The organism is Marinomonas spartinae, assembly GCF_016461715.1.
Classification (GTDB): Bacteria; Pseudomonadota; Gammaproteobacteria; order Pseudomonadales; family Marinomonadaceae; genus Marinomonas; species Marinomonas spartinae_A.
On the sequence record NZ_JAEMUI010000017.1, the window covers coordinates 57672 to 115023 of the forward strand.

Annotated in this window: 59 protein-coding genes (1 of these 59 running past the window's edge); 27 read left to right on the forward strand and 32 right to left on the reverse strand. The window is 44.4% G+C overall.

What is annotated here, in order from left to right; genetic code table 11:
* The 6 genes from JHD45_RS15585 to JHD45_RS15610 all read right to left on the reverse strand — a co-directional run.
* A protein-coding gene (locus JHD45_RS15585; protein WP_199477438.1) for a S41 family peptidase crosses the window boundary here: on the reverse strand, positions 1-602 show its start. Its footprint begins 712 nt before the window's first position; only the first 602 of its 1314 coding nucleotides appear in the window; its start codon is at positions 600-602; the stop codon falls past the left edge of the window.
* A 54-nt stretch (positions 603-656) separates the two neighbouring features.
* On the reverse strand, positions 657-1805 hold the full coding sequence (locus tag JHD45_RS15590; protein WP_199477439.1) for a murein hydrolase activator EnvC family protein: 1149 nt from the start codon (positions 1803-1805) through the stop codon (positions 657-659).
* Positions 1806-1813: 8 nt separating this feature from the next.
* Positions 1814-3349, reverse strand: coding sequence for a 2,3-bisphosphoglycerate-independent phosphoglycerate mutase (gpmI, locus tag JHD45_RS15595; RefSeq protein ID WP_199477440.1), 1536 nt, complete (start codon positions 3347-3349; stop codon positions 1814-1816).
* A gap of 118 nt (positions 3350-3467) precedes the next feature.
* A complete protein-coding gene (locus JHD45_RS15600) occupies positions 3468-4373 on the reverse strand; it encodes a LysR substrate-binding domain-containing protein (protein WP_199477441.1) in 906 nt (301 codons plus the stop codon).
* A gap of 194 nt (positions 4374-4567) precedes the next feature.
* Entirely contained in the window at positions 4568-5839 is a 1272-nt protein-coding gene (locus JHD45_RS15605; RefSeq protein ID WP_199477442.1) for an NAD(P)/FAD-dependent oxidoreductase, read from the reverse strand.
* A gap of 109 nt (positions 5840-5948) precedes the next feature.
* A complete protein-coding gene (locus tag JHD45_RS15610; protein WP_199477443.1) occupies positions 5949-7493 on the reverse strand; it encodes an aldehyde dehydrogenase family protein in 1545 nt (514 codons plus the stop codon).
* A 194-nt stretch (positions 7494-7687) separates the two neighbouring features.
* Here JHD45_RS15610 and JHD45_RS15615 point away from each other — a divergent pair, with 194 nt between their 5' ends.
* From JHD45_RS15615 to JHD45_RS15650, 8 genes are all read left to right on the forward strand, one after another.
* Positions 7688-8557, forward strand: a complete 870-nt coding sequence (locus tag JHD45_RS15615) for a LysR family transcriptional regulator (protein WP_199477444.1) — start codon at positions 7688-7690, stop codon at positions 8555-8557.
* A 146-nt stretch (positions 8558-8703) separates the two neighbouring features.
* Positions 8704-9504: a DUF1338 domain-containing protein gene (locus JHD45_RS15620; protein ID WP_199477445.1), complete on the forward strand. Its 801-nt coding sequence runs from the start codon at positions 8704-8706 to the stop codon at positions 9502-9504.
* 201 nt (positions 9505-9705) lie between these two features.
* Positions 9706-10128, forward strand: coding sequence for a rhodanese-like domain-containing protein (locus tag JHD45_RS15625; RefSeq protein ID WP_199477446.1), 423 nt, complete (start codon positions 9706-9708; stop codon positions 10126-10128).
* A 7-nt stretch (positions 10129-10135) separates the two neighbouring features.
* Positions 10136-10390 (forward strand): glutaredoxin 3, encoded by a 255-nt coding sequence (gene grxC, locus JHD45_RS15630; RefSeq protein ID WP_199477447.1) that lies wholly within the window; start codon positions 10136-10138, stop codon positions 10388-10390.
* A gap of 92 nt (positions 10391-10482) precedes the next feature.
* Entirely contained in the window at positions 10483-10959 is a 477-nt protein-coding gene (gene secB, locus JHD45_RS15635; protein ID WP_199477448.1) for a protein-export chaperone SecB, read from the forward strand.
* A 246-nt stretch (positions 10960-11205) separates the two neighbouring features.
* A complete protein-coding gene (locus JHD45_RS15640; RefSeq protein ID WP_233407873.1) occupies positions 11206-12933 on the forward strand; it encodes a hypothetical protein in 1728 nt (575 codons plus the stop codon).
* Between the two features lie 31 nt (positions 12934-12964).
* A complete protein-coding gene (locus JHD45_RS15645) occupies positions 12965-13561 on the forward strand; it encodes a penicillin-binding protein activator LpoB (protein ID WP_199477449.1) in 597 nt (198 codons plus the stop codon).
* Positions 13562-13638: 77 nt separating this feature from the next.
* The gene (locus JHD45_RS15650) at positions 13639-14625 is read left to right on the forward strand and encodes an LPP20 family lipoprotein (protein WP_199477450.1); all 987 of its coding nucleotides are present in this window, start codon (positions 13639-13641) and stop codon (positions 14623-14625) included.
* A gap of 54 nt (positions 14626-14679) precedes the next feature.
* Here the strand turns inward: JHD45_RS15650 and pobA are convergent, their stop codons facing one another.
* A complete protein-coding gene (gene pobA / locus JHD45_RS15655; protein WP_199477451.1) occupies positions 14680-15876 on the reverse strand; it encodes a 4-hydroxybenzoate 3-monooxygenase in 1197 nt (398 codons plus the stop codon).
* 344 nt (positions 15877-16220) lie between these two features.
* Here pobA and JHD45_RS15660 point away from each other — a divergent pair, with 344 nt between their 5' ends.
* The 6 genes from JHD45_RS15660 (at position 16221) to JHD45_RS15685 (ending at position 21630) form a co-directional block, all read left to right on the forward strand.
* Positions 16221-17120 (forward strand): helix-turn-helix domain-containing protein, encoded by a 900-nt coding sequence (locus JHD45_RS15660; RefSeq protein WP_199477452.1) that lies wholly within the window; start codon positions 16221-16223, stop codon positions 17118-17120.
* A gap of 186 nt (positions 17121-17306) precedes the next feature.
* The gene (locus JHD45_RS15665) at positions 17307-17489 is read left to right on the forward strand and encodes a hypothetical protein (protein WP_199477453.1); all 183 of its coding nucleotides are present in this window, start codon (positions 17307-17309) and stop codon (positions 17487-17489) included.
* Between the two features lie 347 nt (positions 17490-17836).
* The gene (locus JHD45_RS15670) at positions 17837-19615 is read left to right on the forward strand and encodes a GGDEF domain-containing protein (protein WP_199477454.1); all 1779 of its coding nucleotides are present in this window, start codon (positions 17837-17839) and stop codon (positions 19613-19615) included.
* A gap of 142 nt (positions 19616-19757) precedes the next feature.
* The gene (locus tag JHD45_RS15675; protein ID WP_199477455.1) at positions 19758-20564 is read left to right on the forward strand and encodes a UDP-2,3-diacylglucosamine diphosphatase; all 807 of its coding nucleotides are present in this window, start codon (positions 19758-19760) and stop codon (positions 20562-20564) included.
* Between the two features lie 119 nt (positions 20565-20683).
* The gene (locus tag JHD45_RS15680; protein ID WP_199477456.1) at positions 20684-21127 is read left to right on the forward strand and encodes a MarR family winged helix-turn-helix transcriptional regulator; all 444 of its coding nucleotides are present in this window, start codon (positions 20684-20686) and stop codon (positions 21125-21127) included.
* A gap of 71 nt (positions 21128-21198) precedes the next feature.
* A complete protein-coding gene (locus JHD45_RS15685; protein WP_199477457.1) occupies positions 21199-21630 on the forward strand; it encodes an organic hydroperoxide resistance protein in 432 nt (143 codons plus the stop codon).
* Between the two features lie 138 nt (positions 21631-21768).
* On the opposite strand, the gene siaD is transcribed toward JHD45_RS15685, so the two are convergent.
* From siaD to JHD45_RS15710, 5 genes are read right to left on the reverse strand one after another with little or no spacing between them, the layout of a single operon-like run.
* Positions 21769-22560, reverse strand: coding sequence for a biofilm regulation diguanylate cyclase SiaD (gene siaD, locus JHD45_RS15690; RefSeq protein WP_199477458.1), 792 nt, complete (start codon positions 22558-22560; stop codon positions 21769-21771).
* On the reverse strand, positions 22561-22935 hold the full coding sequence (gene siaC, locus JHD45_RS15695; protein ID WP_199477459.1) for a biofilm regulation phosphoprotein SiaC: 375 nt from the start codon (positions 22933-22935) through the stop codon (positions 22561-22563).
* 9 nt (positions 22936-22944) lie between these two features.
* Positions 22945-23481, reverse strand: coding sequence for a biofilm regulation protein kinase SiaB (gene siaB, locus JHD45_RS15700; RefSeq protein ID WP_199477460.1), 537 nt, complete (start codon positions 23479-23481; stop codon positions 22945-22947).
* Positions 23482-23485: 4 nt separating this feature from the next.
* On the reverse strand, positions 23486-25492 hold the full coding sequence (gene siaA, locus JHD45_RS15705) for a biofilm regulation protein phosphatase SiaA (RefSeq protein ID WP_199477461.1): 2007 nt from the start codon (positions 25490-25492) through the stop codon (positions 23486-23488).
* 57 nt (positions 25493-25549) lie between these two features.
* Entirely contained in the window at positions 25550-28501 is a 2952-nt protein-coding gene (locus tag JHD45_RS15710; RefSeq protein WP_199477462.1) for an EAL domain-containing protein, read from the reverse strand.
* 302 nt (positions 28502-28803) lie between these two features.
* On the opposite strand from JHD45_RS15710, the gene JHD45_RS15715 reads away from it, so the two are divergent.
* From JHD45_RS15715 to fecE, 9 genes are all read left to right on the forward strand, one after another.
* Positions 28804-29820, forward strand: coding sequence for a TRAP transporter substrate-binding protein (locus tag JHD45_RS15715; RefSeq protein ID WP_199477463.1), 1017 nt, complete (start codon positions 28804-28806; stop codon positions 29818-29820).
* Between the two features lie 77 nt (positions 29821-29897).
* Complete coding sequence (locus JHD45_RS15720; RefSeq protein ID WP_199477464.1) at positions 29898-30455, forward strand: TRAP transporter small permease subunit; 558 nt, start codon at positions 29898-29900, stop codon at positions 30453-30455.
* Positions 30448-31764: a TRAP transporter large permease gene (locus tag JHD45_RS15725; RefSeq protein WP_199477465.1), complete on the forward strand. Its 1317-nt coding sequence runs from the start codon at positions 30448-30450 to the stop codon at positions 31762-31764. The genes JHD45_RS15720 and JHD45_RS15725 overlap by 8 nt, the downstream gene beginning before the upstream one ends.
* Positions 31765-31868: 104 nt before the next feature.
* Positions 31869-32357, forward strand: a complete 489-nt coding sequence (locus JHD45_RS15730) for a gluconokinase (RefSeq protein ID WP_199477466.1) — start codon at positions 31869-31871, stop codon at positions 32355-32357.
* Between the two features lie 105 nt (positions 32358-32462).
* Complete coding sequence (gene gntR, locus JHD45_RS15735) at positions 32463-33458, forward strand: gluconate operon transcriptional repressor GntR (RefSeq protein ID WP_199477467.1); 996 nt, start codon at positions 32463-32465, stop codon at positions 33456-33458.
* Between the two features lie 93 nt (positions 33459-33551).
* Positions 33552-34508 carry a Fe(3+) dicitrate ABC transporter substrate-binding protein gene (locus JHD45_RS15740; RefSeq protein WP_233407874.1) on the forward strand — a complete coding sequence of 319 codons (957 nt, stop codon included), beginning with the start codon at positions 33552-33554 and terminating at the stop codon, positions 34506-34508.
* Complete coding sequence (locus tag JHD45_RS15745; protein WP_199477468.1) at positions 34505-35506, forward strand: iron chelate uptake ABC transporter family permease subunit; 1002 nt, start codon at positions 34505-34507, stop codon at positions 35504-35506. Before JHD45_RS15740 ends, JHD45_RS15745 begins: the two co-directional genes overlap by 4 nt.
* Positions 35503-36462, forward strand: a complete 960-nt coding sequence (fecD, locus tag JHD45_RS15750) for a Fe(3+) dicitrate ABC transporter permease subunit FecD (protein WP_199477469.1) — start codon at positions 35503-35505, stop codon at positions 36460-36462. The genes JHD45_RS15745 and fecD overlap by 4 nt, the downstream gene beginning before the upstream one ends.
* 3 nt (positions 36463-36465) lie before the next feature.
* On the forward strand, positions 36466-37239 hold the full coding sequence (fecE, locus tag JHD45_RS15755; protein WP_199477470.1) for a Fe(3+) dicitrate ABC transporter ATP-binding protein FecE: 774 nt from the start codon (positions 36466-36468) through the stop codon (positions 37237-37239).
* Between the two features lie 92 nt (positions 37240-37331).
* Here the strand turns inward: fecE and nhaC are convergent, their stop codons facing one another.
* The 3 genes from nhaC to JHD45_RS15770 all read right to left on the reverse strand — a co-directional run bounded on the left by nhaC (position 37332) and on the right by JHD45_RS15770 (position 40196).
* Positions 37332-38852, reverse strand: a complete 1521-nt coding sequence (gene nhaC, locus JHD45_RS15760; protein ID WP_199477471.1) for a Na+/H+ antiporter NhaC — start codon at positions 38850-38852, stop codon at positions 37332-37334.
* A 293-nt stretch (positions 38853-39145) separates the two neighbouring features.
* Positions 39146-39703 (reverse strand): cysteine hydrolase family protein, encoded by a 558-nt coding sequence (locus JHD45_RS15765; protein WP_199477472.1) that lies wholly within the window; start codon positions 39701-39703, stop codon positions 39146-39148.
* Complete coding sequence (locus JHD45_RS15770) at positions 39696-40196, reverse strand: hypothetical protein (protein WP_199477473.1); 501 nt, start codon at positions 40194-40196, stop codon at positions 39696-39698. The genes JHD45_RS15765 and JHD45_RS15770 overlap by 8 nt, the downstream gene beginning before the upstream one ends.
* A gap of 362 nt (positions 40197-40558) precedes the next feature.
* On the opposite strand from JHD45_RS15770, the gene JHD45_RS15775 reads away from it, so the two are divergent.
* A complete protein-coding gene (locus JHD45_RS15775) occupies positions 40559-41146 on the forward strand; it encodes a BON domain-containing protein (RefSeq protein WP_199477474.1) in 588 nt (195 codons plus the stop codon).
* A gap of 99 nt (positions 41147-41245) precedes the next feature.
* Here the strand turns inward: JHD45_RS15775 and JHD45_RS15780 are convergent, their stop codons facing one another.
* Positions 41246-42151: a LysR family transcriptional regulator gene (locus tag JHD45_RS15780; protein ID WP_199477475.1), complete on the reverse strand. Its 906-nt coding sequence runs from the start codon at positions 42149-42151 to the stop codon at positions 41246-41248.
* A 291-nt stretch (positions 42152-42442) separates the two neighbouring features.
* Here JHD45_RS15780 and JHD45_RS15785 point away from each other — a divergent pair, with 291 nt between their 5' ends.
* Positions 42443-43132, forward strand: coding sequence for a type 1 glutamine amidotransferase domain-containing protein (locus tag JHD45_RS15785; RefSeq protein WP_199477498.1), 690 nt, complete (start codon positions 42443-42445; stop codon positions 43130-43132).
* A gap of 494 nt (positions 43133-43626) precedes the next feature.
* On the opposite strand, the gene JHD45_RS15790 is transcribed toward JHD45_RS15785, so the two are convergent.
* Together JHD45_RS15790 and JHD45_RS15795 are read right to left on the reverse strand one after the other, a co-directional pair.
* Positions 43627-43926: a Dabb family protein gene (locus JHD45_RS15790; RefSeq protein ID WP_199477476.1), complete on the reverse strand. Its 300-nt coding sequence runs from the start codon at positions 43924-43926 to the stop codon at positions 43627-43629.
* Between the two features lie 51 nt (positions 43927-43977).
* A complete protein-coding gene (locus JHD45_RS15795) occupies positions 43978-44823 on the reverse strand; it encodes a thermonuclease family protein (RefSeq protein WP_199477477.1) in 846 nt (281 codons plus the stop codon).
* Between the two features lie 208 nt (positions 44824-45031).
* Here JHD45_RS15795 and JHD45_RS15800 point away from each other — a divergent pair, with 208 nt between their 5' ends.
* Entirely contained in the window at positions 45032-45622 is a 591-nt protein-coding gene (locus JHD45_RS15800; protein WP_199477478.1) for a LysE family translocator, read from the forward strand.
* A 20-nt stretch (positions 45623-45642) separates the two neighbouring features.
* Here the strand turns inward: JHD45_RS15800 and JHD45_RS15805 are convergent, their stop codons facing one another.
* The 5 genes from JHD45_RS15805 to JHD45_RS15825 form a co-directional block, all read right to left on the reverse strand.
* Complete coding sequence (locus tag JHD45_RS15805) at positions 45643-46476, reverse strand: AraC family transcriptional regulator (RefSeq protein ID WP_199477479.1); 834 nt, start codon at positions 46474-46476, stop codon at positions 45643-45645.
* Positions 46477-46519: 43 nt separating this feature from the next.
* Positions 46520-47314 (reverse strand): endo alpha-1,4 polygalactosaminidase, encoded by a 795-nt coding sequence (locus JHD45_RS15810; RefSeq protein ID WP_199477480.1) that lies wholly within the window; start codon positions 47312-47314, stop codon positions 46520-46522.
* 145 nt (positions 47315-47459) lie between these two features.
* Positions 47460-48308 (reverse strand): diaminopimelate epimerase, encoded by an 849-nt coding sequence (gene dapF / locus JHD45_RS15815; protein ID WP_199477481.1) that lies wholly within the window; start codon positions 48306-48308, stop codon positions 47460-47462.
* A gap of 11 nt (positions 48309-48319) precedes the next feature.
* A complete protein-coding gene (locus JHD45_RS15820) occupies positions 48320-49003 on the reverse strand; it encodes a GDSL-type esterase/lipase family protein (RefSeq protein ID WP_199477482.1) in 684 nt (227 codons plus the stop codon).
* A complete protein-coding gene (locus tag JHD45_RS15825) occupies positions 49000-49464 on the reverse strand; it encodes a GNAT family N-acetyltransferase (protein WP_199477483.1) in 465 nt (154 codons plus the stop codon). The genes JHD45_RS15820 and JHD45_RS15825 overlap by 4 nt, the downstream gene beginning before the upstream one ends.
* A gap of 118 nt (positions 49465-49582) precedes the next feature.
* Between JHD45_RS15825 and JHD45_RS15830 the strand changes: the two genes are divergently transcribed.
* Positions 49583-50335, forward strand: coding sequence for an ElyC/SanA/YdcF family protein (locus JHD45_RS15830; protein WP_199477484.1), 753 nt, complete (start codon positions 49583-49585; stop codon positions 50333-50335).
* A 56-nt stretch (positions 50336-50391) separates the two neighbouring features.
* Here JHD45_RS15830 and JHD45_RS15835 read toward each other — a convergent pair whose 3' ends face one another.
* The 9 genes from JHD45_RS15835 to JHD45_RS15875 all read right to left on the reverse strand — a co-directional run bounded on the left by JHD45_RS15835 (position 50392) and on the right by JHD45_RS15875 (position 57041).
* Entirely contained in the window at positions 50392-50904 is a 513-nt protein-coding gene (locus tag JHD45_RS15835; protein WP_199477485.1) for a ferritin-like domain-containing protein, read from the reverse strand.
* Positions 50905-51095: 191 nt separating this feature from the next.
* Complete coding sequence (locus JHD45_RS15840; protein ID WP_199477486.1) at positions 51096-51263, reverse strand: hypothetical protein; 168 nt, start codon at positions 51261-51263, stop codon at positions 51096-51098.
* Positions 51264-51306: 43 nt separating this feature from the next.
* Positions 51307-51609 (reverse strand): helix-turn-helix domain-containing protein, encoded by a 303-nt coding sequence (locus tag JHD45_RS15845; RefSeq protein WP_067012627.1) that lies wholly within the window; start codon positions 51607-51609, stop codon positions 51307-51309.
* The gene (locus JHD45_RS15850) at positions 51609-51965 is read right to left on the reverse strand and encodes a type II toxin-antitoxin system RelE/ParE family toxin (protein WP_199477499.1); all 357 of its coding nucleotides are present in this window, start codon (positions 51963-51965) and stop codon (positions 51609-51611) included. The genes JHD45_RS15845 and JHD45_RS15850 overlap by 1 nt, the downstream gene beginning before the upstream one ends.
* 130 nt (positions 51966-52095) lie before the next feature.
* A complete protein-coding gene (locus JHD45_RS15855; protein WP_199477487.1) occupies positions 52096-52758 on the reverse strand; it encodes an anthranilate synthase component II in 663 nt (220 codons plus the stop codon).
* An 11-nt stretch (positions 52759-52769) separates the two neighbouring features.
* Complete coding sequence (locus JHD45_RS15860; protein ID WP_199477488.1) at positions 52770-54179, reverse strand: anthranilate synthase component I family protein; 1410 nt, start codon at positions 54177-54179, stop codon at positions 52770-52772.
* Complete coding sequence (locus tag JHD45_RS15865) at positions 54176-54406, reverse strand: Trp family transcriptional regulator (RefSeq protein ID WP_199477489.1); 231 nt, start codon at positions 54404-54406, stop codon at positions 54176-54178. The genes JHD45_RS15860 and JHD45_RS15865 overlap by 4 nt, the downstream gene beginning before the upstream one ends.
* 344 nt (positions 54407-54750) lie before the next feature.
* Positions 54751-56796, reverse strand: a complete 2046-nt coding sequence (gene feoB, locus JHD45_RS15870; RefSeq protein ID WP_199477490.1) for a ferrous iron transport protein B — start codon at positions 56794-56796, stop codon at positions 54751-54753.
* Positions 56793-57041, reverse strand: coding sequence for a FeoA family protein (locus tag JHD45_RS15875; RefSeq protein ID WP_199477491.1), 249 nt, complete (start codon positions 57039-57041; stop codon positions 56793-56795). The genes feoB and JHD45_RS15875 overlap by 4 nt, the downstream gene beginning before the upstream one ends.
* Positions 57042-57352: the final 311 nt, after the last annotated feature.

The window sequence follows — 57352 nt, forward strand, 5'->3', positions numbered from 1 at the left end:
CATTTTGTCGATACACTATTATCGGCAATCATCTGGCGTTCAAGGCTAAAATGTTTGATCTCACCATGGCGCTCTATATCAAGAGACAATGTCGTGCCTGCGTCACCACGCATCAAATTCATGACATCCTCAAAGCTCATGTTGGTAACCACTGTATTGCCTACCTTCACAATCACATCACCAGGTAAGATGCCTGCTTTCGCAGCGGGAGACCCATCAATGGGAGAGACAATCACTAGCTTATTGTCCTTCAATTCCACTTCAACTCCGACTCCAGCGTATTCCCCTGTCGTCAGCTGATCAAAATCTTTCACTTCCTCTTTCGTCAAGTACTCAGAATGGGGATCCAAGCCAGCTACCATGCCTTTGAGTGCTTTATTGAGAATTTGTTGATCCGACATGGGGTGTACATAGTTGTCACGGATCGTTTCAAAGGTCTCCACAAATGCTTGTATTTGCGACAACGGCAATGTCGAGTTCTCCACTCCTTTATCGTTGACTGCAACCGCCTTCTTGGCACTAGAGGTATCCGCTGCGAAACTTGGCTGCATAGAAAACGCCACCAATAAACACACCACTCCACGACTTAAGAACTTCATCATACTTTTTCCTGTTGTTATCTTTGGTGACTCATATTAGGGATGAGCCGCCCTCCACTAACGCCGTCTTAGCCACGCGAGTGGCTTAAGCGGCGTACCATCATGACGAATAGCAAAAAACAATGCGGGTTCAGAACGACCACCCGAGCTACCAACGGTGGCAATCACATCATTCGCATTGACCCACTCACCGACTTCTTTAAGCAAACTTTGGTTGTAACCATACAAAGACATATAGCCATTGCCATGGTCGATAATAAGTAAAAAGCCAAACCCTCTTAACCAGTCGGCAAACACCACACGTCCATTGAAAATGGCATGAACTGGCTCACCTTCTTTACCTTTTAACGTCACCCCACCTAAATTGATACTGCCATCCGAGGGCAGTTCAACCAAGGGTCTAAGTGGTGGTACTAACTTACCTTTTTGTGATGAAAAAGGCACATCCTGATCTGGTAATTTTATATCGGCCAACGCTTCTTCAAGCTGTTTCAAGACACTTTCTAATTGCTGCTGATTCTTTTTTAGCTGTTCGGAGCGCTGATTGCCCTTTTTTAAATCTTGGTCAAGCTTCGCTAATAGCTCACGACGGCTTTGTTTTTCTTTATTTAACTTGTCACGTTGAGCGAGCAAAGAGGCCTGTTCTTGCGCTTGCTGTGCACGTTGGCTACGGATACTTTTTTCCACCAAGTTGAGATCATTCACTTGGCTGGCGTAACCATTAATAAGGGATTGACGGGCATCGGATACATAACGGTTGTACTGAACTAATCGATCCACGTCTTTACCAGAACCGTTCAGCAAAAGCTTAATGGCTTCTTGCTTGCCAGAACGATAAACCGCCCTCAATTGGGCGGCTATTTGTGAGTTTTGCTGTTGAATACTGAGCTGCAGGTCTCCCTGCTGAATTTTCAGCTTCGAGAGCTGTTTTTCTCCCTTTTTTAAGCTCTCTTTTAACTGATCAATTTGTTTCATCAAGTGTTGGATGGCTTTTTCTTTGCTCTCCAATTGATTTTCCACATCAGACCGTTGAGATTTCACTTCCTTCATCCAACGATTGAGCTTTTGTAGGTCTTTCTTCAGTGCTTCAATTTGTTGCTTTGCTTGCTCTGGTGTTTGTGGTGTGTTTGACGCTGTTGCCGCCCAACTCACACTGGACAGCAACAGGAGAACCCAACACAACACATGACGACAAAAAACTGCCATCGGTTACCTCACGAACGCGTGAGCAGACTGGTGCCACTCATTTCTTCTGGCTTGTCCATACCCATCATCTCCAGCAAGGTGGGGGCGATGTCTGATAATGCACCATCTTTCAGCCCTAGATGTTGATCACCATTTGGTGCGAACAAAACCAAAGGCACAGGCCCAGTGGTATGCGACGTCAAAGGTTGAGTACCATCATCACTCAACATTTGCTCAACATTACCGTGATCTGCCGTAATCAAGCATTGGCCGCCATTCTCTTGCAATGCCTCCATAATACGACCGAGACAGGTATCCACGGCTTCAACCGCTTTCACCGCTGCATCAAAAATACCACTGTGCCCAACCATATCGCCATTAGCAAAGTTACAAATGATTGTGTCATATTTGCCAGCTTTGATCACTTCTACCAATTTATCTGTCACCTCAGGTGCACTCATTTCTGGCTTCAAATCATAAGTCGCTACATTAGGAGAGGGAATCAGCTCACGATCTTCTCCCTCAAAAACGGCTTCTTCCCCGCCGTTAAAGAAGAAAGTTACATGGGCGTATTTTTCCGTTTCCGCAATGCGCAGCTGTTTTTTACCTGCTTTGGACAACACTTCCCCTAAGGTATTGCTTAACGCAACGGGAGGGAAAGCCACATCGGCTTCAATGTCCGCAGCAAACTCAGTAAAGGTAACAAAGGCAGCATAATCAGGGTGGGCTTCCCGCTTGAAGCCACTAAAGTTCGGATCTGTAAACGCACGAGTCAACTGACGAGCGCGGTCTGGCCTAAAGTTCGCAAAGACAACCGCATCACCATCCTGCATGGAAACAGGCTCACCAATCACGGTGGCTTTCACAAATTCGTCGTTTTCATCACGATCATACGCCGCTTGAATGGCCTCTTCTGCCGTCTTGGCTTGGAACTGGCCTTTGCCCATAACAATGGCGTCATAAGCCGTTTGTACTCGATCCCAGCGATTATCACGATCCATTGCAAAATAACGGCCCGTTAAGGTAGCGATCTTACCAACACCTAACGCTTTTAACTTATCTTCTAACGTTGCAATGGGGGTTTTGGCCGAGCGTGGAGGCGTATCCCGTCCATCCGTAAAGCCATGAACATACACTGCTTTTGCACCACGTTTTGCCGCTAATTCACACATGGCGATGATTTGTTCGTAGTGACTATGAACCCCACCATCCGACAATAATCCCATGATATGAACCGCTTTACCTGCTTTAACAGCTTTATCGACCGCGCCAACCAGCACGTCATTTTCAAAAAAACTGCCATCTTCAATGGCTTTACCGATACGGGTGAAGTTCTGGTACACAACACGACCCGCGCCAAGGTTCATATGGCCCACTTCTGAGTTGCCCATTTGCCCTTCTGGCAAGCCAACCGCAAGACCCGATGTTTTGATAAAGGAATGGGCTTGGTTTTCCCATAGAGCATCCCAGTTTGGCGTATTGGCTACGGCAATCGCATTGGACTTTGACGTGTCACTGTAGCCCCATCCGTCAAGAATAAAGAGTGCTGTGGTTTTCTTATTCATGGTGATCCATCCGTAAGTTGGTCATAATGATGTTTCGGTCTATTTGCTTCGATACTATCACAGACCTGTAATTTTGTTACAGGCTCTGCTTTCTATTCTAACCATTAATCTTCTCTATTTATTCACTGCCAATATTCGCTAATAGCCAATCTCGAAATGCAACCACTTGTTCTAAATCCGCTTTGTCCGCCGGATAGGATAACAAATACTCATTGGGTGTTCTCACTTCTTCGCCAAAAGGGGCAACAAGTTCTCCTGCCTCTAATGCTTGCTCGGTCAAAATAGTCGGCATAATAGCAATGCCCATATTATTTTTCGTGGCTTCTAATAACATATGGAAATGAGCAAAAGACGTACCCGCAAACGAACCACTTTCTAACCCTTTTGCCACCAGCCAATCAGGCCACGCATTCATACGTGATGACAAGTGCAACAAAGGAAACTGTGTCACATCATGGCATTGCCAATCATTCAATCTTTTTGTTTGATCAAACTGAGTCAAAAGACGGGGAGAGCACACAGCAACCACTTTTTCAGAAATAAGCCGATGAGAAACCGCCCGAGGCCAATGATCGCCACCATAGTGTAAAATGATATCGATGCTATCCGCATCAATCTTTGCCGCATCATCTAATGAGCGCAGTTTAATTTGAAATTCCGGGTGTGCTTGCTGAAACCTTGCCAAGCGCGGCATCAGCCAATAAGAAGCAAAGGTGGGGAGAGCAGAAATGGTCAGCGTTGTTTTTTCATCTTCTCGATGCAGCATTTTTAAGCTGGCGATCTCCATGCCATCTAAAAGCGGCACCACCTCCTTGTAATACGCAGCGCCAGTACTCGTTAGCACAAGCCGTTTATTCAATCGAATAAATAAATCCCGCGACAAGAACTCTTCTAGATTACGAATCTGACGACTCACTGCACTCTGCGTAAGATGCAGCTCTTGAGCAGCACGAGTAAAACTAAGATGTCTAACCGATGCCTCAAAACACTTGAGCGCGGTTGACGACGGAATATAACGCCGCATGTGATAGCCATTACTTATTAAAATGAGAGAGGCTAACTGTAACGTATTCGATACACTTTCCCAAACATTGAATGATACGAATGCACTATTATTGCGCACTCATTTCATTCAACATCATTCAGTCAGCACGTTTTATTAATTTGAATGGAACACAACCCAAAAGGCAAGACGAAACTGAGCACCTACTCTTTAGACTAATCTAATGCATGCGCCTTTTGCCCATAATGATAGGTATGAGCCCCGACTTCATAAAACATGCGCTTCAACTCACGCAAAGGGATATTACGCAACAAGGTAGTGGGTACCGAGAGCGAATCACGCTGACCAACAAACCACTCAGCGAGCTCTTTGCCCATAACGGTTCCCGGTCCAATGCCACGGCCACTGTAACCTGCGACACTATACAGCCCCTGCTGAAGCTGCTGGCAGTGGGGTAGATGGTCTTCGCTGTAAGCAATTTTTCCTGTCCAGCAATAATCCCATTCAACCTTATCGAGCACAGGGAAAATTTCCGTGACTCGTTGAGTCGCCCAGTTTGATAACACACGACCTTCACCGCCCATACCACCAAACACTAAGCGACCTTGCTTATCCATACGAAACGAACTCATGACCGTGCAAGTGTCCCAAACGCCTTCTTTATTTGGCAAAATTTTCGCCAACTGCTCGTCATTGAGCGGCTTAGTTGCCAGCTGGCTGTAAAAGATAGGGACGAACTTGCGCGCTTGTACTCTCACACCATGCTCACTGTAGGCATTGGTCGCCAAAATGACTTTTTCAGCGCGAATTTCCCCTTGATTGGTCTTTACTTGCCAACCATTTTCACAGGGTAAAATACTGTCTACTGGCGAATAATCATAAAGTTTTGCGCCTTCTTTAATCGCTGCATGGGCCAGTCCTCGGGCATACGCCAGAGGCTGAATGGTCCCAGCACGAGGATCAAATAAGGCCGAATTAAATTTGTTCGAACCAATACGTAATTGCGCTTCGGCAGCGCCCAAAAGCTCTACTGGCGCACCACGCTTCCTCATTTGCTCATAGCGACGTTGCAGTTGCGCCAGACCGGCTTTCCCGACGCCCGCGTGTAAAGTTCCATGACGTACCGCTTCACACTCAATTTTATACTCATCAATCAAGCCATAGACATAATCTGGCGCGGCGGCCAAAGCGTCATACATAACCCTACCTGCTTCGGGGCCAAGGGCTCGATCTAGTTGGTCAGGCTCTAACCAAACCCCCGCATTGGCTAGACCCACATTACGACCTGAGCCACCAAAACCGATTTCTTGTGCTTCCACCACCGCCACACTGACGCCTAATCTAGCCAAATGCAAAGCCGCCGATAATCCTGTAAAACCGCCACCGACGATCACCACACTCACATCCTGAGACCCCGTTAAAGGCGTGAGCTTGGGACCTGCTGGCGCAGTTGCCCGCCATAATGAATCGCATACTGCATCAGACATAATCAAACCTCAAAGTAAATGAGAACAAGGTAAAAACAACAAAGGCGAGCGTCTGCTCACCTTTGCTTTTCATGCTATAGACGCTAATCGTAAGGCTTGCGTTTTTCCCTTACTCAAAAACAATCCCTTGAGCCAAAGGTAAGTCGCCACCATAGTTAACGGTATTCGTCGTGCGGCGCATATAATTTCGCCATGCATCAGAGCCAGACTCACGACCGCCCCCCGTGTCTTTTTCACCGCCGAAAGCGCCGCCAATTTCCGCACCAGAGGTACCGATATTCACGTTCGCAATGCCGCAATCTGATCCAGCTGGAGACATAAATAACTCTGCCTCACGCATACTCTCAGTGAAAACGGCCGAAGACAGACCTTGCGGTACTTCGTTTTGGATCTCAATGGCTTCATCAAATGACGAGTAGGTCAATACATAAAGAATCGGTGCAAAGGTTTCTTCATGGACAATAGGCGCATCATGAGCGATACGAACGATCGCTGGACGTACATAAAAGCCTCCCTCAGGCACGCCTTCAGTTACCCGATCACCACCACAAACAATGGTGCCACCTTGTTTTTTTGCCGCTTCAAGAGCCGCTTGCATACGCGCAAAGCTGCCTTCATCAATCAGTGGCCCAACTAAATTACCATCCGATAATGGGTTACCAATGCGCAGAGACCCATAAGACTTCGCCAAACGTTCCACCAAGCCATCCACAATCGATTCATGGGCAATCAAACGACGTAATGTGGTACAGCGTTGGCCTGCGGTTCCGGCAGCCGAAAACACAATTGCACGCAGTGCCAAATCCAAATCCGCCGTTTGAGATACAATCATGGCATTGTTCCCACCAAGTTCCAGTAGTGAGCGACCAAGACGACCCGCTACCGTTTTTGCGACAGCCCGTCCCATAGCAGTCGACCCCGTTGCCGAGACAAGCGGGAAAGTATCGCTTGCCGAAATGGCTTCACCAAGCTCACGATCGCCAATCATCACACTGACCGATGCTTTCGGAATATCTGGCATATCAGCAATGACATTTTGCGCTATTTGGTACATGGCCAACGCACACAAAGGCGCTTTTTCAGAGGGTTTCAGCAAGACAGGATCGCCACATACCAAACCAAGCATGGTGTTCCAAGACCAAACCGCCATAGGGAAATTGAATGCAGTAATCACAGCTACAGGCCCCAATGGTTGCCATTGTTCCATCATTCGGTGACCTGGGCGTTCTGAAACGATCGACAAGCCATGCAGCATACGCGATTGCCCCACCGCGAAGTCACAGACATCAATCCACTCTTGCACTTCACCAAGGGCTTCCGGAAGAATTTTACCTGCTTCGAGGGAAATCACTTGGGCCAGTTCGTGTTTATACTTACGGGCTTCTTCACCAATACGGCGAACCAATTCACCACGACGCGGTGCTGGTACAAGACGCAGCGCTTTAAAGGCGTCTTTTAGTTCATCATTTACTGTATTCAGTTGACTTGGCGTAGCATTTTTAAAAGTAGAAAGTATCGCGCCATCAATTGGGCTACGAACAGAAAACGAACTACCACTGCCCAATACTTGTGTATTACCCGTTAATACGCTGAAAAACGTCTCGCCCTGTTTGAGCGTATTGATACCGAGCGTGTCTAAACAAGCTAATGTCATGGGGAACCTCTTTCGTTAAATTCAAGGAGCTAGGCGACGCCAAACCGCGTTACCTCTAATATCTTCACCATATACTGCCTTTGACTGAATTGAGAAATACTGATTTCCTGCCTCTGGTCTAGTTTTTAACTATAGCCTACGCCATACTGGTCTCATTACTGATCAACCTATTCATCAACAAAACTGAGTTAGACATGGACATTCGATCATTACGCTATTTTATCGCGGTATTTGAAGAACGTAGTTTGAGCGCCGCCGCCAAACGCTGCTTTGTCGCCCAGCCCTCTATTTCTGCCACCCTAGCGCAAATGGAAGACGATCTAGGTACCAACTTATTTGTGCGTCATTCCAAAGGGGTCACACCAACCGATAGCGGCACCCAGCTCTACCCTCATGCCTGTAAGATGATCAGTGAAATGAACGCCATGAGAGAACTTTTTTCCCAGCCAGCCAACTCCCTCGACCTATCAGTTTCATTGATGCCTTTTTTATCGGGCGCCCTAATTGGCAAGGTCATCAAAACCATGTTAGAAGAAGTGCCTGAACTGAAACTTAGTTTGGTTGATGACACAGAAAGCGCTGATTTACGCTTCACATGCAGTCGTTATAAACAAGATGACGACGTGTTCTACCCCTTATGGGAAGATGAATACGTTATCGCAATGCCCACCGACCATTGGCTATCTGACTTCGTCACGGTATCCATCAAGCAAATAGACCGACAACCCTTTATCTCGCGCACACCCTGTGACATTTTAGAGTCATGGAATTATCTGGTACAAAAAAGTGGTCTATCAATGGACGTGCGAGCGACAGTCAAAACAGAAGAATATGCTCTTGACCTAGTAGCAGCTGGTTTAGGGATTTCCCTAATTCCAGAACACTCAGCACGAGGTAGAACCGACATATGCCTTCGTCACTTAAACGATGTCAATCTAAAACGCATGGTGGGGTTAGCTCATCACAAACAACACAGTTTTCCCGCCCATTTGATCCAAGCGATTTTATCGGCCAAGACCAGCATTGTGAGTAATAAAACGCATGCGGAACTCAGCTCACCTTAAATACAGACCGAAATAACGGGCTTTTTGCATCCTAAAAACCTTGTCGCATGATCAAAACGCATCAACCAGTGATTTTTTACCCTTTGTATCTTCCGCTAATAATCCAGTACAGTTGAGTAAATACAACAATGAATATCGAGGTTACTATGCAGCCATCCACGTTCTTTGACTCTTTATGGCAAAGCTATGTCAAAGTGACACCACAAGCCGATCGAATACAAGCTCTGTTTAAAAGCCACGGCGAAGAGGTTCTTAATGATCATGTAGCCTTTCGTACCTTCGCAAACTCGCCGATTGCTTTGGCAACGCTAGAACCACAACTCGAAAGTATGGGGTATAAAGCATACGGTGCTTTTTGCTTTGAAAACAAACACCTGGTGGCTCGTTGTTACAAACACAGCGATTCCTCTTTGCCGAAAATATTTTTGTCCGAATTACTGGTTGAAGAGTTACCAACAAACTGTCAGCACATTATCCAAGGCTTGATTGAACAGATCCCAACCGATGCCGTACAAACCCCTGAAATTTTCTGGGCTGGTTGCCTATGGGATACCATTTCGCTGAAAGACTACAACACCCTTGCTGAACACAGTGAATACGCGGCCTGGTTAGCCACCATGGGATTACAAGCGAACCATTTCACCGTAAGTATCAATAAACTAGACACCTTCACCAGCATCGAAGAAGTCAATCAGCTGCTTCAAGACGAGGGTTATGTATTGAATCAGGTAGGAGGATTAGTAAAAGGCTCTCCTGAGCTTTTTCTGGAACAATCTTCTACCATGGCAGACAAAATAAACTTCACCTTTGCTGATGGTGAAGAAAAAACTATCCCAAGTTGTTTTTATGAGTTTGCCCGTCGTCATACAATGCCAGACGGCAAGATTTTCGACAGTTTTATCGAAGGTAATGCCGATAAGATCTTCGATTCCACCAATACAAAATAACACTGATCGTCGGTCATTTTTAGCAACTTAGCGTGAAAACAACCTTCAATAGCGAACCTTAAACGGTTTGCTATTGAAGATTATTTCACCCATAACAGCTATACATCCTTCCATATTCCTTACCGCTGATCATCAGAGAGTATGTACCGATTCCACAGGCCGTGTATAATGCTGGCAGTTTTTAAATAGGCCTACGAGATTATGATCAATCAACTTATTACATTTGCAACCAATCACTGGGAACTGGTCGCGCTCTTCGTCGCGATTTTGATTACATTGATCTTCAATGAAACCAAAGGTGGCCCTAAAGGCGTGTCTACAAGCACAGCGACCACCCTGATGAACAATGATGAAGCCGTTGTTCTAGATATTCGTCCAGAAAAAGAGTTCAAAACAGGACACATTACTGGTGCAATTAACATTCCCGCAGACAAAATTAAAAGCAGCCTAAACAAGCTTGAAAAACACAAAGACATGGCCATTATCGTGGCGTGTAAGACAGGCATGAATTCCAATGCTACTGCCAAAGAATTAAATAAAGCAGGGTTTGCAAAAGTCTTTAAACTGAAAGGTGGTATAACGGAATGGCAAACATCCAACCTACCACTGGTAAAAACTAAGTGAGGCAACCATGGCCAATGTCACCATCTACTCTAGCGATTACTGCCCTTTTTGCATCCGTGCAAAGCAGCTATTAACCAGCAAAAACGTCGATTTTAACGAAATCAACGTAGACGGTCAGCGTGAGCGCCGCCAAGAAATGATGGAAAAAAGTGGTCGCCACACGGTTCCACAGATTTGGATAGATGAGTTACACGTCGGGGGCTGTGATGAACTCTTCGCCCTTGAACGTGAACATAAGCTAGACCCTCTATTGGCAAAATAAGCCTAGAGCCGTCTTAATATACACATGCCTTACTATGGCAGGCGCTGCTTTGATGCAGCGATAATAATAACCCTACAAAGGAAAGAGTAACCATGGCTGAAAACACTGCAGCGACCGAAACTGAAGAGCAAGGCCCACAGCTTTCTATGCAACGCGTCTTTTTGAAAGACATTTCTTTTGAGTCTCCACGCTCTCCAATGGTCTTTCAAGAAGAGTGGAACCCTGAAGTGGGCTTAGAGCTCAATACGCGCAGCCGTCAAGTTGGCGAAAGTGTTTATGAAGTGGTTCTAGACCTCACAGTAAACATCAAAAATAACGATGAACCAGCTTACTTAGTTCAAGTACAGCAAGGTGGTTTGTTTGTCATCTCTGGTCTGGATGATCAGCAACTTCATCATGCTCTTGGCGCTTTTTGCCCAGCAACCTTGTTCCCATACGCTCGGGAAAACGTCGACTCTATCGTGGTAAAAGGCAGCTTCCCTGCTATTATGCTAGCACCAATTAACTTTGATGCCCTCTACATAGAAAGCTTACAAAGCCAACAAGCTGAGACAGACACCACTCAGTAATAGCAGATCAAGTGTTTTGTTAAAAAAGAGGCCTAAGGTCTCTTTTTTTATGGCATAGTATTACTCTTGACGATACATTTTACCTTGCTAATGAGCCGACATTTCTATGTTTAAGAAGAGCATGCCCAAGAAGAAAAAAAAGCCCTGCCCTTATTGCCTAAAAATGCGTTGGTTTTTGCTCTATTTTGGCTGCATTGCAATGGTGGCATTGTTGGTTGCCAATAAATTTTTTGGAACCGGTCAGTAATGTTGTCGATGGATAAACAGACAACAGTATTCTCACGTCAAATCATGATGCGTCCCATTGTCTTTATTAAGTATTTACTGATCGGCTTAGTCATTACGCTATTATCGGGCTGCGCGACCTATCAACAAGAAGTCCATAAAGGTTTAGCACTTGCCCATCATGGTGATTGGAAAGACGCTGAGAGCCAATTTAAAAGCGCGCTGGACAAACCCCAGGATAAACTCCTTTACTACTTAGAAGCGGGCGCTCTAGCCCAGAATCAAGGCGATTATAAACGCAGCAACCAACTGTTATCGAAAGCCGATATACTCAGTGATACCTTTTTCCAAGAAAACTTTAAAAATCGCGCTTGGGCCCTGTTAAGTAATCCAAGACAAGGGGATTACCGTGGCAATGGTTTTGAGCGCGTTTATATCAGCTATCTTAAGTCGCTTAATTATCTGGCCTTAGCGCAACAAGCAACACAGCCAATTCAAAAACGTCAATTACAAGACGCCGCCCTCGTCGAGGCCCGCCGCATTGATAACAAACTCAATGAAATCCAAGCGCAAGAACCCAGTTATGCAGCATTAGATGCCAAAGAAAACCAAGCGTTTTACCTCAAAGCCCTCGACTGGTTAAGCGGTTTTTATACCCGTGGACATAATGACAAGTATCTGTACCGAGACGATGCATGGGCGCGCTACCTTGAAGGAATACAATACGAGCAAAGCAAAGACTACGACGATGCTCGAATTAGCTATCAGCAAGCCGCTAAACTGTACGAATCAGGCTATGCAAAACAATACGGACTGTCTAATGTTACGGCGGAACGCGCTTGGTTAGATACCATTCGTATGATGCGTAAAGGCGGAGATTGGAGCCAAGATGACATCAATAGATTGATCCAACAAAAATTATCGCCAGCGATGCAAAAAACACTTAAGGACTATCAACAAGGCGATGGTGAACTCATTATCTTAGAAAACGAAGGGTTTGTTCCAGCCAAGAGTGAGCTGTCATTGCAACTCTACGCCGATCCCGACGCATACTCATTAGTGCTCGCGCCATTTTTGGCCAATGGTGACAACCAACAAAACGATGCCTTTCGCTGGTTTACCATGGTGTATGCTGACGTCAACCCGCTTAACTTAATCGCTAACTACAAAGCGGGCGGAGCCTGGGGGGCGTTTGGCGGTGTGTTCACCAAACGAGTCATTTTAGGCCCTACTGTATGGAAACAGCTCGAACGAGCCCATCTGGATACCTTATTAACACAACAATTTATTCGCATTACCGTGCCTTATTATCCGCGCTTCACCTTAGATCACCATATCCCGCAGATCTCGTTAAACGGTTCAGACATCAAGACCAATAGCATCCGAATGAGCTCCTTATCAGATATCGCCCTTCAGGAACAACTGTCCAACGCGCAACGAGACATTTATGAAAGTTTGGTGAGAGAATTATTACGTAGTTGGCTAGCGTTTCGCATTGCCAACAGTGTACACGACGATACGGCAAAATTAATACTAAGCTTAGTGGGACAAGTCGCGGTGTTTAGCAGCTCTGCGGCGGACACCCGAAACTGGCTGACCCTGCCAGCCCAAATTCGGCTAACACGAATTCCACTAAAAGCCGGTGATTACACCCCTCAGTATAAGATCAATAATAAAGATTTTTCACATGACAAAATTGTGATAAAACCCGATAACATAACATTGTGGAACTTGCGTAACCCTTATTAGCCACTGAAGAAGACCAACAAGGATTTAAATAATGCAAACGGCTCATTGGAAACATCTCGTACTCATACTCTTTGCCTTTATGCTGACGGCCTGTTCGACTACCGTTCAGCGCATCAACCCAGATCAAGAGGTCGCCCTGTCTGATCGTTGGAACAATATCGACTCGAAACTGGTCGCCGACGCCATGATCAATGACATGTTAAGCTTCCCTTGGTACCAAAACTACGATTTCACCCATAAAAGAAAGCCAACCATTATCATCCAAGAGATTCGTAATAAGAGCGATGAGCACATTCCGGTGGATACCTTTATCAACGACATTAAACGCAGCCTGCTGCGTGCTGGTAACGTGAACTTTGTGGTCTCTGGTAGTGAACGCAGTGATATTCGTAAAGAACGTGAGGATCAGGCTCTTAACGCTGCCCCTGGCACCGCAGCGAAATTCGGTTTAGAACAAGGGGCCAACTTTGCGCTTTCAGGCACCATCAGCTCAATTGTCGACTCCAACGGCGACGAGCGAGTGAAATTTTATCAGGTCGACCTTAAGCTTATTAATATGACCACCAACGAAGAAGTCTGGAACGGTCAAAAACAAATTAAGAAATTGTCGAAAAAAGGCTTTTTCTAATGAGGAAGACAGGACCCAAATGGCATTGGTCGTATTGTCTAGCTATCACAAGCGTCACCCTGTTACTGAACGGGTGCATGGAGACAAACGTAAAAGACGATACTACCATGGCCATGACGCCCAACTTGGTGACACCAACGACGGATAAACTCCCCAGCTGGGTTCTCTCTCCCCCTCAAGACAGCTCACACCTTTATGGTGTGGGCAGTGCCCCACGTATCGACAATATTGCCTTGTCTTTTGCCCAAGCAGAACAAAATGGTAATGCACAGATCGCACAACAACTGCGCACCCAAGTGAGTCAAATCAATACACAAAATACGCAAGTCTCGAACGCCACCGGACAACCTGAGCAAGTAACCCGTATACAAAGCGCTTATACTCAAGTCAAAACGCCGCCGATTGAGCTAGAGCAAACCGTCAATGAAGCCCGCTTTGCTGGCAAAGATGTTGTCTACGCCCTGCAATCTATTGATCGTAATCGTATCGTGGCAAAGCTTAAGCTCACCATGCAGGATATTGACGAGGCTATTCAGCAGCAAGCCAGCCAACTCTCCAGCAAGCCTGGTACAGCACCAAGAGAACAGGAATGGCGGACTTATATGCAGCTTATCCCTTTGTTCGCTAAGCGTAAAACGACACATGATGAGTTAGCCCTTTATGATCAACACGTGAGCTCTTTTCTTCATTCAGACCCAGCCATATCCAGGCTAGAGACACAAACCAACAAGGCACTATCTGAATTTGGATTTGATACCACAAACACGTCGTTTCCACAGGCACTGAATAGTGCGCTATCGACCTTTGGCCTCACGCCCAAAATGCACTCTACCTTTCAACTTACCAGTCAAACCAGCCAACACAGTCAAACACAAGACGGGCGATTTTATGCCTTTGAAGAGGGGACGTTAAGTTTATTGGACTCTGCAGGAAATCAGTTGGGGACTTGGACAGCCAGTGGCCGAGGCATCTCAACGGATAAAAGCGCCGCCATACAACAGGCCAAAGCTGACTGGTCTCATCAAGCTATTCAGGGGATGTTTCATTGGCTAACCGGACAGTAATAAACCCAATAAAAACAGATTTCTATTGGGTTTTTATCAGAAGCAAATAATAGATTACACCAAGTCTTCGTAAGGTAAACCGACATATTGCATAGCAATCACACGACGCCCGGCTTCGTTATCTGTATAAAAGTTCAATTCAGACTCCATAAATTTAGCGTGCGTCTCTGTTTCTAGATCATTTTCACCACTAAAATCATGCAGCATATTGGTCATCCACCAAGAAAAGCGCTCACCATTCCAGACCCGACGTAGGCAAATATCGGAATATTGGCTAATACAGTCCTTATCGCCTTCTTTGTATACTCGAGTCAGCACTTTGTATAGTGTCGCCACATCGGACGCAGCTAGATTCAAACCTTTCGCCCCTGTAGGTGGGACGATATGTGCGGCATCGCCCACAAGGAACAAATGACCATATTGCATCGGCTCACACACAAAAGATCGTAATGGCGCAATGCTTTTTTCAATACTTGGTCCAGTAATCAACTTTTCCGCCACATCGTTTGGTAAACGGTTTTTAAGCTCTGTCCAAAATGCTTCATCACTCCAATCTTCGACCTTGTCTGTCAAAGGCACCTGAAGATAATAACGAGAACGAGTGGCGGAACGCATACTGGTCATGGCAAAACCACGATCGGTTTTACAATAGATTAATTCATCGTTCACCGGTGGCGTATCAGACAGCACTCCTAACCAGCCAAATGGATAGACACGCTCATATTCTTTGCGAGAAGAGGCAGGTATGGTTGGTCGAGACACCCCATGAAAGCCATCACAACCAGCAATATAATCGCAATCAAGACGGTAACGTTCACCCCCTTGCTCGAAAGTTACATACGGTGTATCGGTTTTCACGTCATGTAGTTCAACATTGCTTGATTCGTAATAGGTTGTTAAGCCTGCCGCAGCACGAGCGTCCATTAAGTCACGGGTTACTTCGGTTTGCCCATATACCATCACCGTGCTGCCACCGGTCAGTTTTTCCAGCTCGATTTTCACACGTTTATTATTAAATGCCAGCTCGACGCCAGTGTGTACTTGACCCTCTCGGTCCATTCGCTCACCCACACCCGCTTCGCGCAGTAAGTCCACCATGCCTTGCTCTAATACACCAGCACGAATACGTCCTAAGATGTATTCCCCAGACACCCGCTCAATAATCACATTATCAATGCCTTGTTTGGACAGTAATTGTCCTAGTAATAGGCCAGATGGACCAGCACCAATAATCGCTACTTTTGTTTTCATTTTCTCTCACCTATTGTTTTTGTTGTTCCAGTTCAACAGCCCGCATAGACATACTGTTGATTTGAGAGGGCGACACCTTAAAAAAGGCTCAAAAACGCCCGAAAGTGTCTTCATAGTGAGGGATAGGAACGCTGAACGTTATGTCATTTCTGTTCAAAAAATTGTACTTTTTGTTCAAGATAGCTTAGTTTAATTTACTGTGATATATATAAAAACATCACTAATGACAAAATTAATCAATTAAAAACAAAAAGTTAAATTCAATCAATCATATTAATTAGTGATTTTCTCTAACACTAAATTCAATAGGATATTGCATCTTTCGAATACTGCAGAAGAATAAAATGGCGAAAAATACCAATAACATCCCTCATTTTGGCCTATATGGCGAATCAAGTTGGGTCGACGATCCGGAGTTTTTTCATATCGAAGACATTGTCTCCCGCAGTGAAAACCTTGACTGGAAAATTAATGCCCATCGCCATGCTCAGCTCTTTCAAATTCTTATCTTAAAGGCCGGTGGAGCGCTGGTGCAGATGGATGAGAAACAACAAAAGTTGGTCGGTAGTTGGGCCATCATTGTACCTGCTGGCGCTGTTCATGGTTTTCGATTTGCGCCAGACACTGATGGCCGAGTCATCACTATTGCCGAGCCCATGCTAGAAGATATATATCGAGAAAAAGCAGCACGTTTCGTTAAACCTCTTTTAAGCCAACCAAGCTATATCAACTTTAACGGTTATCAGCCGGCTTTTTCTGAATTATGGCCCCTGCTTTCCCAATTAGAAAAAGAATCAGAGCAAACCCGTAAAGGTCGTGTTTTGATGAGCGAGTATTTGATCAAAGCCATCTTGTTATTATTGCGTCGACAACAACTCTCTTCAGGCATATTAAGCACCGACATCACCCTTCAAAGTCAGCAGATTCACGAGCTAAAAGAACTCATAGAAAAACACTACAGACAACACTGGAGCAGTGAGGAATACGCCACCGAGCTGGGAACCTCTGTCAGCCGTTTAAACCGACTGAGTAAAGCCATGCTGAATCACAGCGTCCATGACTTAATTTGTGATCGCCTGCTACTGGAAGCCAAACGCAATCTTATTTATACTGCCCGATCAGTAGAAGAAATTGCCTATGATTTAGGCTTTAAAGACCCAGGTTATTTTTCACGCTTTTTCAAAAAAGCTTGCGGTATTCCACCAGGACGATTCCGCGCACTTGCTAACCAGCCAACGGCCTAAATTTAGCGTTCATACCCTTCTGTTTCCAATCATTTCCTTGTGAGTTCCTTTATTGATAAGGACCTCACTATAAAGGGTGAATTTTTCTAACCTCTATGCTGAAAATTGATCGTTTGTACAAATTTCCACGGGCTCTTATCATTAACCCTGTCGATAAAGACAACTTACATAGATAGGAGAAACACCATGAAAAACGATTACAAATACGATAGCTTAGGTAATTTAGATACCGACTATTACGTTGAAAAAGCCTATGAAATGCGTCGTGTATACTTTGCTCTTATGATGAAAAAAGCCGTTGCCAGCGTAAAAAATATTTTCTCTGGATTCAGTGCTGCACGTCATTCACAAGGACATACTGCTAACTAATTTTTCTACACGACGTTTCACTCAGCAAGCGGTGAAATAGACTTAGTTGGCTAGCTTTGTATACCTCAGCCATAGCAATAACTAAGAGCTTTCTGTAACCGATCGAAGTGCAACAAGAATAATATCGATCTGGCTACAGCTCTCCTTTTTCTCTCTAGAACATCTTGTTTTTTTCCCATCATCCCGCTATTTTCCTTTTTCACACTACATAGACTGCCTATTTTCTTACGTGTCTGATAAGCAGCTAAACCATACCAAAACCTATTCGTCATGAAATCGTCATAATTTAGACATAAAATTATTCAACATACATGGATGGGTAATCGATAACATTTGGATAATAAACAATGAGCCAAATAGATGAACTGCAATTATTAAATAAAATCATCCAAAACGGCTTAATTACACCCGTCTTTCAGCCCATATATGATTTGTCTAACGGGGCTATCTATGGTCATGAGGCGTTATCACGAGGCCCTAAGAATAGTGCCCTATTTAATCCAGATGCCTTATTTTCTCTTGCCACAAAAAAAGGCCTGCTTCATGAGTTAGAGCTTTTGTGCCGAGAACGGGCCTTATCACGTTTTGCGAAATTAGAACTAGAAGGACGCTTATTTTTAAATGTGAGCGCCTCTCTGCTTAGCTCTCCTTTGCACCAAAAAGGTATGACACTGGAAATTCTGAATAATTTAGGCTTGGACCAAAAGCGCATTGTTATCGAGCTATCAGAACAACATCAATATGACCACAATGGCCTATCAAGAATCAGTGTAAAACATTATCGAGACATGGGATTTCACGTTGCCATTGATGATTTAGGTGTTGGTTATTCAGGGTTACGTCTTTGGTCAGAATTGCAACCTGAGATCGTCAAAATAGACAAACACTTTATTCACAACATTGACAAGGACGAAATCAAGCGTGAGTTTGTGCGCTCCATTTTGAGCATATCACAACGGTTAAAATGCATTCTGATTGCCGAGGGAATCGAAACGCAACAAGAATTGGATCAGCTAATCGACCTTGGTATTGAATTTGGACAAGGCTATTTCTTGGGCCACCCAACGGACAAACCCGCGTTTTCGACTCATCCCTATTTGAAGAAACAGGCACAAAGGCGAGCCGTATTTGAAGTGGATCATTCGGAAACGGTACGTTCTCTGTCGCGAGTCACGCCAACTGTCCAAATTGATAGTCACTTAGATGAAGTCTCAAACCTGTTTAAAGAAAATCAGGATGTGCATTCTATTCCGGTGTTAAAAGATGAAAAGCCAGTGGGCGTTATACGACGTCATCAGCTCCATGAATTATTTTCTACGCCCTATGGGCGGGCACTGTACGAGCATAAGTCAGCTGCCCTATTACTCAGCGAAGACATTATTGTAGTCGAAAGTAATGTCAGCCTATCGACAGTGTCGACATTGGTAACCAACCAGGAAGCCGATACCTTGAACAATGAAATTGTCATTGTTCATAACGGTAAATTCCTTGGCACAGGCTCCCTAAGAGATCTGCTAAGACGCATTACAGAATTGAAAATCCAAAATGCGACCTACTCCAATCCACTTACTCTCCTCCCAGGGAACGTACCTATCAACCAAGAGGTCATGCGACGCTTATCCAATCGTGAAAATTTTCATGTGGCGTATTTTGATCTCAACGACTTCAAGCCGTTCAATGATTATTTTGGCTATTCCATGGGGGATGAAGTAATCCAGCTGGTCAGCAATCTGATTAAAAATATCATAGAGCCGACGCGTAACTTTATTGGGCATGTGGGTGGTGACGATTTTATCGTTATTTTTTCAGACGATCATTGGCAAGAACAGTGTCAGGCAGTGCTAGATCAATTTGCTCATCAAGTGCGCCAATTTTACACCCAAGAAACCCTGCAAGCTGGTGGTGTATGGGGGAGTAACCGACAAGGCGAAAAGGTTTTTCATCCCGTTCTAAGCTTATCCGTGGGGGTTGTCGATTTACGAGCAGATCAAGGATTAAACCATCATCAAGTGGCAGAATTAGCGGCATTAGCGAAAAAGTCGGCAAAGCAACAAGGTGGCAACCATCTGTATATTCAACCCTACCAAAGTGCGTACTCTCGCCCTGCTTTACAAAAACAATCGTAAAAATAAAGTGACCGTTAACACACTTCAATCATAGGAATGAAGTGTGTTAACGTCCTCAAACTGTCACGACACTGTCTCAGAGCTGTCATGTTTCTTCCTTAATCTAACACTAAAGCCACAGCGTTAGCCATAGGACGAAACGATGCAAACGACTTTTCGAACGGTGTTTATATCCGATGTGCACTTAGGGACTAAGGCATGTCAGGCCGCCCATTTACTGGACTTCCTTACCACGATAAAAACAGACACTTTATACCTAGTGGGCGATATTATTGACCTTCAAGAAATGCGTCGAAAAGCACATTTTATCGACCTCCACTATCGGATTGTAGAGCGTATTTTGTATATGGCAAAAAATGGCACTCAAGTCATTTACATTCCTGGTAACCATGACGCCTTCTTTCGTCAATTCACTGGACAAACCCTCTCTGGCATCGAGATTCGTCTTAACGCTCGCCATACCACCGCTGATGGCCGACATTTCCATGTAAGCCACGGCGACGAGTTCGATCAAATGGTTAAAATCAGCCCATTGATGCTGGCTATCGGTGATCGAGCTCATGGCGCTATGTTGTCACTAAACCAGTGGATTAATGGTGTACGGCGTTTTATTCGGCTCCCTTATTGGTCCCTCGCTGGCTACCTAAAAAGCCATATCGGCAAAGCCAAAGAATTCATTCATCGCTTTGAAACAGCAGCCCTCAAATCCGCTAAAAGCAAACACCTTGATGGCTATATTTGTGGTCATATTCACTTCGCTTCCTTTCTTTTAAAAGAGGGAACTTTGTATTGCAACGATGGTGACTGGGTTGAACATTGTACCGCTCTCACCGAGTCAAAAACAGGCGAACTCAACCTCCTTCACTGGTCAGAGCAACCTAAACACCTTGCAACAGAGCCTCAAGATGAGCAGTGGCAAGGCAATCCGCTAAGCCGCCAGCCTAACTAGATTTACTCTATCAAGCTCATTTATTAAAAATAGATAGCGCACTATTTAATATCTTGAAATTAAATAGTACACTACTTATTATAAAACACACCCAGACAAAAGAACAAGGTAAGTCAGCCATGCAAGACACTCCCAAATTAAATGAGCTTTTATGTTTTTCGCTCTATTCAACGTCCCTGGCGATGAATAAGTTGTATCGAAAACTCTTAAAGCCGCTGGGCATCACTTACCCACAATATCTGGTGTTAATTCTACTTTGGCAACATAAGTCTTACCCTATGACCAATATTGGTGAAGATTTGTTCTTAGATTCAGCAACGCTGACCCCCTTATTAAAAAGAATGGAAAGTGCCAATTTAGTGACACGTCGTCGAGATAAGCAAGATGAACGACATGTGATTATTGAGTTAACGGAGCAAGGCCAAGCATTAGAAGACCAGGTAGAAAGTGTTTTTCAAGAGGCTATTTGCGCCTCTCAACTGTCGTTAGAAGACATTGGTAGGACCAAACATGTAGTGGATACATTGAGGCAAAATCTCATTCATTACAACGATAGCCACTAACCAACAGGGGGCGTTACCTTATAACCCCCTTGTGATAACACGTTTAAACGATGACAAAACAGGAGTCAGATATGACAGCATTAAACCAAGTACTATACACCGCTCACGCAACGTCTAAAGGCGGCCGTACTGGCGAATCAAAATCCGACGATGGTAAATTATCTGTCACTCTTAGCACGCCAAAAGAACTAGGTGGCAATGGCGGTGAAGGGACTAACCCTGAACAACTATTCGCAGCAGGCTACTCTGCGTGTTTCATGGGGGCATTGCAATTAGTCGCTTCTCAGCAGCAAGCAAAATTGCCAGCAGACAGTACAATTGATGCAGCTATCAGCATTGGACCAATCGATCAGGGTTTTGGTATTGCCGCGAAATTGACGGTTAACTTACCAGGAATGGATAAAGCGCAAGCAGAGAAGCTGGTTGATGATGCTCATCAAGTTTGCCCATACTCCAACGCCACTCGTAACAACATTGATGTTACCTTAGTCGTGAATGTATAAACATTTAGGTCTGCTCACTAATCTGGAGCGATCTATTTTATGAGCAAGATGGTTGTTTCAAAAAAGGGCGTCTCAACATGAGAAGCCCTTTTTTATGCGACAGCTATTTATTCTTGCTGTCGAGCTCATCAAACCGATTTATGAGCCAACGATGAGACAGTTACGGCCTTTTGATTTGGCTAAATATAAGGCATCGTCCGCCCTTGAGAGAAGCGTGTCCATTGAGTCTTCTGCGCGAAAACAGCTAATACCAACACTAATGCTGGTCGATACCGTTTTATGATCACTTGAGAGACGATACAAGGCCACTTCATCACGCACTTGCTCCATCAAGGTAATGGCCTTTTCTTGGGAATATTGAGGCAATATAACAAGAAACTCTTCCCCTCCCCATCGACCTAACAAGCCATGATCATTGATGATGTTATTCATTAACTTACCCAAAGCCACTAAAACATCATCCCCCACCTGATGACCAAATTGATCATTCACTTTTTTGAAGTAATCAATGTCGATCATCGCAATGGCCAAATCCTCAGACGACGCATCATCTTGATGCTCGACAGCATAAGACAAACGCTTCATGATAAAACGTCGATTAGGCAATTCCGTCAGCGGGTCGATTAACGAGGTTCTCTCCAACTCAAGATTCAACTGGCGCAAATTACGCTGATAACGATCCGAGATCCGGGTTATTTTTTCTAACTGACGTAAGTGCTTATCAAAGCGTTCACTTAAGCTTTTCTCGCGCTGCATCATCATATCTTGGTAAGAATCGGACAATCGTGTCAGACGATCCATTCTATTCCACTGATCTTGATTCACCTCCCATAACTGACGCAACGCTCGACTCGCTGGATGGTCGTTATATTGGGGGGTATTGAGTATTGTTTGAATCTCCTTTTCAAGCTCAGAGAAATTGGTTTTCATCTATTTACCTATAATCTCAAAGGGAAAATGGCAGTCTTCTTTGAATTCTTCAGCTAACTCAGCAACACGTTCATTATCTTCATCAAAATACCAATTCACTGAGACCTGACGACCTTGTTGAAAGAACTCTTCCATTTCATCAAAGATGTCCATCATGACTTTAATACTACTGGTATTCAAATACAGTAATGACAACTCAAGCTTAAGCGGCGCAGTCGATTGCGCTAAATATTGACTGACCCAAGCCACCACATCAGCATACAACTCATAGGAGTTTTCAGGGTAAGAATCACCTTCCATATATAACGTACCTTCTTGCCAGCTAGCTCTCACACTCGGCGAAGAAACGGTCCCATCTATTTTCAAATCTTTCATCGTGTTCTCTCAAATCTCTATGCTTAAGCTAAAGTAAGCGGTATCGTCATCAATCATCTGCACATTCGCTTCCATTGGTTTTGACGATTTACGAGCCATGTCAATTAACCCTAATCCAGCACCAGTGACTGCATTTTCATCACGAGGTTTACGCAACTGAGCTTTATACAGGGCTTTTAACTCAGTTTTATCCAATGTCGATAATGCATCAATACGTTCCACTAACGCCTGACCATCTTCAACTTTGACTATATTACCGGCTGAAACTCGGTAGTAGCCTTCATCGTAACTCACAATCACCGTTGCTACTTCAGCACCAGACAATTGGGAAGACGCCGCATAATGACGAATATTTTGCGTGAGTTCTATATAGGCTGCAAACACATCCAACGCACAAGCTGGCGACATTTGCTCTGATTTCAAATAGTTTTTCAGTGCATTGCCTATTTCCTCAATCAGACTGCGAGAAATAGGGCCATTAAAACAAAGTAGAATCCTGTCTTTTTCAAAACGCTCCCTCAAATCATATAAATTTGGTGCAGGCATCTCATCAAACCTCATTATTTTGCGTTTTTGGATCAAACCGGAAAGACAGCAAAGTGATATCGTCTCGTTGAGGTTGATCTCCCATATAGTCATCTAGAGCAGATTCAAAAAAATCTGCTTGATCCCTTAGAGGTAAAGCAGCATTGTCTTTTATTAATCCTTCAAAACGTTGATTACCAAAACCAAAGTTTTTCTCGCCCCCCGCCTGATCTAAAAAACCATCGGTTGTCATATAATAGGTCCAGCCAGACATAGGTAATTCGGTATTGTTATACTCGCCTACTCGTCGATCTCCCAACGCTCTTCGTCCTGATTTTTGCTTGATGATGTCATCACCATTACTGCCGTAAAGCGTAATTTTAGCGCCAGAAAAACGAATAAAGTCCCCTTGGTTAGGCACATAAACCAATCCAACATCGGCATTTGTTGCCACTTTATTCGCACTCAACTCTTCATTCAACATAGAACGCAAGGTGGTATCGATTGAACTAAGCAAAGCCGCAGGATTTTGAATACCGACATGACCTATAGCATAGTCAATGGCAGCACGCATTAACATCGTCATCAATGCACCAGGGACACCATGCCCAGCACAATCGACGATACCTAATAAACAGCCCTCGTTTGTGTTGTGGAACACATAAAAATCCCCCCCTACCACATCTCTTGGCCGCCATATGACACTGTGCTGATCCCCCAAAAATTGTCGCATTTGCCGATCCGGTAAAATCGACTTTTGAATCAAGCTGGCATAATCAATAGACGCTCCCATTTTGCGGTGCGCATCCACCACTTTCTGGTGTGCCTCCTCCAGCTCAGCAGTACGCTTTTGAACTTGTTTCTCTAGCTCCTGAGTATGGTTTCTAACCTGTTGAGCCATAGTATTAAATGTCTTGCTCAAATCACCAATTTCATCGTTACTACGCGAAACCAAAGACACATCGTAGGAACCACCAGCAATACTTTTTGCCGATTGTTGTAAGTCTCTAATGGGGGTAATCACTAAACGCTCAATTACCAGTCCAAAAAAGCCCAAAAGTAAAATCAGCAACAACACGAGTACACCAAGCGTCGGCAAAACAAGATTAGAATTGAACAGACTAACTTTGTTTAAATCTATATTGGTCACCACATACCAATCTAATAATGGAAAATACACAAACGCCATTAATTGCTGGTGTCCACCTTGATCTACCTTAATAGTGACAACCTTTTCCTTATCATGGCGTGCTTTCTGTAAAGCCGCTTTTACTTTTTCTCTGGACTTGTCATTGTCCAACAAAGCATAAATAGAATGCTGCTTATCCTTACCATTCATCGAGTTGTAGGCAATCATCTTTTCGTTATGATGAATTTGGATACTGCCATTGGCATTGATAATAAAGGGTGTTACCCCAGGAATGGCGTTATCCGCAAACTGTTTAATAAAATGCTCTAACGACAACCCGGTTCCAGCAACTCCCAAAAACTGTCCATGATCAACAATATCAACATCAATCCAAACCTTTATGACCTTTAATACCGAGTCGTAATTCACATTGATAACAAATGGCACATGCTGTTGACGTGTTAAAAAATACCAACTATCGGCAGGTTTACTGGCTTCTAACACATATTTTGGCGTCGTCGACAATGGACTATTTGGATCCGCAAAAAAGTACTGCTTCGTTTTATCATTCACCAAGAACATATTATGGCTTTGAAACGCGTTAAGATAACTCTGCGTTTCCTCTAACCATAGCTCTTTCAAAGCAGGGTCATCTGGCTTTCTAAGCCATGCCTTAACAATGGGGGAATTCGCAAACCGTTGCGCTAACGCTAACTCTCGAGAAACTGGCGTCAACATTCTCTGATAGTTTAACTCAGTAAAACTATCCGCATAATTTTCAGCAGAATACTCTTGTCCTTTTTGGACAAAATACCAACCAATCATCGCAATCATTAATAAAGCAAACACACTCGTACTTGCCAACGCAAACAACGATTTACCACGCAAGCCCCACCGTGCCATAAGCGTACCCTTTGATATAAATGAAAAACAGTAAGATTATGTTTACATAACCACTAATTAGTAACTAAATGTCTCTATTGGCATGGGGCGAGCCAGTAAAAAACCCTGAAACAGATCACATCCGTGTTGTTTTAACCAATCAAATTGGGCCTGTGTTTCAACCCCCTCAGCAATCACTTCCATATGGAGATTATGACCTAAACCGATAATAGAGGCGGCAAGAGACGCTTGCTTATCACTTTCTTGTATCGCTCGAATAAAGGACTGGTCAATTTTCAGTTGATCGATCGGCAGTTGTTGAAGATACGATAACGAGGAATAGCCTGTCCCAAAATCGTCTAATGAAATTAGAACACCTAACTGCTTGAGAGACTGCATCTTTTGAATGATATCAAATTGATCATGTACCAACATACTCTCAGTGAGTTCGATTTGTAATTGTGCTGGGGGAATCCCCGTTTGATAAATTGCCTCTTTTACTTGTGACACAAACTCCTCTTGGGAAAACTGCAATGCACTGACGTTCACAGACATGATCAAATGTTTTAACGCTGGATCCTTTTGCCAGTCAGCCAATTGCTTCAACGCTGTTCGTAATACCCAATCCCCTAAAGGCAGAATTAACTTTGACTCTTCAGCAAATGGAATAAAATACATTGGAGAAATCATACCTTTTTCTGGATGCTGCCACCGAACTAAAGCTTCCACCCCTTTCATTTTTTGGTTCGCCGTCCACTGCGGCTGATAATATAAAACAAACTGTTCTTCGGCTAAGGCCCGCCTAAAATCACTGTCTAACGTCACACGTTCTAATACTTTTTCGTGCATTTGGGGAGCGTAAAAGCATACTTGATTACGGCCACGCCCTTTGGCCTCATACAACGCAAGTTCGGCCTGCTTGATGACCTCTTGACTATTCGTCGTCTCTTTACCAAATAGAGCAATGCCAATACTAACAGAGAGATGATAGGGGGCATCATCATCCAGTTCGAACGGCACACCTAACGCCTTCATGATCTTTTCTGCAACATGCTTCGCACGATAAGCAATTCTATCTTCTGAAACAGAGACATCCACATCTTCCAGCATGATCAGAAATTCATCGCCACCAAAACGAGAAACAATATCCCCTGAACGTGTCGAATCCATTAAGCGCGATGCTACTTGTTGCAATAACATATCCCCAATCAAATGCCCTCTAAGATCATTCACATCTTTAAAATGATCTATATCCACAAACAACAGAGCACTGCGCCGAAACGTTAAAATGCCGCTTTCTAGTATGTGATCCAAGTCCTTGGTGATTAAACGGCGATTCGCCAAACGCGTTAAGCTATCGTAGTAATTCAACTGATTAATGCGACGCTCATTGTCTTTTGTTTCAGAAATGTCTTTAAAGGTCGCCACGTAATGGGTTAATGCACCACGCTCATCTTTTACCACTGAAATACTCAGCCATTCTGGGAAAATTTCACCGTCTTTGCGCCGATTCCAAATTTCTCCTTCCCAACTTTCAAACTTTTCAATGTGTTCGTACATATCACGGAAAAATGCTTTAGAATGGCGACCAGAACTTATAATAGCAGGCGTTTTGCCAATGACTTCTTTCTCTGCATAACCCGTTATTTTCTCAAAGGCAGAATTCACTCGTACAATACAGTTTTTCGTATCAGTAATTAAAATACCGTCTTGTGTTTGAAAAGCCGTGGCCGCAATACGAAGTTCCGACTCGACGTTTTTTCTAAAGGTCACTTCACGGGTAACCACAACAAAAAAGCCGTCTTTCTCATCATCCGACTGGGAATAGGTTGCTGACACTTCATACCATCGACGCCCTAATTCAGTCTCTACATAGCACTCATGACCTCTAGTTGTTCCATGCTCTTTTGCACAATGTATCGCCTCTTCAAATACCGACCCCACGCTAACTGGAAAAAACGCTCTATAGTCGACTCCCAAAGGTGAACCAAGAAAACGATAGTCCTGATCGATACGCGGTGAATGATAGGCAATAATACAACCGTCTAACCCCACTTCATAAATCGAATCCTGCATGGCGTTCAACAATACCGTTAGACGCTTGTTGAGAGTTTTTAATGTGGCAGTCCTTTTATCCACCAAGCTTTCTAGATTATGGTGACTGAGACGAACTTTTAGACTCAAACAGACAAAGTAGGCCATCAAAAAGCTGACAGAGATGACAAACAATACACCAAACAAAAGCATCCATATAGAAACCCATGTGTTTTCAGGAGCGAGGTATAAACGCCAAGTCATCCCCTGAACAGGGATATCAAGGTGAATCGCATAGGGGCTAGAAGCGACTTCTTTGGAGGCAGCCACCGTCTGTGCTTTGCTATGTTGCGCTTGGTTGAGAACAGTCAGTTGATAGTCTAAATGTCGACTGACAAATTCATTTAAATCTAATCGCTGCATCAAATCAGCCATATCAATAACGGTATTACTCAATCCCCAAAAAGAAGAGTGTCCTTGCTGATCTTGCAAATAGACGGGGAAAGAGCCAATGATCTCTTGCTTATCCGAGAATACATGCAATGGCCCTCGAAAGGTAACGGATCGAGGGGCATCACCACTGATATAAAGCTTCTTTTCGTCGTCACCAATAAACTGACTCTTATTTAGAGCTTGCTCATGCCCCTTTAGTGGGTAGATATACTGAATCAAACCTTGTGGAGCAAGCGAAAACAATTCAACATCAGGATAGTAGGTCTTCAAGGAGTCAGCTAAATAAGAAAAACCGACGGGGTTCCCCTGAGACTTTTGCAACATGGCGGCGAAGGCATAATTAGCCGATACACTTTTATTCAGTGTGGTGACTAAAAGCGAGGCGTTACTTTGCGCTAGGGCCATCGCCATATTTTTTTCATCTTGTACCTCTATTTTATAAAACTGAAACGCCACATACCCTAAAATAAGCAGAGTCGTTATAAAAACAAAGATACAAACTTGTTTAGGTCTATTTAGTAACTTAAGAAAAAAATCTAACATCAATGATAGAACCACAACCTAAATAATAGAAAAACAAACTGTTTTTACACATCATAATAACAACATTGAGCGTTAACGATCCTACTATAGGTTATTTTTTTAATCGACCTTCCCATCGTAAATTTGCGTTTTACCAAGACCAACATCAAAAAATCACTAAAAATTTCAAAGCATTAGAAAAAGAATAAGAGAAGGGCCTAAGAAAGGCTTGACGGCACCAAAAAGTTACCGGTAACATAAACAAATAGTTACCGGTAACAAATCATCTAAATTCCTACAACAATAATCATAGGAAGCCAATAATGAATAAGCTCACGACCTCTCTTTTGACCGTTGCTCTAGCAGGTACACTCTGCACGTCAGCCATCGCCGCCGACTACAAATTCAAATTTCAGTCCTCTGACCCCGTCGGTGATAAAAACTTTCAAATCCAAAAAGAATGGACAAAACGTGTCGAAACCATGACCAATGGTCGAATAAAAATCGATCTTCTTCCCGTCGGCAGTGTGTTTAAACACACCGAAACACTAGATGGCATTAAAATGGGAATTCTGGATGGGGAAATCACCGCCGTTAGCTATTTCTCCGGGAAAGATCCGGCTTTTGGTCTGATAGGTAATACGGTGGGAGCTTGGTCTGACACATCTCAGCTATTGCAATACATCAACTACGGCGGTGGTTATCAGCTTATGAATGAGCTGTACAAACCCTACGGTGTAAAATTCATTGGCGGATCAACAACCGGAGTGGAATCCCTTGTTTCAAAGGTTCCTTTAGATGGCGTAGATGACTTAAAGGGGTTAAAAATTCGAGCGCCAGAGGGACTCGTCCAGCAGGTTTTTGCAGCTGCGGGCGCCGCCCCCGTCAATATTCCTGGTTCCGAAGTCTTTACAGGGTTGAGTAAAGGGGTCATTGACGCCGCCGACTACACCGTATTCTCCACCAATCAAAAAGCCGGCATGAATGATATTGCCCCCAACCCTGTTTACCCTGGTTTCCACTCTTTGCCATTGATCGACATTTCCATGAGCCTCAAAAAATGGAATAAGTTACCTCCAGATCTACAGGAAATCCTCACCGTTTCGGTGCGGGATTTTGCACAAGATATCACCACACAATTGGCCATCGCCGACCGTAAAGCCGTCGCTGAAGCCAAGGCCAACCCTAAGATCACCATCCATAATTGGTCACCTGAAGAGCGTAAAAAGTTCCGAGAGATTGCCCGTACACAATGGGCAAAATACGCCAAACAATCACCCAATGCGCAAAAAGTCTATGACTCGATTACTCAGTATTTAAAAGAGAACGACCTACTGTAATATCACAAACTCTTTAGCCATGTTCCGTAGAGGCAAAGTACGCACTTTGCCTCTACGGTTTTGACTGGACGACTACTATGAAAAAAACCATTCATCCTCCAGAACTAGACCCTTCGGAAGTCCCCAGAAATGCATTGGATCGTTGCATTTATAAACTGGGCAACCTGTTGAGTTTGTTGTTTATTTTTACGGTCGCCATTTCTTTTTATGAGGTGGTGATGCGTTATGTCTTTGACGCCCCGACTATTTGGGTTCATGAAACAGCTTCCTTTCTCGGTGGTTGCTTATTCATTTATGGTGGCATTTATGCCTTGGCCACCAATAAACATGTGCGCGTCGTGCTGATTTATGATGTGGTTTCGGATAGAACCAAACGCTGGCTCAACGTTTTTCATCATATTATGGGGCTCTGTTTCACTGGCATGTTGAGCTGGGCCGCTTATCAAATGACAAAAGACGCTTGGTTATCGCCCTTAGGTGAGGTTCATTTAGAAACCTCTGGATCAGCTTGGAACCCGGCCTTTCCGGCCCTTGTTAAAGCCATGATTCTGTTAACCATTGGCGTCATGTTTATCCAGTTTTTGTTGCATCTGATTCAAGAGCTTAATGGCCTAAGGAAGCGTGACCATGTTTGATTTATCCTCCTTGGGAATCGGTTACGGCAGTCTACTCATGCTAATGAGTATGATTGTTTTACTCCTAACTGGCATGCAGCTGGCGTTCGTCACTTGCTTGGTTGCTTTAGTTTTTGCGGTCGGCTGGTTTGGCGTCGCCGCACTGCCATTGATAGCAAGTCGTTTATACAGTTTTGTGGGCGGCTATGTGTTTCTCGCCGTCCCCATGTTTGTTCTGATGGCCGCGTTATTAGATCGTTCTGGCATTGCCAGAGACTTATTCGATGCGATGAAAGTCTTCGGACGAAAATTACGTGGGGGCGTCGCCGTCCAAACCTTATTGGTTGCCATTGTGTTGGCCTCTATGTCTGGGGTAATCGGTGGTGAAACGGTGCTACTGGGGATATTGGCTTTGCCGCAAATGTTGCGCCTCGGCTATAACCGCAAACTCGCCATTGGTACCACCTGTGCAGGCGGCGCGCTCGGCACCATGCTACCTCCGAGTATTGTCTTAATCATTTATGGACTCACGGCTAGCGTGTCCATTGGTGACCTATTTAAAGCCTCATTTGTTCCCGCTCTATTACTTGCCGCCTCATATATTGTCTATGTGTTGGTCATTAGCTGCTTGCATCCAGAATACGCCCCTTTACCAACAGAAGAAGAATTAGCGGCGGATGCCGATGTTAATTATTTTAAAGCCTTATTATTTCCACTGCTCACCGTCATCACGGTTCTAGGCAGTATATACACTGGCATTGCCTCAGTAACGGAATCCTCTGCCTTGGGAGTAGTCGGTATTATGATCAGTGCCGCCATTCGTGGAGAACTTAACTTTTCCATGCTCAAAGACAGCGCCAAAGCGACCATGAGCACCTGTGGCATGATCATTTGGATTGGTATCGGTGCCACCGCCCTAGTGGGCGTGTATAACCTCATGGGTGGTATCGACTTCGTCGAATCAACCATTCTGGCATTAAGCGGTGGCAGCGTGATGGGTACCGTACTGATTATGATGCTGATTTTACTCGTACTTGGTATGTTTTTAGACTGGGTCGGCGTCGCCCTCCTAACCATGCCCATCTTTGTACCGATCATCTCAGGTCTGGGTTTGGATCCCATCTGGTTTGGCGTGGTGTTCTGTTTGAATATGCAGGTATCTTTTTTGTCACCGCCTTTTGGCCCTGCCGCCTTTTATCTCAAATCGGTAGCCCCAAAAGACATCAGTTTAGGGGAGATTTTCTCTTCCTTACTGCCCTTTATCGCGTTACAAGTGCTGGTTTTGGCCTCCGTGATATTCTTCCCACAACTGGCACTTTGGTGGAAGTAGTACATCAATCATTATTAACATTTACACAGGAAGAAGCTGCGTGATGATGCATCCGCCATCACGCAGTCATACATTATAGACTTATTAGGTAAGAGGCTTCATTCATGGGAAAGAAGATTGTCGTTCTGGGTGTCTCAGGATCCGGTAAATCATTGATAGGTAAACGCCTAGCCGATGCATTAGGTTATCCCTTTTTTGATGGCGACGATTATCACAACTCGTCGAACATCGAGAAAATGAGCAAAGGTATTCCATTATCCGATCAAGACCGTTTTGGATGGTTATACACGTTAAATGCCTTATTAAAAAATCATGAATGCGCTGTCGTCGCTTGCTCTGGCCTTAAACCGGAATACCGAGACATGCTGAAAAAAGATCTTGATGATGTCACTATGCTGTACCTTAAGGGGGATTTCGATACCATTTGGCAACGTCATCAAAAACGCAACGGGCACTACTTTAAAGGCCAAGACATGCTAAAAAGTCAGTTTGCCACCCTCATTGAACCCACGCAAAGCGAAGCTTTTAGCCTTGATATTAGCCAAGATGCTGACGCTGTGTTCCAACAAGCACTAGCCTATATAAAGCAATAAATCAGCCCTCAACAGAATCGCAATCATCCATTTTTTTGCGGTTCTCGGGCTACTCAAGCTATGATAATGTTACTAGTAACAATACCACGAGATAGTTGCACCTAAATGAAAAAGAAACGTCCGACGCTTCAAGATGTTGCTGATCAGGTTGGCATCACTAAAATGACGGTCAGCCGTTATCTTAAAAACCCAGATTTAGTATCTTCTCCTCTACAAACACGCATTCGTGAAGCTTTAGATACCCTTGGTTACATTCCCAATCGCGCGCCGGATATTCTCTCTAATGCGAAAAGCCACTCGATTGGTGTGCTGTTCCCTTCCCTCACTAACCAAGTGTTCTCTGAAGTATTACGCGGTATCGAGTCGGTCTTCGAGCCCGCTGGCTACCAAACCATGCTGGCCCACTATGGTTACAGCCAGGAGGCCGAAGAAGCACGCATTATTACCCTATTGTCTTACAATGTGGATGGATTAATTATTTCAGAAAGTACTCATACCGAGCGGGTGCGAAAAATGCTCGATGTGGCAGGTATTCCAGTTATAGAAATTATGGATTCCGTATCCCCCCCAATAGAGCAAGCCATTGGTATCGACAATGAAGCCGCTGCCTATGCGATGACGCAGCTGATGATCAAAAAGGGTCGACAGAAGATTGTGTATTTCGCCGCGCGAATGGACATGCGCACATTGCTTAAGATTCGTGGTTATGAGCGCGCCATGGAAGACCATGGCTTAACGCCTCTATGCTTAAAAAACAATGAAGCATCTTCTTTTACCTTAGGCGGACAGTTTCTACACCAAGCCTTAGAACAACAACCGGATACTGATGGTATTTTTTGCACCAATGATGACTTAGCCATTGGTGCCCTTTATGCCTGCCAAAAGGCAGGTATTTCTATCCCGCAGCAAATAGGCATTGCAGGGTTTCATGGCCATAATATTTCGCGAGCCATGGTGCCTTTGCTAGCGACAGTTATCACCCCCAGAGAAGAAATAGGGCGGCTTGCTGCAGAGCAGCTTCTGAGTCGCTTAAAAGGCGAACCTGTTTCTCAGCGTGTTATTGAACTGCCATTCCAACTAGAGGTTGGGGAAAGTTTGTAAAGAATGGCTGGCAAATCAAGCGCCATAACAATAGATAAATAATACTGAGAAGTGTTATCATTAAAATCTTCATCAATAAAGAATCAAGATGTAATGAAACACTTCCTCATCATGGTGCTGACTTGTGCCTCAGCTCTTCTTTTTCCTGGGTTGAGTCAAGCCGCTTCAGATAATGGCCCTCATCCAAAAAACACTCTAGACAAACCTGTAACGGTGCAAGATAGCAAAGGGACTTTCACAATCGATTATCGACCTAAGCGCATAGTGGTCTTAGAGTTTTCCTTTGCCGATGCACTAGCATCTGTCGGAGTCAGCCCTATTGGCATCGCGGACGATAAAGATCCAAGCCGTGTATTACCAGCCGTCCGTAAGATCATCAAACCTTGGACATCGGTCGGTACACGTTCACAGCCGAGCTTAGAAACCATTGCAGCGTTAAAACCCGACCTCATTATTGCCGATATCTCTCGCCATGCAGGTGTCTATGCGGATCTGCAAAAAATCGCGCCAACCCTTATTTTGCCATCGCGCCGCGAAACCTATCAGGATAGTCTCAAGGCGGCCGCTATCATTGGCAAAGTGATTGGTAAAAACAAAAAAATGCAAGCGCGTCTAGCAAAGCATCAGAAAATTATGGCCGCCTATGCTAAGCAATTACCAAAAGGCGTGGTGGTTCAGTTTGGGGTTGCCCGAGACGACGCTCTCTTTTTACATACTGCCGACTCCTATGCTGGCGGTGTTATTCGAGCCCTTGGTTTAGCCAACGCGCATACAGGAAGAAACGATTCTGCTTATCGCCAAACCAGCTTGGAACAAATGCTTAGCATTAACCCTGATTATTTGATTATTGGCAACTACACCCATCCCAGTATTGTGGATAAATGGGAAAAAGAACCACTGTGGTCAGTATTAAAAGCCGCTCGTGAGCACCACATCTTTTACGTGAATCCCAATGTTTGGTCGCGCTGTCGAGGCATCATGGCGGCGGAGCGTATGGGACAAGACTTGGTTAATGTATTTCACGGCAATCAAATCGCCGCTAAACCATGATGCTATCACGACTACCCTTTGCCTGGCAGTGCATAGTGTTAGGGGCAAGCTTATTGATCATCGCTTGGATCAGTTTATTTAGCTGGTCTGCGGTACAGATTACGCCGATGGATGCCCTTCACGCCTTATTCAATATGGACAATACCAGTGTCCCCCAACATATCGTGCAAGATTTGCGCTTACCCCGCACCTTGATTGGTATCCTCGTCGGCGCCTCCCTAGCGGCAGCCGGTGTGGTAATGCAGGGCTTAACACAAAACCCGCTGGCCGCGCCCTCCGTGCTTGGTGTCAATGCCGGTGCCGCGCTTGGTATGGCGGCAGTCTCGACCATCGCCCCTTGGTTTGGTCTATTAGGCACCTCTGTTGCCGCCATTATTGGTGGCGGGATGACTTGGACCTTGGTTATGGTACTGGGAAGTGCATGGAAAAGCGGCAACGACTCCAGTCGCTTGGTACTAGCAGGTGTGGCGATTTCGGCACTTTGTGCGGCACTCACTAAAGCCTCCATCATTATGGCAGAAGATCAGGCCTCAGGTGTCTTGACCTGGTTAGCTGGCAGCTTAGCGAACGCCCGTTGGAATACATTCGATCACTTGTGGCCTATCTCTTTGTTCAGTTTGTTAGGCTGTATGGCGCTCTCGCCAACGTTAAATATCCTGCAACTGGGGGAAGAGAATGCTCGCAACTTAGGTGCGTCGCTCATTCTCACTAAGCTGGCTGGAAGCTTCTTAGTATTACTACTGGTTGCCAGCGCCATCAGTTCAGTGGGCTCTATTGGCTTTGTCGGCTTACTCGTCCCACACATGGCCAAAATGCTTTGTGGACAAGATCATCGGCGTTTTTTACCTCTTTCTATGTTATTGGGCGCCATGTTGGTCGTCCTCTCGGACATTATCAGCCGTTCAATTATCTTCCCTATGGAAACTCCAGCTGGGGCGGTTTTAGCGTTAATAGGTGCACCGTTTTTTATCTATCTGGTTAGGAAACGCACTTTATGAACCGGTTTATTCCTTTCTTTATTATTAGTGTGTTGTTGATCTCATTGGTCGTAGCGAATTTGCTATTCGGTGCCGTTTCGCTGTCATTACATGATGTTTTTCGCGGCTTTCAACCGGGCAGTGATAGCTACTTCACCATTCACGAATACCGTTTACCTCGTACACTACTGGCAATACTAGTGGGCGCCATGCTCGCTCTTGCTGGGGCTCTCGTTCAAGGGGTGATTCGTAACCCATTAGCATCACCGGATATTCTCGGCGTCAGCCACGGAGCAGGCCTTGCCGCTGTCGTGTATATGATCTATTTTCCACACTCAAGCATCTCTTGGCTTCCGGCGGTGGCCTTAGTTGGCGGTTTGTGCGCAGCACTGATTTTATGGTGGTTATGTGGTCATCGCAGCAGCACAATAAAACTGGCCATTACCGGGGTGGCTCTGGCAACCTTTTATGCCAGTACAGTCGATTTTTTAATGCTGATCAAGCCGCTAGAAATCAATAACGCGTTGCTTTGGTTAACAGGCAGCTTATGGGGCCGTAGTTGGCCGCAAATTACCATGCTACTCCCCTGGCTTGTGCTCATTCCATGTGCGCTGTACTTGGCGAAATCGTTGAATCTTATTCATCTTGGCGAAGACACTGCCATTAGCCTTGGCGCAAAAGTTAATTCACTTCGCCTGATTGCCTTAGCCATTGCTGTGGCACTGACTGCAGCAGCGGTGTCAATTTGTGGCCCCATTGGCTTCTTAGGCTTAGTCGCCCCCCATCTTGCGCGCAAATTATTTGGTGGGCGCCACCAAGCTCTGCTGCCAGCCACTATGTTAGTGGGTGCCGTCTTACTGCTGATGGCAGATTTAGTGGCCCGCACAATCGACCCACCGATTGAATTACCAGCGGGGATCATGACGGCTGTACTTGGCGCCCCTTATTTTCTTTGGTTACTTATCAGGACAAAATGATTTATGTCTCTTAGTACTCATAATGTCTGCGTTGGCTATCATGGTAAAACCATTGTCAATCAAGTTTCACTGACCATACCAGAAGGAAAGATGATCGCTTTACTTGGACCGAATGGTTGCGGTAAATCGACTCTTCTGAAAGCCATGGCACGCATTCTGACCCCCATAAAAGGGGAAGTGCATTGGTGTGGGAAAAACCTTCACCAAATGCCTTCCAAAGGCTTAGCAAAACAACTGGCCTTATTGCCACAAACACAACCCATTCCTGAGGGCATCAAGGTTAAGGATCTCATCGCTTATGGACGTAGCCCGTATACAGGCTTTTGGGGGAGGCTAACGAAAGACGACCACACCATTATTGATAAAGTGATGCAAGAAACGGGGGTCACCGCACTAGCCGAGCAGTTAGTGAGCGAGTTATCAGGTGGACAACGTCAACGTGTCTGGCTCGCCATGACGCTTGCCCAAGACACGCCCTACTTACTCCTTGATGAACCAACCACTTACATGGACTTAAACCACCAAGTTGAACTGATGCATTTACTTCGTCAACTTAACCTATCCGGAAAAACCATCGTGACGGTCCTGCACGATATCAACCAGGCAGCACGCTATTGCGACCATTTGATTGTCATGAAGCAAGGTCAAATCAATACACAGGGAACACCAGAGGCGGTATTAACAAAGGACATGCTACGGACTGTTTTTGATCTCAACGCACAAATACATCGCGACCCTATTGCCAACACCCCAATGTGCATCGTTGAAGATAAATAAGCAAAGCGACACCTCCGCCAAGATATGACACCAGAACGAAAAGGCCCCTGTCAATAAGACAGAGGCCTTGATCAGAATCACCTAAGCAAGCGTTAGGTTTGCTGTGATGCTAATGTTTCTTCAGCATTCTCACGAGCTTCTTCAGGTGTTAGTGAATCCTCACCCTGCTCTTTCCATTGAGCCAATTCTTCTTTACTGGCTTTGGGTGAAAAGAAACCAAGCTGAGCATAAAGAATCCCCAATACAGGCGACAACCAACACGCAAACGCTAATGGAATATACAGAAGGTTTTCAAAATTGCCATCCGAGATTCCCAGCCCCAACGCACTGATCACAAAAGCACCACCCGCATTCCAAGGAATAAGCGGCGATACCAAGGTTCCCCCTTCTTCAAGCGCCCGAGATAAGTTCAAAGTAGAGTACTTCATACCACGATAAACAGGAGAATACATACGGCCAGGCAAGGCAATGGATAAGTAAGGATCACCTGCGACTAAGTTAGTCGAAATAGAGGTACAAACGGCAGCGGTTTGAATGTCTTTGAATTTATGAATCTTAGTCAAAATCGCCAGTATAATGGTTTCTAAACAACCCGTTCTCTCCAATGCGCCACCAAATCCTAAAGCAATCAGTACAAGGGAGATAGTCCACATCATGGATTGAATCCCACCACGGTTCAGCAGAGTATTAATGGCCGTCACGTCGGTATTAATCGTGTAGCCACTGTTAGCAAAGGTCACCACTTCGTGAATGCCATTGCCTTGCGCAACCATGGCGGTTATCGCACCGGCCACGACACCGGCAAATAGCGAAGGAATAGGCGCAATACGTTTGACCGCTAGGACAATGACCAACAAGGCAGGGAGTAGTAACCAAGGAGAGATAACAAAATGCTTTTGTAGCTCCGTCGTAATGCTATTAATCTTAGCAAAAGACACGTCGCCATCATGCACCAGCATGAAACCAGCAGCTAAGTAAATAATTACCGCGGCCATCATGGCAGGCAAAGTCGTTGGCATCATGTTTTTTATATGGGAGAACACATTGGTCCCCGTGACTGCTGGGGCCAAGTTAGTGGTATCAGACAGCGGGGAGATTTTATCCCCGAAAAAGGCACCAGAAACAACAGCACCCGCCGTCCAGTACACAGGCACATCAAACCCTGCACCGATGCCCATTAGGGCAAGACCTACGGTCCCGACTGTCCCCCAAGAGGTCCCCAGCGACATAGATACAACAGAGCACAACAGCATGGCAGCAACCAGAAAAATCTGTGGAGACAGGATGGTTAAGCCATAGTAAATGAGAGTCGGTACCGTACCACTCGCGATCCAAACACCGATAATCATCCCGACACAAATCAGCACCGAAACGGAGGGCAGCGCAATATGGATAACGTGAAAGATCCCTTCTTCTATATCTTTCCATTTAAAACCGAGCTTTATACCAACGAGTGAGGTAAGCGCAAGACCAATAGCAAGAGGAATGTGCGGAGTGAAGTCGCCAAAATAAAAAATCTGCACCCCCAATACCATAAGTGTTAAGACGACTGGAGTCAGGGCAAGCAACAAACCCGGACGACTAATCCCAGTATCCTGATTTTTTTCAGTCATAAAAGCTTCCTTAATTGCACTTTTTTACATACATAAAACTAGTGTAGCGGAAATAAAAAGCTTTGACCACGAAGGGATATGGTTTGAAAAAACGGATTTATTGCCTATAAAAAGCATTTTTTGACATATTTTTGAGGATTTTTCTGAATGATAGCGATCAATATCAGAAAAAAGCCTTTTTCCTGATATTATTTTGAACTCAAATTATTTTTGAAAAGTACAATTTTATTAGCAACATCAAAAATGAACAACCTCGCCTATTTGGCAACTGGCCTATATACAACCTGAACAGGTCATGACTCCAGAAGCTCGAACGCATCCGTTTGAGAAATCACCGTTGCATACTCACCATGAAGATTGGCCAGTGACATAGCATGAACCTCGTCAGCACTACGCTCACGACCATCAAAGTCCAATGTAGAAAAGGCAAAACAAGCACTGCCGACAACATAGGTGGTAAAACCAATGTTCCCAGCGGTTCGAACGGTCGATTCAATCGAGTGATTCGTGCTGACCCCCACCACCACTAAGCGATCAATCTTCTGGGATTCAAGCCATGACTGCAAATCTGAATGAGTAAAAGCATCGGGCACGTACTTCTCAATAACTTTTTCCCCCAACAAGGGTATAAAGGCTTCTTGCACCATGACCCCTTCTTGCTCAGGCCAAAATAAAGAATCCTCTTCCCGCGATAAGTGATGAACATGCACAATGGGCGCATTGTTCACACGCCAATGGGATAACAGCTCAGCAATCTCTCGTTCCGCATCCGGGTTATTACGCTCACCCGCTTGCGGCCAAGCCATACCATTTTGCATATCAATAATGAGCAATGCCGTCTGACTAACCATTGCTTTCTCCTTGTTCTTTCACTGTTTTTTCGTTTACAGAAAAGGGCGCACTAGAATATAAGGATAAACGCTTAGACAATCTCCATATATACCAAGTCAAAGCCAAAATCACTATAAAAAGTAAGGCTATCAATGTCGATAGCAGGTGCATTCTGTCGACAATGGACGAGGTTATAGCAAAGTGATGTTTCAGTTCATCGATTTGCTGTTGCAGATCTTGTACATCATCCAAAGAGGCACTGGACACCTGTAAAATGGCCACACTACGCTCAAGTTCAAAGACCGTCTTCATCGGGTCTTTTGTTGGCTCCTCGCTCTTACTCACCTCCTTCTGATTTTTAGTGGCAGGCGCTTTCACGGCATCGGCCTTCTTCACAACGGCCGTCTTAACAGAGACATGATTCTTAGACTCGGCTTTTTCCACCTCTTGATCGGCCCATGCTATATGAACAAAACAGCCAACGAACAAGCACAGTGCGATTTTTTGCAACATGAAAGACCCTAGTGATAACAATCAAAAACGGAGTACCCACAACCATAGCAGCGAATCACACCTAAAAGTAAGCAAAAGTTTACGCACACAACCAGGGCAAACCATCAGAAGACGCCAACTTTTTGCAATAACTAAGTCGGGTCACATCCTTTTTACAATTCGTTTTGTAAAAAGGTAATAAGAGCTAATGAACAAAAAAAATAAAAAATATTTAATTTCAAACACTTATATTTTGGCACGATCATCGCTATGGCTTTTTATAGCAAGTTTTTCACAACAAACTTTTTACAGCAAATAATAGGTCATGAGGCAGAAAACAACTTCAGTCACGCTATGGCCATTTTTAAAATAAGGAGAGCACTATGAAGAATACAATCATGTCCATCCTTTTCGTATCAGCACTCACTGCCGGTGCCGCGCAGGCCCAGACAAATGATCACTGGACTGACCGCGCCAAAGACGCATGGATTGATGGTAAAGCGGAAGCCACTTTATTATTCAATAAACACGTTAACGCTTTTCACATCAAAACCAGCGTAAAAGATGGTGTCGTGACCTTAACGGGCACCACAGATAACAGTACCGATAAGGACCTTGCTGGCGAACTTGTCGAAGGTTTACAAGGCGTCAAAGAAGTTAAAAACAACATCACCATTGCAGATACTCCTGCAAACTCGCCCGAGGGGGCCGATAAGAACAACATGACAGATCAAGCCAAAAGTACCTTGATCGATACAAAAATTGCGACCGTATTAAAAACTCGCTATTTATGGAACCAAAATATCGAAGGAACCAAAATACACATTGACGTCGATAAAGGTATCGTCACTCTCACAGGGGATGTAAAAAGCGATGCAGAAAAACAGCTAGCCGTGCAGATAGCGCGTAACACAACGGATGTAAAACAGGTGAAAGATGAACTTAAAGTCGCCACTATAGCCGCCCAATAAGCAGTAGCGGTTAACTAGAAAAGGATTGTCTTATCTGCGCCCATCCATGATGGGCGCTTTGCCTTTCTCAACGTTTTGCTCCCCTACTACTTTTCCCCTTCACAAAGCACGTGTAATACGCTCGAATTCTACTTTTAAAAAGTCCACCAGCAAACGCAGCTTTTTAGCACTGGAAGACCCTGGTGGGAACACAGCGTATACATCAATATCAGTACAACGATAGTCTGGCAAAATACGTTTTAACAGTCCTTTTTGAATACGAGGCTTGGCATCGTATACAGGGATACGCCCGATACCATTTCCCCCTTCCAAAAACATCGTCCTCGCCGCTGCATTGTTAGTACTGACCTTACCCATTACCGACAAACTATAAGAACGTGATCCTTGGCTCAAATGGACGGAGTTCGCTGCCTGCTTATATACAACCCAATCATGATCATACAAATCCTGAGGTTGAACAGGTGTGCCTCGCTTACGAAAGTACTCAGGCGAGCCACATAAATAGGTTTCAAACGAGGCCAATATACTGGCTTGTAATCCAGAGTCGGCCAATGGCGCACCTCGAATGGCAAGATCCATTCCGTCTTTAATGATATTAACGACCTCATCACTTAATGACACATCCAGCTCGATTAAGGGATACAAACGACGGAACTCATTCAATGCAGGCACCACAACTTGCAGCCCTAAATTCACTGGACAGGCGATTTTTAACTTACCCACAGCCTCTTGTTTTGATCGCTCTATTTGCAGATTGGCTTCATTGGCTTGAAAAGCAATAGTACGACAACGCTGATAATAGGCCTCTCCCGTGTCAGTTAGTGACAAACTGCGAGTGGTGCGATTGAGTAATACAACCCCAAGCTGGTCTTCTAACTTCTTCAAATGATAGCTCACCACGCCACGAGAAATTCCCATCGCTTTGGCGGCTGAAGTTAAACTGCCTTGTTCCACTACTTGAGCAAACACCACCATACTTTTTAACTGCTCGAACGAAATGTCCACACATGCCCCTTATCTGCAACTGACTTATTAATTGTATCAATTATTAGATCAATGAAGTCAACTTTATCTCTGTATTCAAACCATTAAAGCCCCTCTATACTGACCACAACTTAACAATCAATCCGACGAGACCTTTGCACGATGTCACGAGCGACGCCAAGACACGGCAAAAAAAGACGAAAAAGCGGAGTTTATACCTATAAATGAGCATTTTGAGTCTGTTTTTAACAAAGTATTGGCAAGCGCAATAGTCGTGCAAAAGTCTCACGACACCAACAAGGAGTCATAATGATGAGTACGAATAAAATTTTAGTGGTTCTAACGTCTCACTCAGAAATGGGTAATACAGGTCACAAAACAGGATTTTGGGTAGAAGAGTTTGCGGCTCCTTACTACGCCTTTATTGATGCAGGGGCTGAAGTAACGGTTGCGACACCGAAAGGCGGCCAAGCGCCTATCGACCCAAACAGTGAAGCACCGGATGCCCAAACAGAAGCGACCAAGCGCTTTTATGAAGACAAAATGGCGCAAGATGTCATCGCCAACACGCATAAATTGAGCGATATGAAACAAGATGATTTTGATGCCATTTTCTACCCAGGTGGTCACGGCCCACTATGGGATTTAACTAACAACGAAGAGTCTATTGCACTCATTGAAAGCTTTATCCAAGCAAACAAACCAATTTCTTCTGTTTGCCACGCCCCAAGCGCGTTTTTAAACATTAAAGACAGCAAAGGTGACTACTTCATTAAAGGCAAAGTTGTCACAGGCTTTACCAATAGCGAAGAAGCAGCGGTACAGCTTACCGATGTGGTGCCCTTCTTGCTTGAAGACGAAATGAAAAAACGTGGTGCAGACTACCAAAATGCAGACAGCTGGACGCCTTTTGCTGTGCAAGATGGCTTGATGATTACAGGCCAAAACCCAGCGAGTTCAGAGCTTGTGGCAGAGAAATTACTGGCTCAACTAGCAAAATAGTGAATTGACTCGATCGCTCGAAAAAATAAACCAATAACGGATTGGTTTATTTATCCAACTAAAAAGCCCGTCCTCAAAGTCTGATTGAGTGACGGGCTTTTTGATGCTGGCATCTTCATACAAGCAAAGCACTTTTTCACCTTAGCGTTGAAACGCCTCACTCTTTGAAAGGCACAGGATTAAAGTTAAGTACTAACGAGTCCATCTCTTTGCCAATTTTACTATTAATCCCATTTATGACAAAAAATGGGCAGATTCTATTCAAACATTTGGATCAATTATTGATTCAAATGCCATTCTATAGCACGTCATATTGCCACCTCGTATACTAACCATATAGAAAAGACTGATAACGTTTTGACCTTCGGGAGAAAAAACATGGCCGTTATATTAATCGCAAGCGCCGCTTATTACTGGCTTTATGCCGCCTAATAGAAGGCTTTTGAAATAAAAAACCAGACATCCGTCTGGTTTTTTAGCGAATAGCGCGAGTATTACGACAATGCGTAGTCAAACACAATAATGTCTTCCATAATGGGCCCTAGCTGTGCCTTTAATGCCATATGCTCTGGGTGTGGCAGGTAGTTATCAAGGGAAGCTTGATCAACAAATGTCATCAATACACAATGTGAATAACCTTTATTGCGATCTTCTGAACTGGAGTTTTCACCCCACTCTACCGATTCAATACCCTTAACCTGATGCTGAATCGCTTCAAAATTCCCAAAACAAGTTGAGATGTCTTCTGCCGTAGCCTCTTCTTTAAACTTTATAAATAACACATGGCGAATCATAACGTCTTAGCTCCTAATCGATCATTTACTTAGTGATTATTAATATCAGGGCTAACTCAAGAAAACCAAGTTTTCTGGCGCTTGTGCTAGTTTAATGCGGCCTTTTTCATCAATTTCTATCAGGTTATCTAAATGGGTAAAATGCAAATCACTTAGCACCAGTACTTTTTCTTGTTTTTCCTTCAAGGATTCAACAAAGGCATGAGCATCAAAGGTATCATGGGCTTTCATATAAGTGACGAGTCGTCGAAACAACTTAGGCAATATCACGTATTCATCCGTCAGGTTACTTAGCGATTCTATTTTGATAAAACTGTTGGTTTTATCCTCACTCCATACGCCTTTTTTCGCCGCTCGTGCTTTTATCGCGGCTTTGGCAAAACGTGCTCTTAAATCGTAGAAAAGCCCATCATAAAACGTTGGATAAGCGAACCCTTTTGCTAACATTTTAAAGTTTACCGACGTTTTCACGATGTGGTTATCTAGAAAAATAGATTGCCCATCTTCGTATTCTGTTTCGCCAGCAAACACAAATGCTACAGGTCGACCATAGCGCTCGGCCATACGCGTCATAATATAACCTGGGACGCCATCGTCTGCAGATACCACTTTGCTTCGAGATTCATTCCACTGAGTGTTTTTAATTCCTAGTAACTTCAATAAATATTGCGTGGCAGAATCCGCCCACTCAGCAGGTTGGTGCTCACTTTTATAATGGGTTTCTAAGGTATCGATAGCTTCAATTCTCAGTTGAGCATGCTCCTTTTTGTTAAGACGCACTTTACTGCCTTCTAACAAATCCCACTGCGCTAAGTCATCCGCTTTGAAGCGAACTGAATCGCCATCCGGCGAATAACCCACTATATGAAAAGACCCTTTAATCACTCGAAATGACATTTCTATTCCCCCTGTACAGGAATCCAACAATTTATTATGGCTAGATTGCGCTTTTCTACAGCCGCTGTACACTGCCTTTTCAGAAAAATTAACATAAGCTTTATAACGGTAAATCCTTCCAAACCATCCCCAAGGTCAATTTTGTTCAATACTCAAGAGATAACAAAAGGGATAGTCGTCATCGACTTTTTCTCTTTTGGAATACGCTATGACCTTATCTCTAATCACCTCTATGTCATTGTTTGCCTTAGCGGCCTCTTTATCTCCTGGTCCAGTTAATCTTGTCTCACTAAGTGGCAGTGCCCGCTATGGCACGAAAACAGGATTACGATTTATTACTGGTGCGACACTGGGCTTTGTCGCTTTATTTTTAGTAATTGGTTTTAGCCTTCATTATTTGATCAGTCATCTGGCTTGGATTACTCAAGTATTACAATGGCTAGGCATCATGTTTTTGCTTTATCTAAGTTATCAATTATTCATAGATGATGGGCGATTAGACGCTGATAGTCATAAAAACGCGCCGACCTTTATGACGGGCGCTGTCATGCAATGGCTGAATCCAAAAGCCTGGTTGGCTTCCCTCTCAGGCATCGCCGCTTACATTCCCAGCGCAAAAGCATTCGAAGTTGTCACCTTTGCTGGCTTATATCTGCCTATTTGCTGGTTATCTTTAGGAGTGTGGGTTTGGATCGGCATCGTGCTTGGACAATACTTCCAAAGCCCCGAAAAAATGCGTTTGATGAACAAAACACTTGCCGTTCTATTGGCGGCTAGCTGCTTGTTACTCGTGGTCTAATCCTCTGAGATTGATAAGACTTAAGATGACATGGAACGGCGATATTGATCCGGTGTTGCAGCCACTCGCTGTTTAAAGACACGCTGAAAATGCGCTTGGTCACTAAATCCCACCGTCTGCGCCACGGAAGAAATCGCCTGACCTTGTTTAAGGGCTTGTTTTCCCAGTTGAACCCGCCGATTCAAACGATAGGCATGGGGTGTCATATTAAAATGACGCTTAAAAGCACGAACTAAGTAACTTGTACTATAGCCAAATTTCTCGCTAATAAGATCCAGCGACATTTCTTCTAGGCAGTGCTGATCTAAATAACTCGCCACAAGATACAGTCGATTCGGTGGTAACAAGGTTTCCTCTCCGCCATCGCGGGTATCCAGATAATGAAATAAGGCGACAAAGTAGTCAATGAGTAGGCCTTCTTTTTCCAGAACGGTCAACTGATGGGACATAAGAGCTTGGCATAAAGCAACAAAATCTTGATAAAAAGACTGTATCGTCAAAGTATCCAGATGAGTATTTTGCCAATCTAATTCAGATCTTAGACCATTTTGATAAAGCACATTCGCCAGCCAACTTGGCTCTATATGCATCATATAATAGGCCCAAGGGGAATCCTGACGGGGGTTACAAGCATGCACCACATTCGGATTCATAAACACCAAACTGCCCGCTTTTACTTGATGAAGCCTGCCATCACAACAGAACTCGCTTTGCCCATTGAGGACGGCACCGATCGACCACTCTTGATGGGTGTGAGGAGAATAACGTACCCTTTCCCCCTCCAGAACTTGGCGTAACTCAATATAAGGCAAAGCAGCATCTCGCCAGAAAATAGGGTGGGTAGACGGTGTCATATGCAGCTTACCTCCAACAAAAATGTCTCAGACTCTTTTCACTTTAGGGCTGACAACTTATGCGAAAAGAATCATCAAGCTTAACAGGCAAAATTAACGTACTAAATTGCATGGCCAAAGATTCCTTACACATGGCCGCTCTATCTTCAGCATTATTCACATAGCTAGTTCGGTATTCCACATTCAATACTGGTTTTCCTTGTTTAATAAAAGCAGTAAAAGAGCGGCATTCTGAAAAAGCAAAACATTGCTCGGTAACAGCAAAATCAAAATCGCTAACTAACGCCCGAACCTGATCAGGGTCATTTTTCAACCCTACAGCGAGCCCTCTTTCATGGGCTTGCTTTGCTAAAAAACGATTAAAGGCTAATTGGTCATATTGGCGAAATGAAAAGCCCGTATTCGTTCGATAGCTGTCCATATTATCCGGCTCCACCCCATCACAACCCTTTTTAACAGCAAGATCTAAACGTTTTAACATAATGCTTCGTACGTTTTCAGATCGAATATCTAACCAGCGCTCATCATTCCAACCTTTTAACGTTTTCCCCAAGTCCTGTTTGGCGAACTCAGCCGCATCGGGTCGCCAATCTTCATAAGAACCCGCCGAAAAGTAACAAATCACCTTTTTACCTGACGCGTGCAAGCGTTGAATCAGCGCAACGGGGGAATCAAATAAATCAATATCATATAGATCCACATTGTAGCCTTCGTTAACGACCCCATCTAACTGCCATTGCCATGTTGCAGACACAGGCGGTTTATACCAATTCTCAGCGGCATAAAGCGAGGGAACACTGCAAAGCAAGGTCGTTATTGAAATAAGTAATGCGCGCATGTTGGATTCCCTGTTTCCTGCAAGACGAAAAAGCCTACAATATGAGTGTCGTAAGCTTCACTCTACTCTCTTATGAGGCTTTATGCTTATAAACAAGGGAAATAGTTTTATGGAGACCTTTGCACAACATCACAAACAACCATTTTTAGTGGAATACTTGAGACAAACATTCATCATCAATCTGACCATGACATACTGACGTAACACTCCCGCTCATCGAGACAGTCATGTCCGCAGCAATATCTATGTCTATTTGCCCTCCTGGCATCATCACTTTAATCGACGAATCACATAACCCTAACTTGTATGCCACGGCGGCGGCCGCACAGCTACTACTACCAGAGGCCAGCGTATAGCCTGCCCCACGCTCCCAAATCTCAATCACAATATGATTGCGGTCAATCACTTGCATAAATTGCACATTCGTTCGATTCGGAAAATCAGGATGGTGTTCGATCAATGGACCAAACTCTTTCGCCATGGTCTCGGTGGGTGCTTCGCTCAAGATCACACAATGGGGATTACCAATCGTCACCGCACTGAACACATGGTTCAAGCCCATGACATTTAAATTTTCCAGTAATACTTCACGAGGCTCACCCCATACAGGGATGTCTCGGCTCATAAAAGACACCTTGCCCATTTCTACATTGACTCGACGCCCCTCCTCCAGCACTTGCGCTTTTACCACACCACCTTTGGTTTCAATGGTAAACGGCTTGTCTTTGACAAGACCTTGATCCCACAAGGAACGACAAAAAATCCGTAAGCCATTGCCGCTTTTTTCTGCTTCACTGGCATCAGGGTTAAAAATACGCAACCCAAAATTCGCGACCTTAGAAGGAAGTGGGCCAATCAATACACCATCTGAAGCCACTCCGTAATGCTTATGGCACATGTTCTTAATCATTAAAGCAGCGGGCTCATCTGGAAACGACTCTGGTGATACCACTAAATACACATTGCCAAGGGCGTGATACTTACGAAACTCCAAATAACCTCTCCTTAACCATCATCTCTTTTAACATCCGTCATCAGCTTATCAACATAAGGCTCGATTGCATCTGCCCAAACGGCATACTGACTGGCATTAGGGTGTAGAAAATCACTCATTATGTCACGACTCAAGCGCCCTTTGTCATCTAAAAAGTGTTGGTTAATATCAAGGTAGAAAACACGCTTATTATCCTGATAGCCCTGAATCAAGGCATTAACACTATCGTTAAGAAGACGCAGTTTTTGCGTGGGTTTGGCACTACGCGGAAAAATAGCCAACAGTAAAATATTCGTGTTTGGGAGCTTGTTAGCCAACACCTGAAGGATTGTTTTAATACCTAATGCTGTCTGTTCGGGCGCATCTTGACGATGGCCTGTGTTGTTTGTTCCCACCAGCAAGACCAAGAGTTTAGGCTGAATATTATCAACTTCTCCGTGTTCAAGACGCCACAAAACATTTTCTGTTTTATCGCCATTAAAGCCAAGATTCAATGCATTTCGTGGACGGTAAAATTTTTCCCAAACATCCGCCCCTTCCTCTTCCCATGCTTGAGTAATGGAGTCACCAAGAAACACCAAATCTACTTTACCCATTGCGGCTTTTTCTGCCAGCTTTTGTTCATGACGAGGCTGCCACCAATCGACTTCTTGTGGCGCTGGCATTAAAGCTAATAAATCACGCTCATTTATCATAGATCACGTCCTAAAAAATGTGTCCCTGGAATGGGGTTGTAACTCACAGGGTCGCATGGCTTAAAACCCAACTGAATATATAAGCGCCTAGCCGTGCCAAAGTCGGCCAATACATCAAGGCACATGCGCTGGTAGCCACTTTCCTTTGCGTATTGTATTAACTGAGTTACCAGGTTCTCACCCAATTGGTGGCCTCGCTCAGTGGGACGAATATAGACGCGTTTCATCTCGCAGACAGTCTCATCCACTCGACGAAAAGCACCACAGCCCACAACTTCATCTTGCTTTTTAATCAGCAAAACGACCCCATCAGGCAGCGCGTATTTGTCTGCCAAATGTTCAAACTCTTGTTCATTCTGCTGGTAATCCAAGTTGACTGGCGCCGCTGCAATGTATTCACGAAAAATAGACAGTACTTTTTCGTTATCCCTTGGTAAAACGGCTTGATGAATGGCGTACATGGTGTTTCCTTAGTAAATGGCCTCTAACATATCGTGCAAAGGTCTCATCTTATAAGAGATCATACTGATTTTACTATTCGTCTTTTGTAGAATGGCGTTTTCCATCAAGACAAACAACATGAGCCTTATTCTTTTCTATTGTAAAAAATTCATCGGCATGATGCTGATGCCCATTCCACTCACCTTGGTGATCATGTGCCTTGCTTTTTTTCTGATCAATAAGCGACCTAGAATCGCCAAGCTCTTTTTATGCTGCGCGATACTATTATTAGGCTTGACCAGCTGGAGTCCCGTCGCCAATCGTCTTATTGCCACTGTGGAACACGATTACCCCGTCTTTAATATTCAGCAACCTGTGGATGTAGTGGTCGTGCTTGGCAGTGGGCATAAACGCCTCACCAACACGCCAGTGGTAATGGAATTGGGAAACAGTGCCTTATTTCGACTTGAAGAAGGAATACGCATTTTAAAAGCTAATCCCACCGCGCAATTATTCGTTTCGGGGTATTCTGGTGGGATTGGCAAATCCCATGCGGAGCTGATGCGAGAAGCCGCAATAGAATTAGGGGTTAGCGCAGATCGCATCACCATATTCCCTTTAGCAAAAGACACCGAAGACGAAGCCAACATGATGGCACCGCAGTTGAAAGGCAAGCGCGTCGCCTTAGTCACAGAAGCATCCCATTTAAAACGGGCGGTGATCTTTTTCCATCGAGCAGGAATTAAGGTCTTCCCTGCCCCCGCTATGTTTTTAGGGTCAGAACAAAGCGATTGGCAAATTAACGCCACTGACGCGCACAAAAGTGAGCGAGCCTTTTATGAATGGATTGGTCGGGCCTGGCAATGGATAAAAGGGGAAATAACAAATTAAGAAATTAGACAAAGCTGAAATCAAGAGAGGCTAACCTCCGCTAGCCTCTCCGTCACTTACTGAAACCTAGTTTGAAACTTTTGGAACGCCGCTAGATGATTTTTTGAAGCATCACGCAAACGTATAAACACATCCTTAACATCACTCGGTAATTCCTGTTTTAAAAAGCGCTCATACATAGCAATATTATTGATTTCAGCGGTAACACCAATGGGAAAGGTTTCCTGGTAAGTGGCTGGCAACACCGCACTTTCCATTCCTTTATCCGCCGGTAAAGCAAAGCCGTACTTTGTAAAAAGGGGCTCTAACCAAGAAATATGACGCTCCTCCGCTTTTACTATATTGCTATAAGGTTTGCGACTGCCATACGTCTCGATAATCTTTTGATACTCACCTCTTGCGAGATATTCATCCTCAATCGCAAAACGCAACATCTGCTCTAGAGTAAACGATTTATCAGACATACTTTTCGCTCCCGCCGCGCCATAACTTTCACCAAAAGCAGCAATTGGCAAACTAGACATTAACAATACAACAACCCCACTTGCCAACAATGATTTAAGATTCATAATCTTCTCCTTCTTAGCAACCAAACCTATTCACAGTCATAGACAACACGCCTATAACCGTCAGCTTCCCTTATCAAATAGACCCATCGGAGTATTTTTACCAGAGATAAAAGCCCTTTGATTGATCTGAGGCGTGATTTAGCGTTTATAGCGGAAACGAATAGCTAAGAGCATCAATGCAATAGAATTTGTTAAGCAATACTGTTTGCACTAACATTTGCCAAAGCAGATTTATGAATATTACACACTAACTCATTTTCATAGCCGCCAAGATCAAAACTAATTCTATTCCAATTTTGCTGTTCGAAATGCTCATCACCTAGGAAATATATATTTGTAAAACCAAAAGTCATTTTCATTAACTGCATCCTTTCAAGTAAGCGCCTGAGCGCACACTCAGTTTTATAAGTTAAACCCATAATGGCTGCCATCGGGCAATTCAACATCCACGGTTAGTTTACCACCAGCGCCTTCAACATAGCGCTTCAAAGTAGATAATTTAACATCTCGGCCTTTGCGTTCCATTCCAGCAATCGTTGGCTGCTTCACTCCTAGCGTGTTTGCCATATCCTCTTGAGTGATTTGCATGCGTTCACGCAACTGGGCGAGATGAATACCAAGCAACATGTCATCCGCCTTTTTACGAGCATTTTTTACTATTTCAGGCTTCTGATCTGAAATTAATTTATCAAGTGTTCTGGCCATTACTCACCTCGACTTTTTAGCTCCAGTAGATGCTTTTCAAATTCTTTATCAGCAGCTGGAATCATCTGTTCATAAAATCGCTTATCTTTCCCTGTTTTCTCTCCAGCACACAATAAAATACCAGTTCTGCTTGGATTGAATGCATAGAACGAGCGTATAGGGTTACCCTTACTTTGCGTCCTTAGCTCTTTCATATTAGCGAACTTCGAGCCATTCACAGCATCTGCATAAGGCCTAGATAATTGCGGTCCTTTCTGCTGTAGCAAAAGCAATGTTGCCAACACGTTTTCTTTATCAATGTCGTCCAGAGCGTCAAACCATTCATCGAACACATCCGTTGTTTCTATACTCCACAGAAATTCCCTTTTACATAAAATAATAGCCTTTAAGCTATATAGCTTTAAGGCTATATTTTCAACTCAAAAAAAAAGCAGCGCCCATAATTGAACGCAGCTTTTTATCACATCAAAGACTATGTCTTTCCTATCAAACCTGAAATAAGAAATTCTTAATTAAATCCTTACCGCCTTCTGTCGCAAAGGATTCTGGGTGAAATTGAATCCCTTGGATCGGGTATTCCTTATGGCGCACACCCATCAGCTCGAATTGCCCGCCTTGATGGATCCTTGCTAGATTATTAAAATCCGCTGGTTGCAAGTTACCAACCGACGCGGTGACTTCTAGCACCTCTGGAAAGCTTTCCGCTTCGGCAATTAAAGAATGGTAACGCATTACTTCTAGTTGGTCTGGAATGTCATGGAAGATGCCTTGTCCATTATGGGTAATCGGGCTGGTCTTCCCGTGCATTGGTAAGGGCGCTTTCACAACTTTACCACCGAATACATGACAAATACCCTGCATCCCCAAGCAAACCCCCATTAAGGGAATGGTTGTGCCAAATTCTAAAATCACATCAGCACACACACCAAAATATGCTTTATCGTCGGGTGAACCCGGCCCTGGAGAAATAATAATGCGATCGGGCGACGCATCGCGAATGTCATCTAAGGTCACTTCATCATTGCGCTTCACGATCACTTCGAAGTCGCTGATGTCGCCACGACTTTTTTCAGTTTCCAACACTTCACCAATAAACTGATATAGGTTGTAAGTAAAGGAATCGTAGTTGTCGATAATATAAACTTTCATGTTACCTTCCCTTAAACCTTAGCTTGATGTTTAGCTGGCGCAAAGCTTTCCAGTACACGGCGGGTACCAGCAAACTTACGTTGAATTTCTTCATACTCGTCTTCGGCGTTTGAGTCATATACGTTACCACCACAGGTTTGCACATAGGCTTTGTTACCCTTAGCAAACACGGTACGAATGGGAATCGCGAACATACAATCACCATTAAAAGAGAACTGACCAACCGCGCCACCGTAAGGGCCTCGGCCATCATTTTCCAAATCGTTGATGATTTTCATGGCTTCGATTTTCGGCGCCCCCGTCAAGGTCCCCGCCGGAAAATTACTCGCCAAGGCCGAGAACATATCGTGATCTTCCGCCATGATGCCAACAATTTCACTTGAAATATGCTGAACATGACTGAAACGTTTAATGTCCATCAAACTACGCACTTTCACCGTACCAAAACGCGCCACACGGCCGATATCATTACGATGTAAATCGACAATCATATTGTGCTCCGCAATTTCTTTTGGGTCATTCAACAAAGCGCGAGCCAAAGCCACATCTTCTTTTTCGTCCACGCCACGTTTTGCTGTACCCGCTAGCGGAAAGGTTTCCATTTCTCCCTGACGTACACGGAATAGTAACTCGGGGCTAGCACCAATGACTTTTTGCTCGCCAAACTTGATGTAATACATTTGTGGCGAGGGGTTCACTTCTCGCAATTGCTCGTACAAGTTAATGGTATCGCCTTCCATGTCGAACCACATTTTAAAGCCCACTTCGCATTGGAAGATTTTGCCATCAATAATGTCTTTTTTGACTTTGGCGACGGCATCGGCATGGTCACTTTTACTCATGGACTCCCCCGCCGGCGTGACCACAAAAGCCCCATTCTCTGGCGTTGGCTCCGCCATCATGTGGTTCACCAGTTCTACTCGATTGTCATCGTAATAAAAGTAGAATAGCTCACCCGTCATTTTGTCGTAGATCAAGCCATCCTTAAACAAACCAAAGCGGAACGCATCAAACATATCGCTCGATTGTAGATCTAGCGTAGGCTCAAAGTAATTCATGCTGTCGTAACCAAGATAACCGGTTAACCCGCCTGCAAAGCCTCGTGACAAAATATTCTGAGGCACGATATCACGCAGCAAATAGTATGGATTGTCAGACTCGTAAGCTTCTGTCGAGCCATCGCGCTCTTGAATAAACAGCTGCTTGTCTTGTGCCCAGATCAATTTTTCAGGATCAAAACCAATAATAGAATGGCGGGAAATAAAGCTCTCTTCACCAAGAGATTCCAACATAAAACAGTTGTCGAAACGCTTCTCAACCTTTTTAAATAAATCAAAAAAATCACAATCTGAACTGATAGTGATGTACTTAGGTTTGCGCGGTAGCGTAATGCGCTCCGGCTTTTTATTAGATTGACTCATATCTCTTTTAATTCCTTCAATGCTCGGGAACCACGGGTCACAGTAGCAATACCTACGCCTAATTGTTTCGCAATATCTCGCTGTGGCACGCCTTCGTCTAACAACGCAATGATCTTCAAACGGCTCACCATTTCACTAATTTCATTCGGTGTCAGTAGCACTTTTAAACGCTTCTCCAACACAGATGCATCATCAACTTCGGATAAAAACTGGATTAAGTCCTGCATAGGCGGCACTCTTTATGATTTTTCAAAAGGACTTTGTATTCATGTACTAGTACATTATAGTTTTTAAGATAGGGAAGCAAGAGAAACAATCGTGAAAAATATGCTTTTTGTCAGAATAAGAGCAAAGAACAAAATGCCAGCCACCCTTCAACTAGGATTTTATCAACCCCACCTTTAAATCCGTTGCTTCGTAAATGACTTCACCATTTGAAAAGATTGGTAACGTGTTTGATATGCTAGCAAAAACAATCCTATTAGAGACCTTTGTGTCAAGTCTGTTAGTATAAAACTGAAATGGAAAAGCGACCTATAACTTAGATCGCTTTTCAAACTCGAAACGAATTTTAGCCAATCGCTATGATACTTTTATCCATCTTAGGTTTGATCCACGATTTCAAGCCCAGCACAAAAAGCACGATCCATACACTGGCAAGGGCGATATAGAGCAAGGATTCCATCGGGTGGTCAGCAAAGGTCAGTACCTGGAAACTGTATACCGCGCCCACGTATGCAACGGATGTGCTCCAGCCAACAACGACCCCCGTCCACAATAATCCGCCCTCTTTCACCAACGCGCCAATCGCCGCAGCACATGGCGTATAAAGCAAGACAAAAACAAGGTAGGCGAATGCGCCCTGCCAGCCCTCAAATAACGACACCATGCGCTGGTGTCCTGGCGATAAGGTGGTTTCCGTTTGCGCTTCAGACACAGCAGACAAGCCTAATGGGTCGATCAATGTACTCACCACGCCGCTAAGATTTGCCCATAAAATCGAGCCCGCTTCTTTTAGGTTTACCAGCGGAGACACATAATCTCCTCCTGCACTGCCCCCTGCCGCATTGGTATATAACGCATCCATGGTGCCCACTACCGCTTCTTTTGCTAGCACACCAGTAAAAACACCGACAGCAGCAGGCCAGTTGCCATCCCCCATACCAATCGGAGAGAAAACGGGGGTAATGACTTGCCCTACCTCCGCCAAGGCAGATGGTTTTCCGCCGTCCGCAACAGAGCGCCACGATGGCACCGAATTCAATATCGTTAATATGGCAGAAACAACCACGATTGTCTTACCTGCTCGGATCACAAAACCTCGAACTTTGTGCCAACTAGACAAGCCAACATTCCCCCAACGAGGACGATGATAGTGAGGCATTTCCATAAAGGAGCTAGCTTGCACGTCTTTAAAAAGCTGCTTGCGGAAAATCCATGCCGTACCGACAGCCATAGCAATGCCCAGTAAATACAAACCAAATACCAAAGAACCACCGTGCTCCCGAAAGAAAACAGAAACGAACATGACATAAACCGCTAAGCGTGCACTACAGGACATAAAGGGTGCCATGGCCATGGTGAGCATACGCTGTTTGGGGTTTGATAAACTGCGTGTTGACATGATGGAAGTCACATTACAGCCAAAGCCCAATAGCAAGGGAATAAAGGCTTGTCCCGGCAAGCCAATCGACAGCATCACTCGGTCAATAATAAAGGCTGCTCGCGCCATATAGCCGCTATCTTCAAGAATACTCAGACAAATGTATAAACAACCGATCACGGGTACAAAGGTAGACACCAACTGCACACCGCCGCCAATACCATCCGCGATGACGATAATCAACCAATGAGGAATGCCCACTTGCGCCATCCAATGACTGGGAAACGCCACAAACCAATAACCAGCAAGAGAATCAATTGGATCAACAAATAAGTTACCCACACCAATCGCAAAGGCAAACATGGCATACATGGCGAGTAAAAAGATAGGAATCCCCAACCACGGATGAAGCACAATACGGTCAACCAATTCAGTGGTATTTTGTGCCCTCGCCTGCTGCTTCATCACACCGGATAACCAATCTTTGATTGGCTTTGGTTCCGCGTTTATCGGTTTGCCTTTTAACTCGTTTACTAAATGGCAAACATGATATTGGAGATCATGCACCGACAATTCGTAACCATCAATAATGGGTACCCCCATATTGGCCTCTAAACTGGCAATGTCTGGCATAACACGCATTTTTCGAGCTAAATCCGTCATGGTTAGGACGACAATCATCGGACGACCCAAGGCAATCAACTCTTTTGTTAACTTGAGATTACGCTTTAAATTGGTGGCATCTACCACATTAATAATGACATCGTAATCACCCGTATTCAAAAAACGGCGCGCCACCGCTTCGTCAATGCCGCCAGATTCAGTTGCAAAACTGTAAATACCAGGTAAGTCTGTCATATCGACGCGCTGTTGATCAGAAGCAAAAAAGCCCGTTTTACAATCGACCGTCACACCAGCCCAGTTACCCACCTTTTGCCGTGTACCAGCAAGCTTATTGAATAAGGTGGTTTTACCTGTGTTCGGATTACCGACTAACGTAATATGTCGGCTCATTCGTCGTGTCCCTCGCAATACTCATCACATAAATGAACATGCTGAGCATCGTCCGTATGGATAGCAATCAAAGTGGCACCGACTTTCACTTGAAGGGGGTTTCCTAAGGGAGCTTTCATTAACAGCTTTATCGTCTCACCAGGATCAAACCCCAGTGCATTGAGTTGTATTTGCATTTCATCGCTTGGATGAGACACATGATGAATAGTTGCTTCTTGACCCCTCAATAACTCTGACAAAACCATTGCCGCCCCCAAAAATGAACATAATAACAATTATCAATACAATAGGTTTCGCTATTATCACCCAAAATCAGGCTTAACAGCCAGAAATAAAGACGACTCAATCAACAAAAAGTGCTTAAAAAAGCACAAATATTAAGCAACTTTTCTTCGCGCTCTAGCGCAGAACGATTTTCATCATACCAGCTAACCCACCAAATGAAGGCTCACTTAGCTCCAACAACAAGGTTTAAAGGCTATAAGCTGTTAATTTCATTCGACAACGTTTGTATTGTCGTGAGCAAAAAAGAACCGCTTATCGTCAAAGGCATAGT

Excerpts from the sequence above, each read along its gene's own strand:
- gntR (WP_199477467.1), top strand. The coding sequence starts at position 32,463 with ATGAAAAAGAAACGTCCGACGCTTCAAGATGTTGCTGATCAGGTTGGC.
- JHD45_RS15785 (WP_199477498.1), top strand. The coding sequence starts at position 42,443 with ATGAGTACGAATAAAATTTTAGTGGTTCTAACGTCTCACTCAGAAATG.
- JHD45_RS15865 (WP_199477489.1), bottom strand. The coding sequence starts at position 54,406 with ATGCAGGACTTAATCCAGTTTTTATCCGAAGTTGATGATGCATCTGTG.
- JHD45_RS15840 (WP_199477486.1), bottom strand. The coding sequence starts at position 51,263 with ATGAAAATGACTTTTGGTTTTACAAATATATATTTCCTAGGTGATGAG.
- JHD45_RS15765 (WP_199477472.1), bottom strand. The coding sequence starts at position 39,703 with ATGGTTAGTCAGACGGCATTGCTCATTATTGATATGCAAAATGGTATG.
- fecE (WP_199477470.1), top strand. The coding sequence starts at position 36,466 with ATGTCTCTTAGTACTCATAATGTCTGCGTTGGCTATCATGGTAAAACC.
- JHD45_RS15830 (WP_199477484.1), top strand. The coding sequence starts at position 49,583 with ATGAGCCTTATTCTTTTCTATTGTAAAAAATTCATCGGCATGATGCTG.
- nhaC (WP_199477471.1), bottom strand. The coding sequence starts at position 38,852 with ATGACTGAAAAAAATCAGGATACTGGGATTAGTCGTCCGGGTTTGTTG.
- pobA (WP_199477451.1), bottom strand. The coding sequence starts at position 15,876 with ATGAAAACAAAAGTAGCGATTATTGGTGCTGGTCCATCTGGCCTATTA.
- JHD45_RS15845 (WP_067012627.1), bottom strand. The coding sequence starts at position 51,609 with ATGGCCAGAACACTTGATAAATTAATTTCAGATCAGAAGCCTGAAATA.
- JHD45_RS15625 (WP_199477446.1), top strand. The coding sequence starts at position 9,706 with ATGATCAATCAACTTATTACATTTGCAACCAATCACTGGGAACTGGTC.
- JHD45_RS15740 (WP_233407874.1), top strand. The coding sequence starts at position 33,552 with ATGAAACACTTCCTCATCATGGTGCTGACTTGTGCCTCAGCTCTTCTT.
- JHD45_RS15670 (WP_199477454.1), top strand. The coding sequence starts at position 17,837 with ATGAGCCAAATAGATGAACTGCAATTATTAAATAAAATCATCCAAAAC.
- JHD45_RS15810 (WP_199477480.1), bottom strand. The coding sequence starts at position 47,314 with ATGCGCGCATTACTTATTTCAATAACGACCTTGCTTTGCAGTGTTCCC.
- siaA (WP_199477461.1), bottom strand. The coding sequence starts at position 25,492 with ATGGCACGGTGGGGCTTGCGTGGTAAATCGTTGTTTGCGTTGGCAAGT.
- JHD45_RS15610 (WP_199477443.1), bottom strand. The coding sequence starts at position 7,493 with ATGACATTAGCTTGTTTAGACACGCTCGGTATCAATACGCTCAAACAG.
- JHD45_RS15790 (WP_199477476.1), bottom strand. The coding sequence starts at position 43,926 with ATGATTCGCCATGTGTTATTTATAAAGTTTAAAGAAGAGGCTACGGCA.
- JHD45_RS15715 (WP_199477463.1), top strand. The coding sequence starts at position 28,804 with ATGAATAAGCTCACGACCTCTCTTTTGACCGTTGCTCTAGCAGGTACA.
- JHD45_RS15820 (WP_199477482.1), bottom strand. The coding sequence starts at position 49,003 with ATGATAAATGAGCGTGATTTATTAGCTTTAATGCCAGCGCCACAAGAA.
- JHD45_RS15590 (WP_199477439.1), bottom strand. The coding sequence starts at position 1,805 with ATGGCAGTTTTTTGTCGTCATGTGTTGTGTTGGGTTCTCCTGTTGCTG.
- JHD45_RS15835 (WP_199477485.1), bottom strand. The coding sequence starts at position 50,904 with ATGAATCTTAAATCATTGTTGGCAAGTGGGGTTGTTGTATTGTTAATG.
- gpmI (WP_199477440.1), bottom strand. The coding sequence starts at position 3,349 with ATGAATAAGAAAACCACAGCACTCTTTATTCTTGACGGATGGGGCTAC.
- fecD (WP_199477469.1), top strand. The coding sequence starts at position 35,503 with ATGAACCGGTTTATTCCTTTCTTTATTATTAGTGTGTTGTTGATCTCA.
- JHD45_RS15710 (WP_199477462.1), bottom strand. The coding sequence starts at position 28,501 with ATGTTAGATTTTTTTCTTAAGTTACTAAATAGACCTAAACAAGTTTGT.
- JHD45_RS15640 (WP_233407873.1), top strand. The coding sequence starts at position 11,206 with ATGTTGTCGATGGATAAACAGACAACAGTATTCTCACGTCAAATCATG.
- JHD45_RS15685 (WP_199477457.1), top strand. The coding sequence starts at position 21,199 with ATGACAGCATTAAACCAAGTACTATACACCGCTCACGCAACGTCTAAA.
- JHD45_RS15855 (WP_199477487.1), bottom strand. The coding sequence starts at position 52,758 with ATGAAAGTTTATATTATCGACAACTACGATTCCTTTACTTACAACCTA.
- JHD45_RS15860 (WP_199477488.1), bottom strand. The coding sequence starts at position 54,179 with ATGAGTCAATCTAATAAAAAGCCGGAGCGCATTACGCTACCGCGCAAA.
- JHD45_RS15775 (WP_199477474.1), top strand. The coding sequence starts at position 40,559 with ATGAAGAATACAATCATGTCCATCCTTTTCGTATCAGCACTCACTGCC.
- JHD45_RS15770 (WP_199477473.1), bottom strand. The coding sequence starts at position 40,196 with ATGTTGCAAAAAATCGCACTGTGCTTGTTCGTTGGCTGTTTTGTTCAT.
- JHD45_RS15680 (WP_199477456.1), top strand. The coding sequence starts at position 20,684 with ATGCAAGACACTCCCAAATTAAATGAGCTTTTATGTTTTTCGCTCTAT.
- JHD45_RS15795 (WP_199477477.1), bottom strand. The coding sequence starts at position 44,823 with ATGTCATTTCGAGTGATTAAAGGGTCTTTTCATATAGTGGGTTATTCG.
- JHD45_RS15665 (WP_199477453.1), top strand. The coding sequence starts at position 17,307 with ATGAAAAACGATTACAAATACGATAGCTTAGGTAATTTAGATACCGAC.
- JHD45_RS15645 (WP_199477449.1), top strand. The coding sequence starts at position 12,965 with ATGCAAACGGCTCATTGGAAACATCTCGTACTCATACTCTTTGCCTTT.
- grxC (WP_199477447.1), top strand. The coding sequence starts at position 10,136 with ATGGCCAATGTCACCATCTACTCTAGCGATTACTGCCCTTTTTGCATC.
- JHD45_RS15605 (WP_199477442.1), bottom strand. The coding sequence starts at position 5,839 with ATGTCTGATGCAGTATGCGATTCATTATGGCGGGCAACTGCGCCAGCA.
- JHD45_RS15745 (WP_199477468.1), top strand. The coding sequence starts at position 34,505 with ATGATGCTATCACGACTACCCTTTGCCTGGCAGTGCATAGTGTTAGGG.
- JHD45_RS15600 (WP_199477441.1), bottom strand. The coding sequence starts at position 4,373 with ATGCGGCGTTATATTCCGTCGTCAACCGCGCTCAAGTGTTTTGAGGCA.
- JHD45_RS15650 (WP_199477450.1), top strand. The coding sequence starts at position 13,639 with ATGGAGACAAACGTAAAAGACGATACTACCATGGCCATGACGCCCAAC.
- feoB (WP_199477490.1), bottom strand. The coding sequence starts at position 56,796 with ATGAGCCGACATATTACGTTAGTCGGTAATCCGAACACAGGTAAAACC.
- JHD45_RS15875 (WP_199477491.1), bottom strand. The coding sequence starts at position 57,041 with ATGGTTTTGTCAGAGTTATTGAGGGGTCAAGAAGCAACTATTCATCAT.
- JHD45_RS15800 (WP_199477478.1), top strand. The coding sequence starts at position 45,032 with ATGACCTTATCTCTAATCACCTCTATGTCATTGTTTGCCTTAGCGGCC.
- JHD45_RS15805 (WP_199477479.1), bottom strand. The coding sequence starts at position 46,476 with ATGACACCGTCTACCCACCCTATTTTCTGGCGAGATGCTGCTTTGCCT.
- siaD (WP_199477458.1), bottom strand. The coding sequence starts at position 22,560 with ATGAAAACCAATTTCTCTGAGCTTGAAAAGGAGATTCAAACAATACTC.
- JHD45_RS15730 (WP_199477466.1), top strand. The coding sequence starts at position 31,869 with ATGGGAAAGAAGATTGTCGTTCTGGGTGTCTCAGGATCCGGTAAATCA.
- JHD45_RS15725 (WP_199477465.1), top strand. The coding sequence starts at position 30,448 with ATGTTTGATTTATCCTCCTTGGGAATCGGTTACGGCAGTCTACTCATG.
- JHD45_RS15720 (WP_199477464.1), top strand. The coding sequence starts at position 29,898 with ATGAAAAAAACCATTCATCCTCCAGAACTAGACCCTTCGGAAGTCCCC.
- secB (WP_199477448.1), top strand. The coding sequence starts at position 10,483 with ATGGCTGAAAACACTGCAGCGACCGAAACTGAAGAGCAAGGCCCACAG.
- siaB (WP_199477460.1), bottom strand. The coding sequence starts at position 23,481 with ATGCCTGCACCAAATTTATATGATTTGAGGGAGCGTTTTGAAAAAGAC.
- JHD45_RS15620 (WP_199477445.1), top strand. The coding sequence starts at position 8,704 with ATGCAGCCATCCACGTTCTTTGACTCTTTATGGCAAAGCTATGTCAAA.
- JHD45_RS15615 (WP_199477444.1), top strand. The coding sequence starts at position 7,688 with ATGGACATTCGATCATTACGCTATTTTATCGCGGTATTTGAAGAACGT.
- JHD45_RS15660 (WP_199477452.1), top strand. The coding sequence starts at position 16,221 with ATGGCGAAAAATACCAATAACATCCCTCATTTTGGCCTATATGGCGAA.
- JHD45_RS15825 (WP_199477483.1), bottom strand. The coding sequence starts at position 49,464 with ATGTACGCCATTCATCAAGCCGTTTTACCAAGGGATAACGAAAAAGTA.
- siaC (WP_199477459.1), bottom strand. The coding sequence starts at position 22,935 with ATGAAAGATTTGAAAATAGATGGGACCGTTTCTTCGCCGAGTGTGAGA.
- JHD45_RS15675 (WP_199477455.1), top strand. The coding sequence starts at position 19,758 with ATGCAAACGACTTTTCGAACGGTGTTTATATCCGATGTGCACTTAGGG.